At 62.7% G+C, this 57,671-nt stretch carries 46 protein-coding genes (2 of these 46 running past the window's edge); 32 read left to right on the forward strand and 14 right to left on the reverse strand.

Annotated elements, in window-relative coordinates; translation table 11 throughout:
• From KQI12_RS02375 to KQI12_RS02385, 3 genes are all read right to left on the reverse strand, one after another.
• A protein-coding gene (locus KQI12_RS02375) for a SulP family inorganic anion transporter (protein WP_216570311.1) crosses the window boundary here: on the reverse strand, positions 1–1,133 show its 5' portion. The gene continues 511 nt to the left of window position 1, outside the view; 1,133 of the gene's 1,644 nt are visible here — the first part of the coding sequence; its start codon is at positions 1,131–1,133; its stop codon lies beyond the left edge, outside the window.
• Positions 1,134–1,475: 342 nt separating this feature from the next.
• Complete coding sequence (locus KQI12_RS02380) at positions 1,476–2,531, reverse strand: cell wall metabolism sensor histidine kinase WalK (protein WP_216570313.1); 1,056 nt, start codon at positions 2,529–2,531, stop codon at positions 1,476–1,478.
• Complete coding sequence (locus tag KQI12_RS02385; RefSeq protein WP_216570315.1) at positions 2,528–3,211, reverse strand: response regulator transcription factor; 684 nt, start codon at positions 3,209–3,211, stop codon at positions 2,528–2,530. Before KQI12_RS02385 ends, KQI12_RS02380 begins: the two co-directional genes overlap by 4 nt.
• 212 nt (positions 3,212–3,423) lie before the next feature.
• Between KQI12_RS02385 and KQI12_RS02390 the strand changes: the two genes are divergently transcribed.
• From KQI12_RS02390 to KQI12_RS02410, 5 genes are all read left to right on the forward strand, one after another.
• Positions 3,424–4,632, forward strand: coding sequence for a TolC family protein (locus KQI12_RS02390; RefSeq protein WP_216570317.1), 1,209 nt, complete (start codon positions 3,424–3,426; stop codon positions 4,630–4,632).
• Positions 4,633–4,655: 23 nt separating this feature from the next.
• Positions 4,656–6,002, forward strand: coding sequence for an efflux RND transporter periplasmic adaptor subunit (locus KQI12_RS02395; protein WP_216570319.1), 1,347 nt, complete (start codon positions 4,656–4,658; stop codon positions 6,000–6,002).
• Complete coding sequence (locus KQI12_RS02400; protein WP_216570321.1) at positions 5,999–9,061, forward strand: efflux RND transporter permease subunit; 3,063 nt, start codon at positions 5,999–6,001, stop codon at positions 9,059–9,061. The genes KQI12_RS02395 and KQI12_RS02400 overlap by 4 nt, the downstream gene beginning before the upstream one ends.
• Positions 9,062–9,212: 151 nt before the next feature.
• The gene (locus KQI12_RS02405; protein ID WP_216570322.1) at positions 9,213–9,722 is read left to right on the forward strand and encodes a Crp/Fnr family transcriptional regulator; all 510 of its coding nucleotides are present in this window, start codon (positions 9,213–9,215) and stop codon (positions 9,720–9,722) included.
• A gap of 23 nt (positions 9,723–9,745) precedes the next feature.
• Positions 9,746–10,219: a Crp/Fnr family transcriptional regulator gene (locus KQI12_RS02410; RefSeq protein WP_216570324.1), complete on the forward strand. Its 474-nt coding sequence runs from the start codon at positions 9,746–9,748 to the stop codon at positions 10,217–10,219.
• Between the two features lie 333 nt (positions 10,220–10,552).
• On the opposite strand, the gene KQI12_RS02415 is transcribed toward KQI12_RS02410, so the two are convergent.
• Both KQI12_RS02415 and KQI12_RS02420 read right to left on the reverse strand, forming a co-directional pair.
• Positions 10,553–10,930, reverse strand: coding sequence for a DUF4363 family protein (locus KQI12_RS02415; protein WP_216570326.1), 378 nt, complete (start codon positions 10,928–10,930; stop codon positions 10,553–10,555).
• Entirely contained in the window at positions 10,927–11,607 is a 681-nt protein-coding gene (locus KQI12_RS02420) for a DUF421 domain-containing protein (protein WP_216570328.1), read from the reverse strand. Before KQI12_RS02420 ends, KQI12_RS02415 begins: the two co-directional genes overlap by 4 nt.
• A gap of 209 nt (positions 11,608–11,816) precedes the next feature.
• On the opposite strand from KQI12_RS02420, the gene guaA reads away from it, so the two are divergent.
• Positions 11,817–13,358: a glutamine-hydrolyzing GMP synthase gene (gene guaA / locus KQI12_RS02425; RefSeq protein WP_216570330.1), complete on the forward strand. Its 1,542-nt coding sequence runs from the start codon at positions 11,817–11,819 to the stop codon at positions 13,356–13,358.
• A 152-nt stretch (positions 13,359–13,510) separates the two neighbouring features.
• Here guaA and KQI12_RS02430 read toward each other — a convergent pair whose 3' ends face one another.
• Positions 13,511–14,002 carry a helix-turn-helix domain-containing protein gene (locus tag KQI12_RS02430; protein WP_216570332.1) on the reverse strand — a complete coding sequence of 164 codons (492 nt, stop codon included), beginning with the start codon at positions 14,000–14,002 and terminating at the stop codon, positions 13,511–13,513.
• A gap of 163 nt (positions 14,003–14,165) precedes the next feature.
• Here KQI12_RS02430 and KQI12_RS02435 point away from each other — a divergent pair, with 163 nt between their 5' ends.
• The gene (locus KQI12_RS02435; protein ID WP_216570333.1) at positions 14,166–15,278 is read left to right on the forward strand and encodes a hypothetical protein; all 1,113 of its coding nucleotides are present in this window, start codon (positions 14,166–14,168) and stop codon (positions 15,276–15,278) included.
• 84 nt (positions 15,279–15,362) lie between these two features.
• A complete protein-coding gene (locus tag KQI12_RS02440; RefSeq protein ID WP_216570334.1) occupies positions 15,363–17,144 on the forward strand; it encodes an S-layer homology domain-containing protein in 1,782 nt (593 codons plus the stop codon).
• Between the two features lie 396 nt (positions 17,145–17,540).
• Here the strand turns inward: KQI12_RS02440 and KQI12_RS02445 are convergent, their stop codons facing one another.
• Complete coding sequence (locus KQI12_RS02445) at positions 17,541–18,332, reverse strand: MerR family transcriptional regulator (protein ID WP_216570335.1); 792 nt, start codon at positions 18,330–18,332, stop codon at positions 17,541–17,543.
• Positions 18,333–18,602: 270 nt separating this feature from the next.
• Here KQI12_RS02445 and KQI12_RS02450 point away from each other — a divergent pair, with 270 nt between their 5' ends.
• On the forward strand, positions 18,603–24,428 hold the full coding sequence (locus KQI12_RS02450; protein WP_216570336.1) for an S-layer homology domain-containing protein: 5,826 nt from the start codon (positions 18,603–18,605) through the stop codon (positions 24,426–24,428).
• A gap of 84 nt (positions 24,429–24,512) precedes the next feature.
• On the opposite strand, the gene nth is transcribed toward KQI12_RS02450, so the two are convergent.
• The gene (gene nth, locus KQI12_RS02455; protein ID WP_216570337.1) at positions 24,513–25,154 is read right to left on the reverse strand and encodes an endonuclease III; all 642 of its coding nucleotides are present in this window, start codon (positions 25,152–25,154) and stop codon (positions 24,513–24,515) included.
• A 270-nt stretch (positions 25,155–25,424) separates the two neighbouring features.
• Here nth and glyA point away from each other — a divergent pair, with 270 nt between their 5' ends.
• The 12 genes from glyA (at position 25,425) to KQI12_RS02515 (ending at position 38,884) form a co-directional block, all read left to right on the forward strand.
• Positions 25,425–26,672 (forward strand): serine hydroxymethyltransferase, encoded by a 1,248-nt coding sequence (gene glyA / locus KQI12_RS02460; RefSeq protein WP_305849785.1) that lies wholly within the window; start codon positions 25,425–25,427, stop codon positions 26,670–26,672.
• 469 nt (positions 26,673–27,141) lie between these two features.
• Entirely contained in the window at positions 27,142–28,500 is a 1,359-nt protein-coding gene (gene trkA, locus KQI12_RS02465; RefSeq protein WP_216570338.1) for a Trk system potassium transporter TrkA, read from the forward strand.
• A gap of 18 nt (positions 28,501–28,518) precedes the next feature.
• Positions 28,519–29,958, forward strand: coding sequence for a TrkH family potassium uptake protein (locus tag KQI12_RS02470; protein ID WP_216570340.1), 1,440 nt, complete (start codon positions 28,519–28,521; stop codon positions 29,956–29,958).
• A gap of 107 nt (positions 29,959–30,065) precedes the next feature.
• Positions 30,066–30,449 carry a DUF2500 domain-containing protein gene (locus tag KQI12_RS02475; protein WP_253290776.1) on the forward strand — a complete coding sequence of 128 codons (384 nt, stop codon included), beginning with the start codon at positions 30,066–30,068 and terminating at the stop codon, positions 30,447–30,449.
• Between the two features lie 24 nt (positions 30,450–30,473).
• Positions 30,474–31,742, forward strand: coding sequence for a replication-associated recombination protein A (locus KQI12_RS02480; protein ID WP_216570341.1), 1,269 nt, complete (start codon positions 30,474–30,476; stop codon positions 31,740–31,742).
• A 112-nt stretch (positions 31,743–31,854) separates the two neighbouring features.
• Entirely contained in the window at positions 31,855–32,778 is a 924-nt protein-coding gene (locus KQI12_RS02485) for an ABC transporter ATP-binding protein (protein WP_216570342.1), read from the forward strand.
• Complete coding sequence (locus tag KQI12_RS02490) at positions 32,771–33,541, forward strand: ABC transporter permease (RefSeq protein ID WP_216570343.1); 771 nt, start codon at positions 32,771–32,773, stop codon at positions 33,539–33,541. Before KQI12_RS02485 ends, KQI12_RS02490 begins: the two co-directional genes overlap by 8 nt.
• 40 nt (positions 33,542–33,581) lie before the next feature.
• Complete coding sequence (locus tag KQI12_RS02495) at positions 33,582–34,337, forward strand: hypothetical protein (RefSeq protein ID WP_216570344.1); 756 nt, start codon at positions 33,582–33,584, stop codon at positions 34,335–34,337.
• An 83-nt stretch (positions 34,338–34,420) separates the two neighbouring features.
• Positions 34,421–35,323 (forward strand): sensor histidine kinase KdpD, encoded by a 903-nt coding sequence (locus KQI12_RS02500; RefSeq protein ID WP_216570345.1) that lies wholly within the window; start codon positions 34,421–34,423, stop codon positions 35,321–35,323.
• Between the two features lie 335 nt (positions 35,324–35,658).
• Entirely contained in the window at positions 35,659–36,522 is an 864-nt protein-coding gene (locus KQI12_RS02505) for a sulfide/dihydroorotate dehydrogenase-like FAD/NAD-binding protein (protein WP_216570346.1), read from the forward strand.
• A gap of 16 nt (positions 36,523–36,538) precedes the next feature.
• Complete coding sequence (gene gltA, locus KQI12_RS02510; protein WP_216570347.1) at positions 36,539–37,933, forward strand: NADPH-dependent glutamate synthase; 1,395 nt, start codon at positions 36,539–36,541, stop codon at positions 37,931–37,933.
• Positions 37,934–38,104: 171 nt separating this feature from the next.
• Positions 38,105–38,884, forward strand: a complete 780-nt coding sequence (locus KQI12_RS02515; RefSeq protein ID WP_216570348.1) for an HNH endonuclease — start codon at positions 38,105–38,107, stop codon at positions 38,882–38,884.
• Between the two features lie 94 nt (positions 38,885–38,978).
• Here the strand turns inward: KQI12_RS02515 and KQI12_RS02520 are convergent, their stop codons facing one another.
• Positions 38,979–40,307: an Ig-like domain-containing protein gene (locus KQI12_RS02520; RefSeq protein WP_305849786.1), complete on the reverse strand. Its 1,329-nt coding sequence runs from the start codon at positions 40,305–40,307 to the stop codon at positions 38,979–38,981.
• Positions 40,308–40,393: 86 nt separating this feature from the next.
• Positions 40,394–41,593 carry an FtsW/RodA/SpoVE family cell cycle protein gene (locus KQI12_RS02525; protein ID WP_216571402.1) on the reverse strand — a complete coding sequence of 400 codons (1,200 nt, stop codon included), beginning with the start codon at positions 41,591–41,593 and terminating at the stop codon, positions 40,394–40,396.
• Between the two features lie 155 nt (positions 41,594–41,748).
• Here KQI12_RS02525 and tsaE point away from each other — a divergent pair, with 155 nt between their 5' ends.
• From tsaE to KQI12_RS02545, 4 genes are all read left to right on the forward strand, one after another.
• Positions 41,749–42,210, forward strand: coding sequence for a tRNA (adenosine(37)-N6)-threonylcarbamoyltransferase complex ATPase subunit type 1 TsaE (gene tsaE, locus KQI12_RS02530; RefSeq protein WP_216570352.1), 462 nt, complete (start codon positions 41,749–41,751; stop codon positions 42,208–42,210).
• Positions 42,207–42,920, forward strand: a complete 714-nt coding sequence (tsaB, locus tag KQI12_RS02535; RefSeq protein ID WP_216570353.1) for a tRNA (adenosine(37)-N6)-threonylcarbamoyltransferase complex dimerization subunit type 1 TsaB — start codon at positions 42,207–42,209, stop codon at positions 42,918–42,920. The genes tsaE and tsaB overlap by 4 nt, the downstream gene beginning before the upstream one ends.
• Positions 42,921–42,950: 30 nt before the next feature.
• A complete protein-coding gene (gene upp, locus KQI12_RS02540) occupies positions 42,951–43,580 on the forward strand; it encodes a uracil phosphoribosyltransferase (RefSeq protein WP_216570355.1) in 630 nt (209 codons plus the stop codon).
• Positions 43,581–43,797: 217 nt separating this feature from the next.
• Positions 43,798–45,462 (forward strand): formate--tetrahydrofolate ligase, encoded by a 1,665-nt coding sequence (locus KQI12_RS02545; protein ID WP_216570357.1) that lies wholly within the window; start codon positions 43,798–43,800, stop codon positions 45,460–45,462.
• A 237-nt stretch (positions 45,463–45,699) separates the two neighbouring features.
• Here the strand turns inward: KQI12_RS02545 and gdhA are convergent, their stop codons facing one another.
• Both gdhA and KQI12_RS02555 read right to left on the reverse strand, forming a co-directional pair.
• On the reverse strand, positions 45,700–47,049 hold the full coding sequence (gene gdhA, locus KQI12_RS02550) for an NADP-specific glutamate dehydrogenase (RefSeq protein WP_216570359.1): 1,350 nt from the start codon (positions 47,047–47,049) through the stop codon (positions 45,700–45,702).
• 446 nt (positions 47,050–47,495) lie between these two features.
• The gene (locus KQI12_RS02555) at positions 47,496–49,094 is read right to left on the reverse strand and encodes an N-acetylmuramoyl-L-alanine amidase family protein (protein WP_216570361.1); all 1,599 of its coding nucleotides are present in this window, start codon (positions 49,092–49,094) and stop codon (positions 47,496–47,498) included.
• A gap of 248 nt (positions 49,095–49,342) precedes the next feature.
• Here KQI12_RS02555 and KQI12_RS02560 point away from each other — a divergent pair, with 248 nt between their 5' ends.
• The 7 genes from KQI12_RS02560 to KQI12_RS02590 all read left to right on the forward strand — a co-directional run bounded on the left by KQI12_RS02560 (position 49,343) and on the right by KQI12_RS02590 (position 57,128).
• Positions 49,343–51,586 (forward strand): hydratase, encoded by a 2,244-nt coding sequence (locus KQI12_RS02560; RefSeq protein WP_216570363.1) that lies wholly within the window; start codon positions 49,343–49,345, stop codon positions 51,584–51,586.
• Positions 51,587–51,742: 156 nt separating this feature from the next.
• Positions 51,743–52,609 carry a hypothetical protein gene (locus tag KQI12_RS02565; RefSeq protein ID WP_216570365.1) on the forward strand — a complete coding sequence of 289 codons (867 nt, stop codon included), beginning with the start codon at positions 51,743–51,745 and terminating at the stop codon, positions 52,607–52,609.
• 12 nt (positions 52,610–52,621) lie between these two features.
• Positions 52,622–53,794, forward strand: coding sequence for an alanine--tRNA ligase-related protein (locus KQI12_RS02570; RefSeq protein WP_216570367.1), 1,173 nt, complete (start codon positions 52,622–52,624; stop codon positions 53,792–53,794).
• A 168-nt stretch (positions 53,795–53,962) separates the two neighbouring features.
• Positions 53,963–55,531: a peptidylprolyl isomerase gene (locus KQI12_RS02575; protein WP_216570369.1), complete on the forward strand. Its 1,569-nt coding sequence runs from the start codon at positions 53,963–53,965 to the stop codon at positions 55,529–55,531.
• 91 nt (positions 55,532–55,622) lie between these two features.
• Complete coding sequence (locus KQI12_RS02580; RefSeq protein WP_216570371.1) at positions 55,623–56,354, forward strand: ThiF family adenylyltransferase; 732 nt, start codon at positions 55,623–55,625, stop codon at positions 56,352–56,354.
• A gap of 46 nt (positions 56,355–56,400) precedes the next feature.
• Positions 56,401–56,772 (forward strand): TSUP family transporter, encoded by a 372-nt coding sequence (locus KQI12_RS02585; protein WP_216570373.1) that lies wholly within the window; start codon positions 56,401–56,403, stop codon positions 56,770–56,772.
• Positions 56,769–57,128, forward strand: a complete 360-nt coding sequence (locus tag KQI12_RS02590; RefSeq protein ID WP_216570375.1) for a sulfite exporter TauE/SafE family protein — start codon at positions 56,769–56,771, stop codon at positions 57,126–57,128. Before KQI12_RS02585 ends, KQI12_RS02590 begins: the two co-directional genes overlap by 4 nt.
• Here the strand turns inward: KQI12_RS02590 and KQI12_RS02595 are convergent, their stop codons facing one another.
• Both KQI12_RS02595 and ruvX read right to left on the reverse strand, forming a co-directional pair.
• Positions 57,129–57,425: a putative quinol monooxygenase gene (locus tag KQI12_RS02595; protein ID WP_216570377.1), complete on the reverse strand. Its 297-nt coding sequence runs from the start codon at positions 57,423–57,425 to the stop codon at positions 57,129–57,131. It lies immediately after the preceding gene.
• A gap of 36 nt (positions 57,426–57,461) precedes the next feature.
• Positions 57,462–57,671: the 3' portion of a Holliday junction resolvase RuvX gene (gene ruvX, locus KQI12_RS02600; protein WP_216570379.1), read on the reverse strand. Its footprint extends 210 nt past the window's final position; only the last 210 of its 420 coding nucleotides appear in the window; its start codon lies beyond the right edge, outside the window; the stop codon is at positions 57,462–57,464.

Genomic DNA, 57,671 nt, shown 5'->3' on the forward strand with positions numbered 1-57,671 from the left:
ATGCCGGATTTGAAGCGGCGGGAGAAGATATAGCGGATGCCGGACCAGTCGTTCATGCGCCATGCGGTGACCATCAGCACCCCGGCCAGAGCGGACAGGGGGAGACGGGCCATGACCCCGCCCAGCAGGAACATGGAGGCCAGCAGGAACAGAGAGTGGAACACGCTGGTGAGGCGGGTCTGCTGGCCGGACTTCACCGCTACGCTGGTACGGGCGATGGCCGCGGTAGCGGGCACACCGCCGAACAGGGGCAGGAGGATGTTGCCCACGCCCTGGGCGATCAGCTCCTGGTCGGCATCGAAGGACTCGCCCTTCATGCGGGAGGCGGAGGCGCCGCACAGCAGGCTCTCGATCATGCCCAGAGCGGCGATGGTGACGATGGGAGAGGCCAGGTCTTTCAGCATACCGAGGTCCAGACCGCTCAGGGACAGACGGTCCGAGAGCAGGAGGGTGCGGGGGATGTCGCCCACTACGGCCAGACCGTCCATGCCTGCCGCCACGGAGACGATGGTGGCGATGATGATGCCCACCAAGGAGCCGGGCACTCGGGCCCCCCACTTCTTGGGCCAAAGGACCATGACCGCTACCACCAGCAGGCCGATGAGCACGGCTTGGAGGTCCGGATGGAAGCCCAGGCGGGCGTAGGAGGCCAGCTTCTCCAGATTGGAGCTGCCCTCGGACACGGTGCCGAAGAAGTTGTCGATCTGGCCCATGGCGATGATGATGGCGATGCCGGAGGTGAAGCCCATGATGACCGGCATGGGGATGAAGGAGATGAGCCGGCCCAGCTTGAAGACGCCGGCCAGGAGCATCAGGATGCCGGCGGCGAAGCAGGCGAAGAACACGCCCTGGAGCCCGTAGGCGGCGACGATGCCCACCAGCACGGCGCTCATGGCGCCGGTGGGACCGGAGATCTGGAAAGACGCGCCGCCCAAGACGGCGATCACGATGCCCGCGATGATGGCGGTGACCAGACCGGACGCCGCGCTGGCGCCCGAAGAGACGCCGAAGGCCAGTGCCAGAGGCAGAGCCACCGCACAGACGGTCAGTCCGGCCATCATGTCGTTGATGAGCTTGCCGGCATCGTAGCCTGAGAATTCCTGTTTCAGGCTCTTGAAGAATTTGGATATCATGGGACCCCTCCTGGATCAAAATATACCCTTCCACTATATCATGAGAAAGAACGGAGCGCAAATAGAGGATGATCCGGAATTTGATGCGGTCCCGGTATCGATGGGCTTTCTTTTGCACAAAAGTGGCTGGAAATAGGAGAGAAGGGTAAGAGAAGCGTTACAGGAGGGGACAGGCACGGCGAAAAATATATCGATATATGGGCGTCAGACGATCGAACTGTCAAAAAGATAAAACTGGACAGATCTGATCCAGCCTGCCGAAAAAGTCGTTTCTTCCGGTCGAACGAGTTCGATACGTTGGAGCCGTGAGAGTTCGTCTCCCATGGCTTCCCGGCGTTTTTCCTAGGCGGTCCGGGGCAGATAGACCGTGAAGGTGCTGCCTTGGTCCTCGATGCTGGTCAGCTCGATGCGGCCGCCGCAGAGCGCTACGATCCGGTGGACGATGGACAGGCCCAGACCCAGACCGCCGGCATGGTCCGGGTCCCCCTGATAATACTTGTCGAACACATGGGCCTGGACCTCCGGGGACATGCCCACGCCGTTGTCCGAGATGCTGACGGCCAGCTCATCTCCGACCGCCGTGAGGGACACCGAGATCTCGCCGCCCTGGGGGGTATACTTCACGGCGTTGCTCAGGAGATTGATCCAGATCTGCCGCATGAGCTCCTCATTGCCGTGATAGCGGGCGGGGGCCAGGTCCGCCGTGAAGGAGATGCCCTTTTCCTCCCAGGCGTGAGAGAAGAGGATCGCGCAGCGCTTCACCTGCTCGTCCAGCGGGAAGTCCGTCTTTTCCGAGATGCAGTGCTGGGACTCCACCTTGGAGAGGAGCAGGGTGCTGCTAGTCAGGTCGGCCAGCCGGGTGGACTCCGCCAGGATGATCTGGAGGTATTCCTGCCGCTCCTCCTCCGAACAGCCCGGCTCCAGCAGAAGCTCCGTGAAGCCCTTCACGGCGGTGATGGGAGTCTTGAACTCGTGGGAGAAGTCGTTGATGAAGTCGTTCCGCAGGGTCTGGACGCTCTGGAGCTCCTCCGCCATCTTGTTGAAGTCGGCGAAGGCGGGGGCCAGGGGACCGCCCTCGTCCTCGTCCAGCCGCACGGAGAAGTCGCCGTCGGCCACGGACCGCAGGCCGTCGCTCAAGAGCGTCTGGAACCGGTGGATCCGCTTGTTGCCGAGATAGGACACCACACCTACGAAGAGGATCAGCGGGACGAGGATCCAAAAGGCCCGGACGTGCTCCACATGGATGCCCTCCCGGTCCAGACGGCGGACCGCCATGTCGATGAGCATATAGAGCACGATGGACTCGGTGGCGAAGGCGATGGACATGATCCCGATCCACATGGTCAGGGTGTGGGCGTGCCAGCGGCGGCTGTGCCTGCCCTTGGGGGAATGGCTCATAGACGCTCCTCCTTCTGGAGCTCAGCCTTGTAGCCCAGCCCCTTGATGGTGACGATGCGGAAGTCCTGGATGTCCCGGAGTTTGTTGCGCAGGCGGCTGATGTGGGTCTTGACCGTGTCCTCGCCGCTCTCCGAGTCATAGCCCCAGATGTCGTCCAGAAGCTGGTTCCGGGTGAAGATCTGGCCGGGATAGGAGAGGAGCTTATAGAGGAGGCCGAACTCCTTGGGCGGGAGTTCCAGGGTCTGGCCCCCGCAGGTGACGGTGTGAGTATCAGAGTCCAGCGTGGTGTCCCCGGCTACGATCTTCCGCTCGTTGGCGATGTGGGCCCGGCGGAGGAGGGCGTCCACCCGCCAGATCAGCTCCTCATAATTCACGGGCTTGGTCATATAGTCGTCGATGCCGGAGGAGAAGCCCTCCCGCTTGTCCTCGAAGGACTGCTTGGCGGTCAGCAGGAGCACTGGGATCCCGTTGCCGTCGGCCCGCAGAGTCTTGACCAGCGTGTAGCCGTCCATCCGGGGCATCATCACATCGGCGATGATCAGGTCCACCGGCCTGTGGGCTAGCACCTCCATGGCCTCCACGCCGTCGCGGGCGCAGAGGATCGTGAAGCGGTCCCGCAGGCGGGCGCTGGTGAGCATCCGCATGGTCCTTTCGTCTTCGACCAGAAGGATCGTGGCCATATATCCGCTCCCCCTTTCTTGCAAGTGACGCAAAGATGCGCTATCATCATAATGATAACAAATGTTAGCAGGTTTGGGTAACAGGAATGTAAACTTTTCCGAAACGAATGCCCGTTGGAAAAAAGCGGCGGGAAGTTTACGTTCCTGTTACCTGACGCCCATATAGTATGGGACACTGAACGATTTTTTCAGGACCAGAAAGGAGCATATCCATGAATGAATCGAGATGGCGGAGGGCCTGTGCCCTCGCCCTCTGTGCGGCGATGACCGTCCCCGCCCTGGCCGCCGAGGCCGGAGCGACGGCCGCCGGGACCCCGGAGACGGACCCCAAGTCCGTCACCTGGGACCAGCTGGATGACCGGATCCGGAACGGGAGCATCAACGCTAAGATCCTCCAGGAGAACATCGGCCGGGTGGAGGCCATCGACTACGACCAGATGTATGACCAGCTCCGCAAGCAGATGAACAGCCTGGCCGACGCCCAGTGGTACATGATCCTGATGGGCAACTCCTCTCAGGCGTCCACCATGGAGCAGGCCTATCAGTCCATGCGGGACACCTTCGATGACATCAAGGACGGCGACCTCCAGAAGGACAACGCCGACGTGGTGCGCCAGCTCCAGGACAGCGTGGAGCAGATCGTCAAGGCCGGCGAGAGCCTGTACATCCAGACGCTCTCTCTGGAGCAGAGCCTGGCGGACGGCCAGCGGGGCCTGGCCACCATCGACCGGAACCTGACGGAGCTCCGTACCCGCCACAAGCTGGGCCAGGTGTCTCAACAGCAGGTGGAGTCCCTGGAGCAGACCCGTGCGAACACGGTCAGCCAGCTCAAGACCCTGGAGAACGGCATCCGCACCTGCAAGCTCCAGCTCCAGAGCCTGATGGGGGAGACCCTGGACGGGGACCTGGCTCTGGGGGACCTGCCCACCGCCGCGGAGTCTACCTGGACCACGCCGGTGTACGCCGACGAGCTGACCGCCGCCAAGGAGGCGAGCTGGACCCTCTACAAGGCCAAGCTCACGCTGGACGACGCCGAGGACGACTTCAAGGACGCCAAGAAGGACCATCAGGGCAGCTACTATACTTACCAGTTCGAGATGGATAAACACGTCTGGGCCGCCGCTCAGAACACCTACGCCTCCACGGTGGAGAGCTTCGAGAACTCCTTCCAGGGGCTCTATGACGCGCTGGCGGACAAGGAGCAGGCGTGGAAGAACAAGGAGGCCGCCGTCACCTATCAGGAGAGCCTGCTCAAGACCGCTGAGACCAAGTACGCGCTGGGCCGCGCGTCTTATTCCGCGGTACAGAACGCGCGGGACGAGGCGGCGTCCGCCCGGTCGGCGGCGGACAGCGCCTGGCGGGACCTCTTCAGCGCCCGGAACGACTATCGCAACGCAGTGGAACACGGCCTCGTCGGCTGAGGCAGAAAGGAACATCGAGACCAATGGATAAAAGGACTCCCATCGCTCTGGGCCTGATCCTGACCGCCGCCCTGACGGGCTGCGGCGAGCAGGCCGCGGAGCCGACCTTGGACCCCACCGTCACCGTGGACACCACGGCGGCCGAGGTGGGCTCTCTGGGCACCGACCAGACCTATATCGGGACCATCTCCGCCGAGGGCACCGCCAGCGTGGTGTCTCTGGTGGGCGGGAACGTGGAGCGGGTGGCCGTCTCTGTGGGCGACACCGTCTCCGCCGGCGACCTGCTCTGTCACTTCGATGACGAGAGCGCCCAGATCGCCCTCCAGAGCGCCCAGGCCAATTATCAGACCGCACTGAGCAGCATCCCCGGCGCGCAGGCCGCCGTGGGCAGTGCCCAGGCCGCGGTCGGCAGTGCCAAGGACGCCTATCAGGGGGCGCTGGCCGGCTACGGCGGCGCCGAGGACGGCACCCTGACCGTGCTGGAGGAGCAGGTCCGGCTGGCACAGGACAACTATGACGACACCAAGGAGCTCTTGGCGATCGGCGCGGCCTCTCAGGCCGAGGTGGACCAGGCCTATCAGGCTCTGATCTCCGCCAAGGCGGGACTGGAGGCGGCTCAGGCCAACCTGAAGTCCGCCCAGTCCGGCGTAGAGCAGGCCCAGGCCGGCGTCACCCAGGCTCAGGCCGGTGTGGAGCAGGCCCAGGCCAGCGTGAAGGCCGCCAACGCGGGCATCGCCTCCGCCCAGTACCAGCTCTCCCTCTATAATTTGACCGCGCCGATCTCCGGCGTGGTGGAGGCAGTGAACGTGACGGAGAACAACTTCGCTCCCTCCGGCACCGCCGCCTTCGTGATCTCCAACGGCAGCAACAAGACGGTCACCTTCTATGTGACGGACAAGGTCCGCCAGACCATGACGGCCGGTCAGGCGGCCACCGTGTCTTACGGCGGCAGGACCTATCAGGGCGCGGTCACAGAGATCTCCGGCGTGGTGGACTCCGCCACCGGTCTGTTCAAGATCAAGGCGGTCATCGACGGCGCGGCGGACCTGCCCGACGGCCTGAACGTGGAGCTGACCACCACCGCCTACCGGGCGGACCGGGCGGTCCTCGTCCCCAGCGACGCCCTGTATTTCGACAACGGCGACTCCTATGTCTATCTGGTGAAGGACGGCAAGGCGGTCCGCACCGATGTGACGGTGGGCCTGTATACCTCCGACACGATCGCCGTCACTGACGGTCTGCTCGCTGGGGATCAGGTGATCACCTCCTGGACCGCCAGCCTGAGCGACGGCGCGCCGGTCCGGACCAGCGCGGAGGCCGCGGAGGCCGGGACCACGGCCGCGCCTGAGACCACGGAGGCGCAGGGATGAAGTTCGTACAGACGATCCTGCGCCGCCCCATGTCGGTGTTCCTGCTGATCATGGCGGTGGTGGTGTTCGGCTCTGCGGCCCTGACCGGGATGCCTCTGGAGTATATGCCCGACATGGAGATGCCCATGGAGCTGGTCATGGTCACCTGGCCCGGCGCGGATGCCGACAGCGTGGACCGGCTCCTCTCCCAGCCCATCGAGGACGAGGTGCAGTCCCTGTCGGACATCAGCAGTGTGAACACCTATTCCTATGACGACTACACCATGGTGCAGCTCACCTACAACTATGGCGTGGACATGGACGAGGTCTACTCCGACCTGAAGAACGCCATGGACAACCTGAAGAGCGACCTGCCCAGCGACTGCGGCGACCCAACCATCATGGAGCTGAGCGCCGACTATATGCCCACGATGTCCCTCTCCGCCACGGCCCCTGAGGGCGTGAACGTGAGCGACTACCTGAACGACACGGTGGTCCCCGTGGTGGAGCGCGTGAGCGGCGTGGCCAAGGTGGAGGTCAGCGGCACTCAGGAGGAGTATCTGCGGGTGGTGCTGGACGAGGCCGCCCTGCGGCAGTATAAGCTCTCCATCTCCCAGGTGGCCGCCGCCATCGGCGCGGCGGACTTCGATATGCCCGTGGGCGATGTGACCATGGGCACCCAGGACATCACTCTGGGCGCCTACGGCAACGTGGAGATCGACCCGGACTTCCGGGACCTGCCCATCCAGACGCCCTCCGGCGAGACCGTCATGCTGGACGACATCTCCACCTTCTTCAACCTGTACAAGAAGGATGCGGAGAGCGTCAGCCGCTACAACGGCGCCGACAGCGTCATGCTCCAGATCACCAAGCAGGACAGCGCTTCCACCGTGGAGGTCTGCCGGGACGTGACGGACGCCCTGAAGCAGTTCCAGGGCGACGGCTTCGGCTTCGACATGGTCTACAACGAGGGCGACAGCGTCTTGGAGACGCTGGGCGAGGTCCTCAAGACCCTGATCACCGGCGTGGTGCTGACCATGCTGGTCCTCCTGCTCTTCTTCGGTGACTGGCGGGCCAGCCTGATCGTGGGCGTCAGCATGCCCCTGTCCATCCTGCTGGCCGTGATCCTGCTGAACTTCGCCGGCTTCAACATCGACCTGATGACCGGGACCTCGCTGATCATCGCGATCGGCATGATCGTGGACAACTCCATCGTCATCCTGGAGAGCTGTATGCGCGCCCGGGCCAAGGGCCTCACCTTCCGGGAGGCGGCGGCAGAGGGCACCTCCACCATGCTCATGTCCATCCTGGCCGGCACGCTGACCACCGTAGTGGTGTATGTCCCCCTGGCCATGGCGGAGGGCATGGTGGGCATGATGTCCCGGCCCCTGTCCTGGACGATCCTGCTGACCATGCTCTGCTCTTTCCTGAGCGCTATCGTGGTGGTGCCTCTGGCCTTCGTCCTCCTCCAGCCCAAGGAGAAGGAGGACCTGCCGATCAACCGTCTGCTGGAGAAGATGCGGAAGGGCTACCGGAGGATCATGCCCGGCCTGCTGAAGCATCCCGGCCGGGTGGTGCTGGTGGGCGTGGCCGCTTTTGCCGCCGCCATCGCCCTGTTGACCCAGATGGAGTTCGTGATGATGCCGGACAACTACGACGGCAGCATCGAGTTGACGGCCAATTTCCGCTCCGGCACCAAGCTGGAGGTCATGGACGCCAAGGTCAAGCAGATCGAGGACGCCCTCCTGGCCGATGATGCCTTCGAGAAGGTGACCCTGAGCATCTCCAACGATGCCGCCACCTTCACCGCCTATGGAAAGGACGGCGGCAAACGTACCAGCGGCGAGGCCGTGGAGATCTACACCGATCTCTTCAACGGCATGGCGGGCATGGACGTGTCTGTCACCCCCACCAGCAGTGACTCTGACATGAGCACCATGTCCAGCAGTGCCAACACCAAGACGGTGACGCTGGCCGCGGAGGACATGACCGCGCTGGAGCAGAGCGCCGGACAGGTGGAGGAGGCCATGAAGCAGATCCCCGGTGTGATCCGGATCTCCAATGCGTTCGACCAGAGCCGCGTGAAGGGGAGGCTGGTGATCGACTCCCAGAAAGCGCTGGCCGCCGGGACCTCCGAGTCCTCCGTGGCCATGCAGGTGTACTACCTGCTCAACGGACTCACCGCTACCACCGTGGACTACGGCGATTCCGAGTACGATGTGATCCTGGAGTATCCTGAGGGGAAGTATGACGACATCACCTCCCTGCTGGACTACCCCATCTCCACCCAGAGCGGCCGGATGGTCACTTTGCGGGACATCGCGGAGGTGGAGTACATCACCACCCTGCCCAACATCACCCGGCAGGACGGCAAATATACGGCCACAGTCACCGCAACGACCACCGATGCCTCCAAGTACACCGCCGCCGCCGCGATCGACGACGCGGTGTCCCAGCTGGACTTCCCGGACGGCGCGGGCATCGGAAAGAGCATGATGGAGGATCTCCAGGACGACGAGGTCCAGCATATCTCTACCGCCATGCTGTCCGCCGTGTTCCTGGTGTTCCTGGTCATGGGCATCCAGTTCGACTCGCCCCGGCTGTCCATCATGGTCATGATGTGCATCCCCCTGAGCCTGATCGGCTCGATCGGGCTGGTGTTCCTGGCGGGCCGGCCCATGAGCCTGGTGGGCCTGATGGGCTTCCTGATGCTGGTGGGCATCGCGGTCAACAATGGCATCTATCTGGTGGACGGGACCAACCAGCTCCGCCGGACCATGCCGCTGGGCGAGGCGCTGGTGGAGGCCGGCACGACCCGTCTCCGCCCGATCCTCATGACCACCCTGACCACCTGTATCTCCATGGTGCCCATGATGTTCTCCAACGACAGCGGCATGGGCATGATGAAGGATATGGCTTATATCGTGGTGGGCGGTCTGGTGGCCTCCACCATCCTGGCCATGTTCCTGATGCCAGCCTTCTATCTGGTGATCCGCCGGGAGAATGCGGACGGTACCAAAAAGAAGGGCCTTTTCCGCCGCGGACGCAAGGCGGAGGAAGAGCCCGCGCCGGCATCCTGATCCCGGCGAACGAGCGAATATGGAGCGCCTCCCTGTCCGGCCGGCTGGCCGGGCGGGGAGGCGCTGTCGTTTTGACAGGGTCCCGGATACCTGCTATACTGGAACGTACAGGAACATCGGCGGCAGGGACCGGTGGGAAGGAGAGGACGATATGGACCGAGCGACCTTCCAAAAGGGGGATATCATCTTCCAACAGGGCGATCTGACCCATTGTATGTACGATATCGTCCGGGGCAGAGTGGGCATCTACGACCGGTACGGCACGCCGGAGGGGAAGCTACTGGCCACACTGGGGGCGGGAAGCTGTTTCGGCGAGATGGGGCTGGTGGAGGCCAGTCTCCGCTCCGCCGACGCGGTGGCCCTGGAGGACGGCACAGAGGTGACAGTGGTCACGCCGGAGACCTTCAGCGCCTACTTCCGGGACTGCCCGGAGAAGGTATACGGCATCATGTCCCAGATGAGCGGCCGGATCCGGAGCATGACGAAGGAGTATCTGACGGTCTGCCGGACAGCGGCGGGGATGCTCGAGGCTCAGGAGACCGGGAACAGGGAGAGCGGCGGGCTGAAGCGGGACATCAAGCGCGTCTGCGAGGTCTATGCCGAGGCGGTCCGGAACGGCTGGAGGTCCTTCCGGGACCTCCACGGCGGCGCCTGGCGCTGAACCGAAGGGGGGAGAAAAGGACCATGGAGAACTTGATCCTGAAAAAAGGAGCGGTCATTTTTCGGCAGGGCAGTCCCTCCGGCTGCATCTATGATGTGACCTGGGGCGTGGTGGGCATCTATGACCGCTATGGGGAGCCGGGGGAGACCCTGCTGGATGAGGTCCGGGCGGGGGAGTGCTTCGGCGAGATGGGCGTGATCGAGGGCTGTCCGCACTCCGCTACCGCGGTGGCGCTGGAGAAGGGGACCTGTGTGAAAGCAGTGACCCAGGCGGAGTTCGAGGCGTATTTCCGCGAAAAGCCGGCCAAGGTGATGGCCATCATGCAGAACATGAGCCGCCGTCTCCGGGAGGTGAGCCAGAAATATCTCCAGGCCTGCCGCGCGGTGGCGGAGAGCACAGAGGCCGCCCGGGAGGGGAGGCCTCCGGACGACCGGCTCCACAGGGACCTGGAGGAGCTGGCGAAGACATACCGTTCCTCCGGGCACAGAGGGGCCTGAGGTCCAAAAACGAGCGCCTGCCGTTCGGGGATCCATCCCGACGGCAGGCGCTCAGACTGTCAAAAGAGTCGTTCCTCATGTTGAACGATGCAAGAGCCTCGCAGAGTTCCGTCACCCGCAGGTGACGGAATCAGATATAAGATGTTTTTTCTGAGGACATGCGCCTCAGAAAAAACTCTTCTCAGGCCGCAAGTGTGCGAGCGAAGCGAGTGCGCGCGGCGGCCTGTATCCTCTCGAAGAAATGCTTGCATTTCTGAGAAGCGTGTCGAACTTTTTCGACACGCTGAGCGCCTGCCGTTCGGGGATCCATCCCGACGGCAGGCGCAGTCTGGTTCAGAACAGGTTCTCCCAGCGGAGCTGTTCCATCCGGGCCAGGAGACGGAGCTGACAGCGGATCCGGGCGCTGGCGGCGGAACAGTCCTCCTTCCGGCCCAGCTCCAGCAGACGGAGGGCCTCTTCCAGCCCGGATCGGATCTCGTCGATGTCCCCGTGCCGGAGCGTCACATGGAGCCAGGCGCTCTGGGCCTCCCAGTCCGCCAGGAGGCGGCGGAGGGCCGGGATGGCCTCCGGATCGCCGGACAGAGCCAGAACGTCGGTCTGCCGGAGCCCGGTGTCCAGGCCGGCGGCGAACTGCTCCAGACGGATGGCGCTGGACAGGCTCCCGCCCAGCAGGACGGTCAGCAGGAGGAGCGCGGTCCAGAGACGCTTCATGAGCCGCCCTCCTTTTTGAGGAAGTATACGCCGCCCAGCTCGTCTACCGTCAGCAGGAACACGTCCCGGGGATCCCGGACCTCATGCTCCGCCAGCCGCCGCCGGAGCCATTCCCGGCTCAACCCCCGGGCAGACAGGTTCCGGTCGATTACCCGGCCGTCATCGATCACGGGCAGGGGGAGGCCCGGGTCCTCCGGCTTCCGGCCCAGCTGGCGGGCAGTGGGGGGCTGGTCCTCGGTCCGGAGGAGGACAGAGAGCTGGCCGTTGGTCTCCAGGATCGCGTACCGGATGGTGGACAGATCGGCACAGCCCTTCAGCCGGAGCTCTTCCGCCAGCTCATCCAGCGTGAGGCGGTTCCGGCGGAGCTCCCGCTCTACGATCACGCCATCCGCCACCACGATGCTGGGCCGCCCGCAGAGCAGGGCCCGGAAGCGGACGCTCCGCAGGTTCAGGACGGAGATCAGGGTGGTCAGACAAAGAAGCGTGAGGATCGGCACGATCCCCGCCAGCAGAGGGATCCCAAGGTCCTGCATGGGCACGGCGGCCAGATCGGCGATGATCAGGGCCAGCACCAGCTCCGAGGGCTCCAGCTCGCCGATCTGCCGCTTGCCCAGCAGACGGATCCCGACGATGATGACCAGATAGAGCACGACTGTGCGCAGGAGCGCGATGACCATAGGGGGACCTCCCTCCGTCCGATATCCGCTATCAGTATGACCGTCCGGAGGCGGATCATGCCCGGCGCCTTTGCGAAAATCGCCAAAGATACCGGCAGAGAGGAAAAGAAGAGGAGTCTGACTTGCCACCGGGGAGATCATGCGGTACAATAAGACGATACGACGGATCGACAAGACTCAACGATCATGCAAGAAAAGGGGAGAACGATATGTCCCATCAGCTCGTCATCGTACTGGATTTCGGCGGCCAGTACAATCAGCTCATCGCGCGCCGTGTCCGTGAGTGCGGCGTCTACTGTGAGGTGAAGCCCTACACCACTCCGCTGGAGGAGCTCAAGGCCATGGCCCCCATCGGCTTCATCTTCACCGGTGGCCCCAATTCCGTCTATGAGGAGAAGGCCCCCCATGTGGACCCCGCCATCTTCGAGCTGGGCATCCCGGTGCTGGGCATCTGCTACGGCTGTCAGCTCATGGCCCACACGCTGGGCGGCAAGGTGGCCCCGGCCCAGGACGACACCGCCCGGGAGTACGGCAAGACCGAGACCTATTATGACACCAGCTGTGCGCTCTTCAAGGGCCTGCCGGAGAAGGGCGTGTCCTGGATGAGCCACAGCGACTACATGGAGAAGGTGCCCGAGGGCTTCGCCCTGACCGCCCACTCCGACCACTGCCCCAACGTGGCCATCGCCGATGAGAAACGGGGCTTCTACGGCGTGCAGTACCACCCCGAGGTCAACCACACCGAGTATGGCATCGCCATGATCCGCAACTTCCTGTATCAGGTCTGCGGCGCCGTCGGCGACTGGAGCATGGGCGACTACAAGCGCACCGCCATCGCCGCCATCCGGGAGAAGGTGGGCTCCGGCAAGGTCCTGCTGGCCCTGAGCGGCGGCGTGGATTCCTCCGTGTGCGCGGCCCTGCTGGCCGAGGCGATCGGTGAACAGCTGACCTGCGTGTTCGTGGACCACGGCCTCATGCGCAAGAACGAGGGCGACGAGGTGGAGGCGGCCTTCTCCAAGTGGGCCATGAACTTCGTCCGGGTGGATGCCGAGGCCCGGTTCCTGGGCAAGCTGGCCGGCGTGACCGAGCCGGAGCGCAAGCGCAAGATCATCGGCGAGGAGTTCATCCGGGTCTTCGAGGAGGAGTCCAAGAAGATCGGCAAGGTGGACTTCCTGGCTCAGGGCACGATCTACCCCGATGTGATCGAGTCCGGCGCCGGCGACGCCGCCGTGATCAAGAGCCACCACAACGTGGGCGGCCTGCCGGACTATGTGGACTTCAAGGAGATCATCGAGCCCCTGCGCCTGCTCTTCAAGGATGAGGTGCGCCAGCTGGGCCGTGAGCTGGGCCTGCCCGAGTATCTGGTGACCCGCCAGCCCTTCCCCGGCCCCGGTCTGGCGATCCGCATCATCGGCGAGATCACCAAGGCCAAGGCGGACACCCTGCGGGACGCCGACGCCATCTACCGGGAGGAGATCGCGGCGGCCGGTCTGGACAAGTCCATCAACCAGTACTTCGCGGTGCTGACCAACAGCCGCTCCGTGGGCGTCATGGGCGACGGCCGGACCTACGACTACACGCTGGCCCTCCGCGCCGTGACCACCAGCGACTTCATGACCGCCGACTGGGCCCGGATCCCCTACGACGTGCTGGACAAGATCTCCGTGCGCGTCGTCAACGAGGTCCCCGGCATCAACCGGATCTGCTACGACATCACGTCCAAGCCGCCGGCGACGATCGAGTGGGAATAAAAGTCGGCAGCCTTAAAAAAGCCCGATATATAAGGAAATTTGCCACTTCGATGTCCGCTGTGACAACAAAATGACAACATTTCCGGTTATCCAAGAATAAAGAGCTATCTGATTTTCTGTTGAAGTCAGATAGCTCTTTTCTTTTGCGCTGTTCAGTTTTGCTTTCGCAGATCATCTAATTTCTGCCGCATCTGCTCTGTCGGAACCGCCGGATAAGTGTACCGCCAACGGTCATATTCTTCTTTTGAAATTTCGCCGTTTCGCAGCTTTTCCGCCATCTCCTGCCACATGGTCATGCGCTCCAGCATGGAAATGTACGCAGCACCCCGATTTCGGTCTAACCGCAGGCACACCTCACCGTCCAACCTGTCGATCTTCAAGCCCTGTAAATCCTCCAAGGCAAACAGTGTGTGCATGATGCCGATTTCGCTGTCGATGTCCGGGACGTTCAGTGCCATAGGAGAAACATTCAGAACCTCTGCGAAAGTGTGCGTCAGATCTTCTTTTGGGGTTCGCGTGCCAGATTCATACTGTGCAATGCGGATATCTGCCGTTTTCTCAGGAAAACCGACTTGAATGCCCAACAGTTTTTGTGTCATGCCTCGTAAGTTACGGAAAAAACGAATTCTCTCACCAATCGCCATGTCATCACTCCCGATATATGTATTACAATCAAAATATAACATAGCAATTCCTTTGAAACGGTGCTATAATAATAAAAAATTATAAGCAGTTGAGCTGCCGAAAAGTTACACCTTTTGACATCTCGTAACTGTCATTGCACAGAAGGAGGACAGAACAGCATCAATGCGGCGGACGAAAGAACTGCCGCGCAAGATCAGAAACCTGTCAGGATATTGCCTTAGTGGCCTTGCCTTGGCAGGTATTACTATGTGTAAAGGAGCATTTGATGTGAAAACGAAATTATTGTCATGGCTGTTGACACTGAGTCTGCTCATGACCATGCTTCCGACCGCTGCGCTGGCTGCTGCAGTTCCCGGAGTAAGCAGCGGTACAGTCATCTATGTATCCGAAACCGGTAACGATTCAGCCGTTGGCGATGAGAGCACACCCCTCAAAACAATTGGTGCGGCATTTTCGAAGGCGGTCGACGGGGATACCATCTGCCTGCTTTCTGATATCAAATTAGTTGGAAAGCTTGTCCTGACTGGTGATAGATCAGTAACGCTGACGGGTAAAGCTGGTGAAACTGCAAAGAAGATTACCTATACAAAGGACACTTCTACTACCTCTCCTGACCTTTATATGATCGAGGTTGGTGTTGAATACGGCACAGCTACAAAGACGAAGCTCACGCTTGAAAATGTGACAATTGATGCTGAGGCACAGGATATTCGCTGCGTCCGTGTTTGCCCTGAAAGCACTCTGACATTAGAAAATAAGGCAACGGTCTGCAACGGACGTGCAGTCCATGAAGACTATGCAACAGGAACCAATGACTGGGGCGGTGGTATCGTAGTTGATAGCACCGCAAAGCTGATCATGAATGAAGGCTCTGCCGTAACCGACTGTTCTGCTGAGCAGGGCGGCGGCATCTATCTCAGCGGCGAGATGGAATTGAACGGCGGTATGCTTAGCGGAAATACCGCAGTTGGTGATTACTTTGGTACTTCCCTTTCACGAAGTGCCCATGGCGGTGCAATTCTGATACGTGCAAATCGTGCTGACTATGATGAGAGTTATGATGTTCCGGCTAAATTGACTATGACAGGCGGAAACATTCAAAACAATAAAGCAGCAAGTGACCTAAGCGCTTTTGGCGGTGCGGTTGCTATTCTTGGCACACTCAAAAACACTGTAGATTTGACCAACGAATTTATTATGACCGGTGGTACGATTTCCGGCAATACAGCCGGATACGGCGGTGCAATCTCTGCTTATGCGGCTGATAGCTATTGAAACGGCAATGCAAGCGTCAAAATTTCCGGTAATGCGGAGATTACCCAAAATACAGGCCGTAATGGCGGTGGCGCGATTGCTCTGTTGACCAGTAAAGCAGATGATTACACCAGCACCGTAGAAATGAGCGGCGGTACGATTTCGGAAAATAAAACATTCTCTAAGGGCGGCGGTGTTTTCCTGTTTGGTAAGGGAGACTCGTTCTACATGACCGACGGCAAAATTTCCGATAACGAAGCGAAACAAGGTGGCGGCATTTCCATCAGTGATACAGATGCGGCTGCTTATCTGCTGGGCGGTACCATTCAGGATAATAAGGCAACTGAGGGATACCCCTACGTTGATGATCCTTCGGAGCGCTGCTATTACGGAAACGCAGTTTACCAGGATGGCAGCCTCTATCTTGACGGCACAAAAGCCAACATCAGCGGCGATATTCGTATCGGCTGCCGCTTTGATACAAGCGGAGGAATTTCCACCAACCGTTTTGTAGCTTTGGTCGGCGCATCGGATACGATGAACGATTACGAGTTGACTTCTTTTGATAGTGAATCCTTGGACGGCAGAGTGGTTGTTGCCCCCGATACGATTACTTATGGCACAGAAACCTATAGCGTAGCAAATGCCGAGCCGTACCTGGCGCATTTTACACACAACCATAAGGAAATTATTACAGATACTGATTATACGACAGAAACGGGAACTTCTTCTCAGGCGAAGAGCCTTGTTCTGTACGGAGCGATCCAAAAGTTTTCTGTTACCTACACAGACGGTATCGGCGGCACCAGCTTTGCGGATGAGGTAACCAGCGACCTGCGCCGCGGAACCCCCACCCCTGCTTTCACTGGCGGAACGCCGACCCGCAGCGGTTATACCTTTACCGGCTGGGAGCCGTCCGTAGCCGCAACGGTAACGGGCAATGCCGTTTATACCGCACAGTGGACAAAGAACAGTTCCTCCTCCCATCATCATTCGACCCGCTATACACTGCACTATGAGTCGAACGGCGGCACGGCTTACAAGGATGAGCGCTATTCTTCCGGCACGAAGGTGACGCTCGATAAGGCCCCGACCCGCGAGAGCTATACCTTCACCGGCTGGTATGCGGATAAGGAACTGACTCAAAAGATCAGCAGCATCAAGATGACCAGCGAGAAGACCGTCTATGCTGGCTGGAAGGCATCCACTGTGCCGGATATGCTGAACGGCGATGACCACTACGCCTATGTAGTCGGTTACTCCGATGGCACTGTCCGTCCGAACGCGAACATCAGCCGCGCCGAGGTTGCAACGATTTTCTTCCGCCTGCTCAAGGAGAAAGTGCGTGATGGCAATCTCACCGCTGAAAATACTTTCACGGATGTAACGGATGGACAGTGGCACAACAAGGCGATTTCCACGATGGCAAAGCTCGATATTGTCAAGGGCCGCCGTGCGGACAGCTTTGACCCCGATGCCTCGATCACTCGTGCGGAGTTTGCGGCGATCTGCGCGCGCTTCAACACCAAACCAGTCGAGAACAGCGGCAGCTTCTCCGACATTTCCGGTCACTGGGCGGAAAACGAGATCGAGAGAGCGGCGGCGTTCGGTTGGATTTCGGGCTATCCGGACGGCACATTCCATCCCGATGCCCGCATCACACGCGCTGAGGCCATGACCATGATCAACCGCGTGCTCTGCCGTATGCCGCAGAGTGAAAGCGATCTGCTGGACAGCATGGTAACGTGGCCGGACAACAAGCCGTCCGACTGGCACTATCTCGCCGTGCAGGAGGCCACGAACAGCCATGACTTCGACCGTCAGGGCGAGGTCGGCGAAAGCTGGACGAAGCTGACGAGCGTCCCCGACTGGAAGCAGTATCAGTAAAAAAGTTAAAACGATATACAGGAAATTTAGTACAATAACGTTAAGCTGTTCTGGTGCATTGGGTGTCTCTCTGAGCAAAAAATCCACATCGCACGCTTTTGTATAATAATGCGTGTATTTTTTGAAAGTATATTGTAATTTAAAAAGCACTGCGCTATAATATCAATACAGTTTGGTTTTGCGTCAATCTATCACTCGCGACAACCACATGACAACAGGAATTATGATGCACCATAATTCTTGGATAACTAAAACACTCACGATACCACAGAACAAATCGCCATAGCTTATCTGTTTAGTATTTGCTTCTGGGGAGCGAGTGGGAATAAACATCCCGAACAAAACAGGGACTCGCCGCGTCGCGGCGGGTCCCTGTTCGTCTGCTCCCATTCCATCTCACTCTGCCTGCGGATCCTCCTTTGGATGGATCGGCAGGGCGACCTGGGTGATGAACTTGGCGGGGTCCTTGCGCTGGGGCGGGCCCTCCAGATAGATGTGGCGCAGGGTCCCGGCGGGGGAGAGGCCGTGCGCCCGCGCGTAGTCCAACAGCTTCTGCCCTGCGGCGGGAAGCTCCTCGTAGGCTCCGTGATGGTAGAGGCAGACCGCGGACGCGGTGGGGAGAGTCTCCACGTGTTCTCCCTCGCTGCCCGCCGGGACCGCCACGCAGAAGGACACCTCCTCCGGCTCCGTCAGGGCGTATTCGGTGAAGTACATCCGCCGGGTGATGTCCGTCCCATAGGCCCGCATGGCCTCCAGCGCCGTATTGCGGAGCAGGATCGTCTTGTCCGCCACCGTCTCGCTGTGATGGGTCCGGCGGTAGACCAGCTGGGGCGGGAGCTGGATCGGCCGGATCTGCCCGGAGGCGGCCTTGGACCGCTCGTAGAGCTTCTCGATGTTCAGGTCCAGCTCGTCCCGCATCTGCTCCAGACGGCGGATCAGGGGCATCAGGTCTGTGGAGTCTTGGAAGTAGTCCCGGATCTCGTCCAGAGTCAGCCCGAGGTTTTGCAGACTGCGGATACTGCGGAGCTTGGTGAAGGTGTCGATGGTGTAACAGCGGTTGCCGGTGGCCCAGTCCCGCCCGTCCGGCTGGATGAGCCCCCGCTCCTCATAGTGGAGGATGATGCGGCGGGTGACGCCCAGCGCTCTGGCGATCTCCCCGATGGAGAACAGATCTCGGTCATGCTTCATAAAAATCACCTTAAAAATCGAGAAAGTACTTGCATCATACACCGGTGTATGGTGTATGATGATAGCATACAGGATGGGGCGCGGCCGCGCAAGTGGAACATGGAGCCGTAACGCCAGTTCCGATGCGCCGCCCCGCTCATCCCAGAAAGACGGGGACCGAGGGGTCCGGCAAGGGAGCGCGCTCCCTTTTGTCCTCCGCATACGGAGGACAAGGTCCTTTTGCGAGATCCGCGGAGACCCATGACACGAGACGAAAAGGAGGACGAGCCTATGAAGAAAAAAGCCTTGAGCCTGCTTCTGGCCCTGACCATGTGCCTCAGCCTTCTGCCCACGGCGGCGCTGGCGGAGGAGATGCGGGGGACGGCGCCGCCGGCCTCAGAGGGGCAGGACGTCCCGGCCGGGGAGCAGGGGGGAGCGCCCGCGCCTGAGGAGACGGACGGGGCCGTGGAGTCCGTCCAGACGCGGATCGACGCCCTGCCCGGCGCGGACGAGCTGGACGGCATGGACGCGGACGCGCGGAAGGCCGCCTACATGGCCGTTCAGGATGCCTATGACGCCTACGAGAAACTGACGGAGGCCCAGCAGGCGGAGATCACCGGCGCGGACCGCTTCGAGGCCCTGTTCGGCTGGTTCAATGAGCAGGTGGCCCCGCTGGCGGACGCGACAGTCGTTCCGGATAATGTTGATGCGAATGGTAACATTATACCGTATACCGATTTCAGCCAAACTGGCCCCAAACTTACAGCAGAAATGGCAGAGCAACCTCTGAGCAACCAATTCTACATAGTCGAAAAAGACATGACTATCAACGGGAATTTGACCGTAGACGGTAGCGGGCCTAAGAATGGCGGTCTTGTTCTCTGCGCGGGCGTAACGCTGACGGTCAACGGCGCTTTGATCCACACCGGCGGAAGCCCATTTTACATTTACGGGCAGACGCTGACAGAAAGCGGTAAGGGCACCGGAAAACTGGTCATCAATAATTCAAATGGCGATGGCGCGGCGATCCGCACTACAAGTACATCTACATCCAAACCACAACTTAATATCAACAGCGGTGAACTGGAGATCTACGCCGGAAAATCCGATAAACTTGTTGACGGTGTGAAGCTGTTCAGTTCAAAACCGATACACAAGGGCACCCTTGACGGCAATGAGGTATTACCCGAGAAGTGGAGTGCTTCCTCAATACCGGGAACGTCACTCGTCCTTGCGTACTGCGACCATGACCATGCTACTTATGAGAGAGTCAACGATAACCAGCATAAAAAGCACTGTGCAGATTGCGGATTTATCGGAACTGCTGTGGCCTGCGGGACCAATGGCACGGTCGGCTATGTGTCGGACGGTGCCAAGGGGCACTATCAGAAATGCCCCTGCGGGAACAAGTTTGGCGATTTGCTCCAGCATGACGGAAATGGCTACCTGTTGACGAATAACGACCAAGAACACATTCTGGGATGCGGGACCTGCGGCTATACCAGCGGCGAAGCGGAAGCCCACAAGGATTGGGATGAATACGGCGCGTGTGGAGTCTGCGGCTTCGAGCCGATCCTGGAAGGAAAGACCGGCAACCTGTACGACGATCTTGCAATAGCTCTAGACGAGGGAGAGACAGCACTGACGCTGGTATCCAAGGCGACAGGGGATGCGAATAAGGGCATCGTAAGGACGAACCTCGAGTTTGATACGGGTGCGGATATCACGCTGGATATGGGCGGCTGCACCTTGGAAAACAGCCAAGGCGGTGCAACGATCACGGTTGCAAGCGGTACGCTGACCGTCAAGGGCGACGCGACGATCGAGCAGACGGGCTCGGGCGAATCGGCTTCTTCCGCCATCTCCGTCACCGGCGGCGCGCTGGATATGCAGGGCAAGGTGACGCTGACCGGCGGGCTGAAGCTGTCCGGGAGCGGGACCCTCGTGACCAAGCTCAAAGAGGGCGATGTGCTCAACGGCGGCGTGTCCGTGGCCAGCGGCACAGTGGCGGATCTGCTGGGCGAAAACCTCGCCTTTGCGAAAGTGGGTGAAACTTCCACCATCGTCAAGGGCGATGTTACGTCCATCTCCGAGAACGTGACGGTGGTGGCGCATACGCACGACTTCAAGCCGGGCGTCGATGGCAAGTATACCTGCGCCTGCGGCTATACCTGCCCGCATAACAGCTTTGTTGACGGAAAATGCACGGTCTGCCACAAGGGGTGCGCGCACACGGACGTGGGCGCTGACGGCGTATGCCGGAACTGCAAGACGCAGATGGCCGTGAAGAGCGAGACAGGCGGGACCGTGACCTACGGCACAGACTTTAAGGCGGCGATGAAGGCGGCCGTGAACGGCACGACCGTTACGCTGCTGGCGGATATTGAATGGGGCATAACTTCTAAAGACAGAGCGGCTATTACCGGAGATGGTAAAATTGTTACGCTGGATCTGAACGGGCATACGATCACCGGCGGATGGCTTGATATTGGGAGCAATGAGAGTCCTACATCCTGCACCTTGAAGATCATCGGAAAAGGCAGTCACGAAAGTCTAGGGGGGATAGGCGGCTACAGCAGTGTTTCCCCGAAAGCTACGCTGGATCTGAGCAAGTGGGAAGGCGGTACGATCAGCACGATCAATATATCGGATAGCTCGAACTATGAAGCAGCAACGCGGGAAGCCGCAGTGATCGTAGGGCCGAATGCAGGTACGATCGGAAAACTGTCGTTCGGGAATAATCAATTGCCTAAAATAACAAAGACCAAACTGAGCGGCGGCAGCTTTAATGAGATTGAGGTAGCTGATTTTGGGCCGGTCAAGCTTGGCGAACTGCTTGCAGATGGCTATGCCTTCCAAAATGGGGATGGGGCGTATGTGAAGTACGAAACGACACTTCGGGGCGCGTCTATCTCCAATGTCAAGGTCGTAAAATGCCTGCATCCGAACATGAAACCGGGTGAAGATGGCGTAGCGACATGCGAATACTGCGGCAAGAGCGGCAAATTCGTAGCCTCGGTGGATGGCAATCTCTATACAGCTGACCAATGGAAGGATGCCTTCAAAGCTTGGCTGGGCGATGCCGAAGATGAGAAGGCTAACGGTATATTAAAGCTGTATACAGATTATAAAGCTGAAGCGGCAGATGCTACGTGGAGCGTTGGTTATCGCCCGAACGGCAATACGCTTGATCTGAACGGACATATGATGTCGGTTAAAGGTGACGGCGCATTCTTCAAGCCCACTAACAATATGCATTTGACGGTTACCGACGGCACGGAGCTCGGTCAGATTACGAATATCCTCCTTGATGGGAGTCAGGGCGGGAGCTTTACGCTGGAGAACGGTTTTGTCGGCAATCTGAAGATGACCGGCGGCGCTGTCGTTGCGCTGAAGGGCGGCAGCGTTGACAATCTGGATGTAAAGAATTGCTCCGCAAGCACAAATCTTTCCATTCAGGGCGGCAGCCTTGGCAAACTGAATATAGAGGATTGGGCTGATGGCATGCATGTTTCCGCCACGGGCGGCAGCCTTGGCGCGTATACACTGCCAAGCGGCAAGATTCTCGCGGATGTGCTGGATCACCAATATTACGCCGAAGGCACAAGCCTTGATAGACGGGTGGATACGGCGCGACCTGTGGAAAAATTCGTTATCAAGAAAGCCCCTTACGACTTTGGATCGCCTTCGAAAGCGGCAAATGTTCCCATTAACGGCAGCATCCCCTTCATGGTTGACTCGCCCAGTGAAAATGTGGGCGTGTACGATGTGAGGTGGTATCGCAGAACGAACAGCGACGCAGAACATATGATGGAGAATAGAGTGGCTGGCGTGAAGGTCGGCGATAAGCTGGATGTATTCTGCGTGATCACAGGGCTGGATCAACCCAATAACGGCACTGTTCTCTGGCAGGTGGCAGTCAAGGGCTATACGATAAATGTCGTGCCTGCCAAGCTGAGCGGCGATACGACGGAAATCGTGATTACAAACGAAGATACGCTTGTATATGATGGCAAAAAGCTTACAGCGGGTGTCAAGGTGACATATAATGGCAAAGAATTGACACAGGGTACGGATTATACCGTTAGCGGCAATACCGGCACCGACGCCGGGGAGTACACCCTGACCATCGAAGGCATGGGCAATTACACGGGCGCCGTGAAGAAGACGTGGGAAATCACGCCGCTCACCATCAGCGCGCCTGTGTCCGTGCCCACGGTCACAAAGATCTACGACGGCACGACCAATCTGCCGGCTGACCTTACGCTGTCCGGCTTCCGGAGTCTGACGAACGCTGAAATATCTCTGGAGAAGGGCGCGGGCAAGGATTACACCCTGAGCGGCGGCTATACCAGCGCAAATGCTGGCAGCAGCAGCGTTGAAATCACCATAACGTTGAAGGCGGGCGGAAATTACACCTTCGAAAATAATGACTTGACCGCGACGCTCACGCCGTCGGGCACGATCACCCCGGCCACCATGTCCACGGAGGCGAAGCCCTACGACCTGTACGTCGTGAACAATCTCGAGCGGGAGTATCTGATCGACCCCGCCAAGCTGCTTCCGGATCTGGACAAAAACTGCGATTTCGGCGATACCCAATGGTATATCCAACCGGATAGCATGACGGCACTGAAGAACTACTACGGCGAGGGCGTTGAAGCAGGATTTACGGTGGACGCAAACCAGAAGTCCCTGCTGTATCTGAAGGTCCCCGCAACCGCTGATAAATCCGATGTGAAGAAGATCGGCGCCATCAAGGTCACGGTCACTCCCACGAACTACAATGAATTCGAGTCGACGATCAACGTCAACGCCACCAACAAGATCGTCCCCACCGGCGCGCCGACCCTGAGCAGGGACACGCTGGCCTGGGGCGAGAAGCTCTCCGCCATCACCCTCTCCGGCACGATGAAGGACGGCGATACCGAGGTCAAGGGCACATTTGCATGGACGAGTCCTGAGACAACGCCGGACAGCATGAGCGATTTTGCGGCAGAGTGGAAGTTTACGCCCGAAAATACCGATATCTATGCGGAAATCACTGATACGGTGACGATCACCGTTACCAAGACGACCCCCAAGGGCGTGCCCAAGTACACTGCTATCAATGTTTCCGGCAAGACGCTGAAAGACGCAGACCTGACTGTCGGCACGATCCAGCCCGAGGGCGCAATTCAGTGGGAACTGGGCGATACGACGGTCGTGGCGGCGAACACGGCCTACAAGTGGGTCTTTACGCCGAAGGACACAGAGCATTACGATGAGCTGACCGGCAGCATCACGCCCTACCGCGTGAGCGGCAGCGGCGGCGGCTCCGGCTCCTCTTCCGGCGGGAGCTATGCGGTGTCCGCGCCCAGCGTGGAGCACGGCTCCACGGCGGTCCGCCCAAAGAACGCGAAGAAGGGCGACACGGTGACGATCACCGTGACCCCTGACGCGGGCTATGCGCTGGCATCCCTGACGGTCATGGACCGCAAGGGCAGTGCGCTGACGCTCACCGACAAGGGCGACGGCACCTATACCTTCACCATGCCCGCCGGCAAGGTGGAGGTCAAGGCGGCCTTCACCGAGGAGAAGCCGGCGGAGACCAGCCCCTTCGGCGATGTGTCCGCCGACGCCTACTACTACGAGGCGGTCAAGTGGGCCGTGGAGAACGGCATCACCAGCGGCACCGGCAAGGGCGGGTTCGCCCCGGACGCGGCCTGCACCCGCGCCCAGATCGTCACGTTCCTGTGGCGGGCGGCGGGCTCTCCCGAGCCCAAGGGCGTGAGCGGGCTCTCCGATGTCCCCGTGGACAGCTGGTATGCCAAGGCGGCGGCGTGGGCCGTGGAGAACGGCATCACTTCCGGCACCGGCAAGGGCAGGTTCGCCCCGGACGCGCCCTGCACCCGGGCCCAGTGCATGGCCCTCCTGTTCCGGGCCTCCGGAGCATCCGTCTCCGGCAAGTCCGCGTTCACGGACGTGGCGGAGGACGCCTACTATGCCGGGGCGGTAGCGTGGGCCGTGGAGAACGGCATCACCAGCGGCACTGGCAAAGGCCGGTTCAGCCCCGACGCGCCCTGTACCCGGGCCCAGATCGTGACCTTCCTGTGGAGGGCCCGCGCGGGGAAGTGAACGGCGAAACAGCGGCAATGAATAAATGAAGGGGACGGTCCCGTCGATCCAAACGATCGCGGGACCGTCCCCTTCGTCGGTTCCTCATACCGCCTTGTTCCAGTAGTCGCACCAGGGCCGCAGGGAGCAGTTGGGGCAGTCGGGCTTCCGGGCCATGCAGACCGCCCGGCCGTGGTGTACCAGCCGGTGGCAGAAGTCGTTGGACTCCTCCGGCGGCAGGATGGCCCGGAGCTGGGCCTCTACCTTGGCCGGGTCTTTGGTGCCGTCCGTCAGGCCCAGCCGACCGGAGATGCGGATGCAGTGGGTGTCCGCCACCACCACGCCGGGGGTATGGAAGATGTCGCCCAGCACCAGATTGGCGGTCTTGCGCCCCACACCGGGGAGCCTGAGCAGGTCCTCCATGGTGGAGGGGACCTTCCCGCCGTAGTCCTCCACCAGCATCCGGGCGGCGGCGGTGATATCCCGGGCCTTGGCCCGGAAGAAGCCGGTGGAGCGGATCAGCTCCTCCACCTCGGCCACATCGGCGGAGGCCAGGGCCTCCAGCGTGGGGAAGCGGGAGAAGAGGGCGGGGGTGACCAGGTTCACCCGGGCATCGGTACACTGGGCGGCCAGCCGGGTGGAGAACAGGAGCTCGTAGTCCTTCCGGTAGTCCAGAGAACAGGCGGCGTCGGGATAGAGCTTCTTCAGCTCCTCCACGATGGCCAGGACATCGCTGTGAGAACGCATAAGGGATCCACCTCTCAAAATGTGATAGGATGAAAAATAGACAAGATCGCGGGCGGCTGGCGCCGCCTGGTCCCACTATTTTACCACAAGCTCCGGCAAAAAGCGACCCATCTCTCCCAACGGCCCAGATCGTACGGGAAAAAGGGGAAAAATTTTGGAACGTTTTTAAAAATCATGGTTGTAATTTGCGGCGCGCTTCGCTATAATCAATGCAGAACGTCTAAAATCAGACGCGTGGGTATGAATATACTTCATAGGAGGGAAACGATAATGGTCAAGGATATGATGGACCTTATCACCGCACAGGACCCCGAAGTGGGTCAGGCTATCAAGAGCGAATTCGAGCGTCAGCGCCAGAACATCGAGCTGATCGCTTCGGAGAACTTCGTCAGTGAGACCGTCCTGGCCGCGGCCGGCTCCGTGCTGACCAACAAGTACGCGGAGGGCTATCCCGGCAAGCGCTATTACGGCGGCTGTCAGTGCGTGGACGTGGTCGAGGATCTGGCCCGTCAGCGCGCCTGCAAGCTGTTCGGCGCGGATCACGCCAACGTGCAGCCCCACAGCGGCGCCAACGCCAACTATGCCGTCTATCAGGCGCTGTGCAAGATCGGCGATACCGTCCTGGGCATGGACCTGGCCAACGGCGGCCACCTGACCCACGGCAGCCCTGTGAACTTCTCCGGCAAGAACTACAACATGGTCTCCTACGGCCTGGACGCCAACGGCTACATCGACTACGACAACGTCCGCGACATGGCGAAGAAGCATCAGCCCAAGATGATCATCGCCGGCGCCTCCGCCTATCCCCGCTTCATCGACTACAAGGCGTTCGCTGAGATCGCTCACGAGGTGGGCGCTTATCTGATGGTGGACATGGCCCATGTGGCCGGCCTCATCGCCGTGGGCCTGCATCCCAACCCCGTGCCTTACGCCGACGTGGTCACCACCACCACCCACAAGACCCTGCGCGGTCCCCGCGGCGGCATGATCCTCTGCAAGGAGGAGCTGGCCAAGAAGATCGACTCCAGCATCTTCCCCGGTAGCCAGGGCGGTCCTCTGGAGCACATCATCGCCGCCAAGGCCGTGGCTCTGGGCGAGGCCATGAAGCCTGAGTTCAAGGCTTATCAGGAGCAGGTCCTGAAGAACGCCAAGGCTCTGGCCGCCTCCCTGATGCACGAGGGCTTCGACCTGGTGTCCGGCGGCACCGACAACCACATGATGCTGGTGGACCTGCGCAAGGCCGGCGTCACCGGCAAGGAGCTGGAGCATCGTCTGGACGAGGTACACATCACCCTGAACAAGAACGCCATCCCCAACGACCCCGAGAAGCCCTTCGTCACCAGCGGCGTCCGCATCGGCACCCCCGCCGCCACCTCCCGTGGCCTGAAGGAAGAGGACATGACCGTGATCGGCCAGCTGATCTGGAAGGCCGCCACCGACTTCGAGTCTCAGGCCGACGCCATCCGCGCCGCCGTGGCCGCCATCACCGAGAAGTATCCTCTGTATCCCGGCAACTGATCGGTCCATACGCATAACGTCTCACGCCGCCGCGGGCTCGTCCCGCGGCGGCGCGTTTCTGTCCTGGACCGGGATCTCTGTAAAAAAAGATTGCATTATGCGCCGAACATGATATGATGGTAGTAAAAATGGGAGCGTTTACGCTCCCATGCAGCGTGTCGAACTTGTTCGACACGCTTCTCAGAAATGCAAGCATTTCTTCGAGAGGATGCAGGCCGCCGCGCGCACTCGCGTTGCTCGCACACTAGCGGCCTGAGAAGAGTTTTTTCTGAGGCACATGTCCTCAGAAAAAACGCCTTACATCTGATTCCGTCACCTGCGGGTGACGGAACTCTGCGAGGCTTTTGCACATCCCAACGAAGGGAATGACTTTTTCGACAGCCTGAATGGGGGCGTTTACGCTCCCATGGTCTATCTATATCAACGGATTGCCCGCCGCCGAGGGAAGGCGGGGGAGAGAGAAGGATTTATGCAGATCATCATCGTAGGATGCGGAAAGGTCGGCAAGACCATCGCCGAGCGCCTGAGCGCGGAGGACCATGACCTGATCATGATCGACCTCCAGGGCAAGAAGCTCCAGCCCGTCACGGACGCCCTGGACGTGATGGGGATCGAGGGCAACGGCGCCAGCATCAGCGTGCTGATGGATGCCGGCATCGAAAAGACCGACCTGTTCATCGCCGTCACCGGCTCGGACGAGCTGAACCTGTTCTGCTGCCTCATGGCCCGGAAAGCCTCCGGCGGCTGCAAGACCATCGCCCGGGTCCGCAACCCTCTTTACAGCCAGGAGATCGGCTTCATCAAGGAGCAGCTCGGCATCTCCATGGTCATCAACCCGGAGCTCACCGCCGCAAGCGAGATCGCGCGGCTCCTGCGGTTCCCCTCCGCCATCAAGATCGACCCCTTCGCCAAGGGACGGGCGGAGTTGCTGAACCTGAAGCTCCGGCCGGAGTTCGGCTTGGATGGGGAGACCGTCATGAAGATGGTGTCCAAGCTCCATACCCGGGTGCTGGTGTGTACCGTGGAGCGGGAGGGCAAAGTGTATATCCCCAACGGCGAGTTCGTCCTTCGGGACGGGGACCTGATCTCCATCATGGCCACCCCTCAGGATGCCTCCGACTTCTTCGTGAAGCTGGGCGTCAGCTCCAAGCGGATCCACAACACTCTGATCGTGGGCGGCGGCGCGATCGCCGTCTACCTGACCCGACGGCTCCAGGAGATGGGGATCGACGTCCACATCGTGGAGATCGACCCCAAGCGGTGCGAGGCGCTGGCCCAGCAGCTCCCCCACGCCACCATCCTCAACGGCGACGGAGCGGATCAGGACTTCCTGCTCTCCGTGGGCCTGGAACGTGCCGAGTCCTTCGTGGCCATCACCAATATGGATGAGGAGAACCTGCTCTTGGCGCTCTTTGCCAAGAAGAACTCCGACGCCAAGCTGGTAGCCAAGGTCAACCGGATCGCCTTCGACGATGTGATCGACAGTCTGGACCTCGGCAGTGTGATCTACCCCAAGTATCTGACGGCGGACTATATCGTCCAGTACGTCCGGGCCATGCAGAACTCCATCGGCAGCAACGTGGAGACCCTGTACAAGCTCATGGATGACCGGGTGGAGGCGCTGGAGTTCCGGGTCCGGGAGGAGTCCGGCGTCACGGCCAAGACCCTCAGCGAGCTGGACCTGAAGAAGGGCCTGCTGATCGCCTGCATCCACCGCCGGGGGCAGGTGCTCTATCCCCGCGGTCAGAATCGGATCCAGGTGGGGGATTCGGTGATCGTGGTCACCACCACCAAGGGGTTCCGGGACATCCGGGACATCCTCCGGTAAGGGGGCGGGCGAGCGGATATGAACGGTCCTGCGATCACATTCATCATCGGCTGGGTCCTGCGGCTGGAGGCCGCTCTCATGGTGCCCTCCTGGCTGGTCTCCCACATCTATCGGGAGCAGGAGGGCTGGGTATTCGGCGTGGCCATGGCCGTGTGCCTGCTCCTGAGCATCCCCCTCATCGCGGCTGGGAAGAAGCGCAAGCTGTTCCAGACCAGGGAGGGCCTGGCCGCCGTGGCCCTGAGTTGGATCGCCCTGAGCGTGTGCGGCGCGATCCCCTTCGTCCTCAGCGGCGCGATCCCAGATCCGGTGGACGCCCTGTTCGAGACGGTGTCCGGCTTCACCACCACCGGCGCCAGCATCCTGCCCAGCGTGGAGCGGCTCCCCCGGTGCATCCTGTTCTGGCGGAGCTTCACCCACTGGATCGGCGGCATGGGCGTACTGGTGTTCCTGCTATCGGTGATCCGGCTGGCGGGCGGTTCCCACATGAACCTGATGAAGGCGGAGAGCCCCGGCCCCTCCGTGGGCAAGCTGACCCCCAAGGTCCAGTCCACCGCCAAGATCCTCTACGGGATCTATATCGCCCTGACGCTACTGGAGGTGCTGTTCCTGCTGGCGGGCGGGATGTCGATGTTCGACTCTCTGGCCACCAGTCTGGGCACGGCCGGCACCGGCGGCTTCGGCATCCGGGACGACAGCATGGCCTCCTATTCGCCCTATCTCCAGAACGTGGTGACGGTGTTCATGATCCTGTTCGGGATCAACTTCAACGTCTACTTCTTCCTGCTGTGCAAAAAAGTGAAGCAGGCCCTGCGGATCGAGGAGCTGTGGTGGTATCTGGGCGTCATCGCCGCCAGCGTGGCCGCGATCAGTTGGAACGTGCGGGGCTTCTACCATACCGCCGGGGAGACGGTGCGCCACGCGGCGTTCCAGGTGGCGACGGTGATCACCACCAGCGGCTTCTCCACGGTGGACTTCGACCTGTGGCCCAGCCTCTCCAAGACGATCCTGGTCCTGCTGATGTTCATCGGCGCCTGCGCCGGCAGTACCGGCGGCGGCATCAAGGTCTCCCGCCTGCTGATCCTGTGGAAGAGCGTCCGGCTGGAATGCCGCCGCTACCTGCATCCACAGGAGGTCCGGACCCTGCGGATGGACGGCCATGGGGTGGACGGCGAGGTGGTGCGCTCCACCCATATGTATATGGCAGTGTACTTGCTGCTCTTCGCCGTGTCCGTCCTGGCAATCAGTCTGGACGGGAAGGACCTGATCACCAACTTCACGGCAGTGGCAGCCACCTTCAACAACATCGGCCCCGGCCTGTCTCTGGTGGGCCCGGTCCACAACTTCGGCTTCTTTTCCCCCTTCGCCAAGCTGGTGCTGATCTTCGATATGCTGGCCGGCCGTCTGGAACTCTTCCCTATGCTGATGCTCTTCCTGCCCCAGACCTGGAAGCGCTTCTGACGCGGCGTCTGTCATCGGGCGGCGGCCTTTTCCGGGGCCGCCGCTCTGCGTTTGTATTTACGAAGTCTCGGACCTATGATAGAATGGGGCCAAAGGAGGGGATAACTATGATGGGCTTCGACTTTATGTTCACGATCTTCCCGGCGATCTTCACGATCATGTTCCTGCTCATCCTTGGGATGTTCATCGTGAACGCGGTCCGTGGGATCGGCCAGTGGAACAAGAACAATGCCTCCCCCAAGCTGACCGTGGAGGCTACCGTGACCGCCAAGCGGGGCGACGTGACCTATCACCACCACCACGACCCCAATATGGGCGCCGGGATGGACCATACCACCAGCTCCACCACCTACTACGCCACTTTCCAGGTGGAGAGCGGGGACCGGATGGAGTTCCGGATCCCCCGGGACGAGTATGGCTATCTGGCAGAGGGCGACCGGGGCCGCCTGACCTTCCAGGGCACCCGTTATCTGGGCTTCGAGCGGACCTGACACCGACGGAAGGAGCATCCGACTATGACATACCGGCCTTTGGCTGACGAGATCCGCCCCACCACTTTGGATGAAGTGGTGGGGCAGAAGCATATCCTGGGGGAGGACGGCCTCCTCCGCCGCATCATCGAGAGCGGGAGCATCCCCAACCTGATCTTCTACGGGCCCTCCGGAACGGGCAAGACCACGGTGGCCAACATCATCGCCAAGCGGATCGACCGCCCGCTCCACCGGCTCAATGCCACCACGGCCTCCATCTCCGACATCAAGGAGATCATCGCCGACATCGGCACCATGCTGGCCCCGGACGGGGTGGTCCTCTATCTGGACGAGATCCAGTACTTCAACAAGAAACAGCAGCAGTCCCTGCTGGAGTTCATGGAGAACGGCAAGATCACCCTGATCGCCTCCACCACGGAGAACCCCTATTTCTATGTGTACAACGCGGTGCTCTCCCGGTCCAGCGTGTTCGAGTTCAAGCCGCTGGAGGGAGCGGACGTGGTCCCGGCGGTGCTCCGGGGCCTGAGGATCATGGAGGACCGCTCCGGGGAGCCCCTCCGCTGGGAGGACGGCGTAGCGGAGCACATCGCACAGGCCTGCGGCGGCGACGTGCGCAAGGCCATGAATGCGGTGGAGCTCCTGACCAGCGCCGCGAAGCGGACCGGCGAGGGGCGCTGGATCTCGCTGGAGGACGCCCGGATGGCAGCCCAGCGCTCCGCCATGCGCTACGACCGGGAGGGGGACGACCACTACGACATCCTCTCCGCGCTCCAGAAGTCGATCCGGGGCTCCGACCCGGACGCGGCCTGCCACTATCTGGCCCGTCTGCTGGCGGCGGGGGACCTGGTGTCGGCCTGCCGCCGGCTGATGGTGATCGCCTGCGAGGACGTGGGGCTGGCCTATCCCCAGATCATCCCCATCGTGAAGGCCTGTGTGGACGCAGCGGATATGCTGGGGCTCCCGGAGGCTCGGATCCCGCTGGGGGACGCGGCGGTACTCATGGCCACCGCGCCCAAGTCCAACTCCGGCCATGTGGCGCTGGACAAGGCTCTGGCCGACGTGAAGGCGGGCCGGACCGGGGACTATCCACGGCACCTCCAGAACAGGCACGCCGACTCGGCGGGGATGGAGCGGGAGCAGGGCTATCTCTACCCCCACGATTTCCCGGGACATTGGGTGGACCAGCAGTATCTCCCAGACGCTCTGGTGGGGACCCGTTACTACGAGTACGCGGAGAACAAGACCGAACAGGCCGCCAAACGGTACTGGGAGGAGATCAAAAAGAAACGCTGATCCGGCGGGACCGGGGAACTTCACACTTTCTTGAGGTTTGCTTTAGGGCCGTTTGGCATTTGACTGGTATCATGGCCTCACGATCGAAACAGAAAGGAAGGTCGATGCAGGAATGACAGATCGGGTGCTGACGACCCGCGGGCTGACCAAGCGCTACAACAGCGCGGTGGCTGTGGATCATATGGACTTGGATATCGGACTGGGAGAGATCTATGGACTGGTGGGCCGCAACGGCGCGGGCAAGACCACCCTCATCCGCATGATCACCGCCCAGACCGTGCCCACAGAGGGGGACATCTCTCTGTTCGGGGCGAAGGACGAGCGGGAGAACAGGAGGATGCGGGCCCGGCTCGGGACCATGGTGGAGACGCCGGGCTTCTATCCCTATCTCACCGCGCGGCAGAACCTGGAGTACTATCGGCTCCAGAGGAGCATCCCCGGCCGCCGGGCCGTGGATGAGGTGCTGGAGGCCGTAGGGCTGGACAAGACCGGCACCAAGCGCTTCAAGGACTTCTCCCTGGGCATGAAGCAGCGGCTGGGCCTGGCCCTGGCCCTCATGGGCCGGCCGGACCTGCTCCTGCTGGACGAGCCCATCAACGGGCTGGACCCGGAGGGCATCGTGGAGTTCCGGGACCTGCTCCTGAGGCTGAACCGGGAGCGGCAGACCACCATCCTGATCTCCAGCCACATCCTGCCGGAGCTGGCCAATCTGGCCACGTGCTACGGCTTCCTCGACCACGGCGTCCTGCTGGAGCAGATCTCCGCCGCCGGTCTGGAGGAGAAGTGCCGGGCCTGCCTGGAGCTCCATGTGGACGACGCGGCCAAGGCCGCCCAGGTCCTGGAGCTGGAGCTGGGCGCGCGGGACTATGAGGTGCTGACGCCCCGGGTCATCCGGCTGTACAGCCATCTGGAGGAGCCGGAGCGGGTGACGAAGGCCCTGGTGCTGGGAGGCGTCTCCCTCTCCGCGGCCGAGAGCCGGGGCGCGGATCTGGAGACCTATTTCCTGCGTCTGATCGGGGGTGTGCGCCATGCGTGAGTATCTCACTGCCGAGTGCTACAAGCTCTTCCGCCGGAAGTATTTCTATGGCGCCCTGATCGTCTGCCTCCTGCTGGAGGGGCTCCTGCTCTGGTCCAGCTGGTTCACATCCATCAATGGGAACACGCACAGTACCTTCGCCATGGCGGCCTTCATGCTCCAGACCCTGCTGACGGTGGGCATGTACGCCACGCTGGTCACGGGGGACCTGGCCTTCTCCGACCAGTACCGCTTCACCACCCTGAAGAACGAGGTGTCCTACGGCATCCCCCGGAGCCGGATCTATCTGGGCAAGCTGGCGGCGGCCACGCTGGCGGCCGTGATCGCCGCGGCGGTCATGCTGGGCTTCTATCTGCTGGGAGCGTGGCTCCTCCTGCCTCATGGGGCCGGGGATGGGGAGGCCTTGGCGCTGGCCGGCTATTGGATCGCCGGAGCCTTCCCCCTGTGGCTGGGGGCCCAGGGCGTGGCCATCCTGTGCTGTTTTCATATGCGGAGCGCGGCGGCGGGCGCCTTCCTGAGCGTGTTCCTGCTGGCGGTCCTGCCATGTATCTTCCAGATGCTGGGCTATTTGGTCCACCCGGCGTTCCTGGCCGTCTATCACTGCTTCCCTGGGGATATGCTGGGACGCTTCCCCAGTGATATGCTGGGCCAGCCGGTCATCGACTGGAGCTATGCGGGCCGGTGCTGGCTGGTAGGCCTGGCCTGGCTGATCGGCTCCACGGCGGTGGGCATGGTCCTGTTCCGGAAGAAAGAGATCCGCTGACGAGCGCCGGTCGGAACGGCGGAAGAGAGGAGGGGCGCCGATGCTGAACTATATCCGGGCGGAGCTCTGGAAGGCGTTCCAGCGGCCGGCCTTCTTCGTGACGGTGGGCGTGGTGCTCCTGCTAGAGGGGGCGTTCCTGCTCCTGTTCAGCGGCCTGCAAAGCCTGGACAGCCTGCTGGAGACGCTGGAGAGCAGCATGCTCGCCGGAGCGGTCCTCATGCCGCCGGTGGTCCAGATGGTGGACAGCGGCGCGGCGTCCACGCTGAAGAACGAGGTGTCCTGCGGCATCCCCCGGAGCCGGATCTATCTGGGCAAGCTGGCGGCGGTGCTCCTGCTGGGTGCCGGACTGGCGGGAGCCCTGCTGGCGGCTCCGGTGGCGGTGGAAGCGGTCCTCACCGGGGACGGCCTCCGGGCTTTGGCCGTCCTGTGGAGACGACGGACCCTGACCGTCCTCTTCCAGGCCCTTCCGATCTGGTTCGGGCTGGCGGGGGCGTGCCATATGGCGGCCCTGTCCATCCGCTCCGCCGCCGGGTGGATCGCGGGGTATTACGCCGTCGGCTTCCTGTTCCAGCCCGTGCTGGTGGTGGCGCTCCTGCTCCTGACGGGACTGGATGAGATGAAGCGGGCCGGGCTCCTGCTGGAGGCGTTCTTCCTGCCCTACACGCTCCTGACGCCCACCAACGTGTCGGAGTATTTGTCCGGCTTGACCTTTTGGTGCTGGGCCGTGGGGATGGGGTGGCTGGCCGTCACCTCCGCCGCCGGACTGGCGGTCCTCCGCCGGAGGGAAATCAAATGAATGGGGACCGGGAGGCCTGCCGCTGGATGCGGCAGGCCCGTTCGGCGTCAGCGATGGGAAAGAAAAAGAAGGAGGGGAGGATCATGTGGATCTTGCTGGCGATCCTGTTGGGCGTCCTCTGTGTCCTGCTGTTGTTGTGGCGGGCGGGGGAGCAGCGATCTCTGCGCTCCGCCATCCGTCAGCTCCGGGCATTGGAGGAGAGCGGGAGCTCCGTCCGGCTCCGGCTGGAGGTCCCCAACGCCGCCGTGGAGGAGCTTTTGGCGGAGATCGACCGCCTGCTGGAGCTCCGCCGGTCCGACCGGGCGGAGAGCCGGGCCAGAGAGCAGGCCATCCGGCGGCAGATCTCCAACGTGTCCCACGACCTGCGCACTCCGCTGACCTCCATCCTGGGCTACCTCCAGCTCCTGGAGCAGGAGGACCTGCCCCCGGAGCGCCGGCGGGAGTATCTGTCGGTGGTGGAGGGACGGGCCAAGGCCCTCCAGGCTCTGATCGGGAGCTTCTATGAGCTGTCCCGCCTGGAAGGGGGCGAGCTCCGGCTGGAGCGGCAGAGGGTGGATCTGCGGGGCGTCCTGTCGGAGCTCCTGGCCGCCTTCTACGATGACTTCACCGAGGCCGGCTTCGAGATGGAGGTGGATCTGCCCGAGGACCTGCCGCCGGTGGCGGCGGACCCGGGCGGAGCCCTGCGGATCTGCACCAACCTCCTGCGCAACGCGCTGGATCATGGGGCCGGTCCCATGTCCATCCGGCTGACGCAGGAGGGGGACCGGGTGGTCAGCGTGTTCGCCAACGCCGCCCCCGGCCTGGAGCCGGAGGACGTGCCCCGGGTGTTCGAGCGGTTCTATACCTCGGACAAGATGCGCACTGGGCAGAACACAGGCCTGGGCCTGGCCATCGTCAAGGCTCTCAGCGAGCAGATGGGCTGCGCGGTCTCCGCCTCCGGGGACCATGCCCGCTTCGAGATCCGGGTGGTCTGGCCAGTGTGGTGAGGAAGGCCGTGGAGACCAGGCGTGCCCCGCGCGTTCCCGCCATGGAACGTGGTCAGGACTCAGGATAAAAAATAGGCTTCAGGAAGTTGAGTTTGGGGGAAATGCAGAGGATCGCAGAAAAGGTTTGTTTATTTATTGACAAAGTGACGGAAAACTGTTATCTTGTTCTGGAACGAGACTCTGACAGCGTGAAAAACGGAGGGAAAGGCCCGCTTCTTGAACTTGTGAGTCTTGTTTTCAAAAGCAGAGGCCCCGGCGGGATACCGCCGAGGAGAGAGACACCGGGCCCCGGAGCAGTCCGAAGGGCCGTGTCGGAGGAAAGGAAAGATCAAGGTATGGTCAAGATCGTGAGAAAGAAGGTCCTCAACCCCAGCGTGACCCTGCTGGAGGTGGAGGCCCCCCGGATCGCCAAGAAGGCCCAGGCCGGTCAGTTCATCATCCTGCGCCTGGATGAGGAGGGCGAGCGCATCCCGCTGACTATCGGCGACTATGACCGGGAGAAGGGGACTATCACCATCATGTTCCAGAAGGTGGGCCTCACCACCCAGCTGCTGGGCGACCTGAACGAGGGCGACACCATCCTGGACTTCGTCGGCCCTCTGGGCCGGCCCACCCGTCCCGAGCTGGGCAGCGATGTGAAGCGGGTGTGCGTGGTCGGCGGCGGCGTCGGCTGTGCCATCGCCTACCCTCAGGCCAAGAGCCTCCACGAGGAGGGCATCCAGGTGGATGTCATCGCCGGCTTCCGCTCCAAGGACATCGTGATCCTGGAGGACGAGTTCAAGGCCGCCTGCGACCACTTCTATCTGACCACGGATGACGGCACTTACGGCGAGAAGGGCTTCGTCACCGACAAGCTCAAGGCCCTGATCGAGGCCGGGAACCACTACGATGCCGTGATCGCCATCGGCCCCGTGCCCATGATGAAGTTCGTGTGCAAGACCACCGAGCCCTTCGGCATCTATACGCTGGTCAGCCTGAACCCGATCATGATCGACGGCACTGGCATGTGCGGCGGCTGCCGCGTGACCGTGGGCGGCGAGATGAAGTTCGCCTGCGTGGACGGCCCTGACTTCGACGGCCATAAGGTGGATTTCGATGAGCTGATGAACCGCAATTCCGTGTACCGTGAGCGCGAGGCCCGGGAGAAGGAGCGCCACGCCTGCCGCATGGAAGAGCTGGCCGCGCACATGATCCACTAAGGGGAGGTCGAGAGTTATGCCTAATATGAGTTTGACGAAGAATCCGATGCCGGAGCAGGACCCCAACGTCCGCAACCATAACTTCAAAGAGGTCTCCACCGGCTATACCGCCGAGATGGCCATCGACGAGGCCAAGCGCTGCCTGAACTGCAAGGCGAAGCCCTGCGTCAACGGCTGTCCCGTCAACATCCGCATCCCTGAGTTCATCGCCAAGGTGGCGGAGGGCGACTTCCAGGGCGCCTATGACGTGATCACCAGCACCAACTCCCTGCCCTCCATCAGCGGCCGCGTCTGTCCCCAGGAGACCCAGTGCGAGTGCCACTGTGTCCGGGGCAAGAAGGGCGAGCCCGTGGCCATCGGCCGTCTGGAGCGCTTCGTGGCCGACTGGTATCGGGAGAACGTGAACGCCATGCCCGAGAAGCCCGCCTCCAACGGCATCAAGGTGGCTGTGGTGGGCTCCGGCCCCGCCAGCCTGACCTGCGCCAGCGACCTGGCCAAGAAGGGCTATGAGGTCTCCATCTTCGAGGCGTTCCATACCGCCGGCGGCGTGCTGGTCTACGGCATCCCCGAGTTCCGTCTGCCCAAGGCCATCGTGCAGAACGAGGTGGACAAGCTCTGCGCGCTGGGCGCGGACCTGGAGTGCGACACGGTGGTGGGCCGTACCTACACCATCGATGAGATGTTCGAGGACGGCTACAAGGCCGTGTTCGTGGGCTCCGGCGCGGGCCTGCCCATGTTCATGGGCATCCCCGGCGAGGCTCTGGCCGGCGTGTACTCCGCCAACGAGTACCTGACCCGCATCAATCTGATGAAGGCCTACCGCGAGGGCTATGACACCCCCGTGAAGGACTCCAAGGCCGTGGCCGTCGTGGGCGGCGGCAATGTGGCCATGGACGCCGCCCGCTGTGCCAAGCGCATGGGCGCCAAGGTCTATGTGGTCTACCGCCGGGACGAGGCCTCCATGCCCGCCCGCCGCGAGGAGATCCACCACGCCAAGGAGGAGGGCATCGAGTTCCTCTTCCTGAACAACCCGGTGCAGATCCTGGACGACGGCCACGGCAAGGTCCGCGCCATGGAGTGCGTGAAGATGGAGCTGGGCGAGCCGGACGCCTCCGGCCGCCGCCGTCCCATCGAGATCCCCGGCTCCAACTATGAGCTGGAGGTGGACACCGTCATCATGTCCCTGGGCACCAGCCCCAACCCCCTGATCCGCTCCACCACCCCCGGCCTGGAGGCCAACAAGAAGGGCTGTCTGGTGGCGGATGAGGAGACCATGGCCACCAGCCGCGAGGGCGTGTACGCCGGCGGCGACGCCGTCACCGGCGCGGCCACCGTCATCCTGGCCATGGGCGCCGGCAAGAAGGCCGCCGTCGCCATGGACGAGTACCTCCAGGAGAAGTACGGCAAATAAATCAGACTGTCCCCGTGTGAGGGGATAAGGAACGGGCCCGCCGAGATCGGCGGGCCCGTTTGTATTTCTTTTGATGGTGCTTGAAAATATCAAAATAATAGGGTACTATAAAAATGGATTGCTGGCATTAGATATCATGGAATGGTCCAAGACAGAAAGAAGGATAGACGTATGCCGAACGATCGTTATGGTCAAAAGTGGTCTGAAGAAGAGACGATACTCGCTTTTTATCGCTACTGTCAGGTCCCACTCTCAAAAGCCACAAGTGACCATCCGGATATCATTCGACTGGCGGAGCTACTAGGCCGTACTACGGGTTCCGTCCGACTGAAATTCTCTAATCTGGCTCATTTCGACCCTAATGCGAAAAGCAGGAACATTTCTGGAATGTCGCATGGCAGCCGATTCGATGAGATCGTCACAAAACAGTTCTGGAACGACTGGGAGGGACTCGTATTCAAAGCGATGGAGATCGAAGCCGACCTTCAAGGGACTACGGTCGAAGAACTTGTGTCCGATACTAGAGATATGCCGGTGGGCGCGACGATCGACCGGACGACACGAGCGCGTGTTGGCCAAACGTTTTTTAGAGAAGCGGTACTGAGCGCCTACCAGCAAAAGTGCTGTATCACAGGTTTAGCGGTCCCGTCCCTACTGATTGCAAGCCATATCAAGCCGTGGTCCAAGAGTGATCCATGCACGGAGCGGACGAACCCGGCAAATGGACTTTGTCTGAACGGACTACATGATAGGGCGTTCGACCAAGGCCTTATCACGGTCCTCCCTGACTATACCGTCCGTGTCTCGAGCAGGTTGCATATGCAAAGTACAGACGATCCGGGCGTGGCGTGGCTGCTAGCTTGTGATAGACAGGAAATCAGAAAACCCGATCGCTTTCTCCCCAAAAGAGAGTTTTTGGAATATCACAATGAGGTCATCTTCCGGCCATAAGTGATATGAGCCGGGATAGGGCAGTGAGCGAAGAGAAGGGCCCGCCGAGATCGGCGGGCCCGTTCTGCATCCTGATGAGATCGCGGCGGGAGGATCAGCCGAACAGCGTCCAGCCGCCGGTCTCTCTGGCTGCCAGAACATCCATGGCTCCGGCCAGGAGCTGGGCCGCCTCGCCCCGGGTCAGGGGTCCCGAGGTCCCGGCAGTCCCCACCGGGATCCCACAGCTCTCCAGGTTCGCCACCGGCTGGGCCGCCCAGACCGGGATCTCCTCCAGCTCCGCTCCAAGGGTGGACTGGGCCACATCGGTGATCTGGAGGACCCGGTCCAGCAGGACGCTGGCCTCCGCCCGTGTGACCGGAGCGTCCGGACGGAACACCGTCTGCCCCGCCTCGTCCCGGACGCCCTGGACCAGTCCGGCCCGGAGGGCGGAGGCGGCATAGGGCTTGGCCCACTGGGGGATGGAGCTGTCATCCGCGAAGCCGGTGCGGCTCACATCCTCCAGCGTCTCCACCTGAGCAGCGGCCATGACCATGGCCACGAACTGGCTCCGGCTCACCGCGGCCTCCGGGCGGAAGAGGTATCGGTCCCCCATGCGCTCGCCCACGAAGATCCCGGCCTCCGCCAGCCGGAGGGCCGCGTTGGCGGCGGCGTCCCCGTCCATGTCGGCATAGCGGACCTTGGTGGAGGGCTTCTGGATCTTCACCGTCACCTTGGCGGGGGCGGAGGTGTTGCCCACCGCATCCGTGGCCACATAGGTGAAGCTGTCCCGGCCGGTCTTGCCCTCATAGGGCGTGTAGACGAAACAGTCGGACCCATCGGCGGGAAGCTCCACTGCGCCCCGGGCAGGCTTGTCCACCAGCCGGTAGGTCAGCAGGTCCCCCTCCGGGTCCACAGCGGCGAAGCGGGCGGTGAGGGCCGTGTCCTTGTAGGTGGTGAGGGACAGCTCCTCCGCCACGGGCGCGCTGTTCTCCTCCGCCAGAAGGATCAGATCCACCGAGACCTCCCGTCCGGAGGTGCCGTTGGAGAACACCGGCGCGAAGGTGAAGGAGGCCCTTCTGGCCTCATCCCCGGCGGGGCGGAACGCCAGACCGTCCACCGCGGACAGGGCCACCGTGTCCCCGGCCCCCAGCGGGATGCCGCCCAGAGTCAGCACACCGGCGGCCGGGTCCGGCAGGGACGCGATCACCAGCTGGTCCAGCGAGACGCCGCCGGCGGCCTCCACCCGGAGGTCGTCCGCGGAGAAGGAGATGGTCTGTCCGGCCAAGGCGTTCTTGGAGAAGGAGGCCACAGCGGCCTCTCCGGCGGTCTCGGCGGCGTCCTTCCCGCCGAAGAGGAAGGCGGAGGATGGGACCGCGGTGCCGAGGGCCAGCCCGCCCGTCAGAGCCAGCACGGCGAGACGGCGGGCGATGTTTTGTCCGTTCAAAAAAAGACCTCCTCGTTTGGAAAGAATGGGGCTCACCCACAGTCTTTCCCAAAACAAGGAGATCATTCTTGGAAGGCGGGAGCAGATCAGAGCTTGCTGCGGTCCCGGAGCCAGCTGGGCAGGGAGCGCATCTTCACACTGGAGACGATGCCCATGGCGGCGTACATGGTGATGATGGAGGAGCCGCCATAGCTGACGAAGGGGAGGGTCAGGCCCACCACCGGGAAGATATACAGACACATGGCGATGTTGACGCCCACCTGGGCCAACAGCATCCCGGCATAGCCCATGACCAGATAGGCCGACTGGGGGGAGCAGGCCCGGCGGGCCACCCAGATGCACCGGAGGATCAGCCCTCCCAGCAGGAGGAGCAGGAGCACGCAGCCCACGAAGCCGAACTCCTCGCCGCAGACGGCGAAGATCTCATCATTGTACCGGGCGGGCAGGTTGGAGGCGTAGGCGCTCTGGGTGAGGCTGCCGTTCCGGTAGCCCATGCCGGTGAGCTGGCCGCTGCCGATGGCGGTGATGCTCTTGGTCTGCTGCCAGCCGGTCTTCATGGTCTGGTCATAGACCGTATCCTGGTTGCCGGCCACGTGGTCGATGACCACCTTGATCCGGCGGAAAAAGTAGATGGAGCTGAATTTGTCCCAGAAGAGCACGATCACGAGGACCAGGGCGGCGAAGGCCAGGATGGCCAGCAGGTACCAGCGCTTCTTCATCCCGGCGGACCAGGACACCGCCGCGTAGATGAAGAGATAGGTGAGGCCCATGCCGAAGTCGCCGGAGGCCACCGCGATCAGGGCGAACATCATCATGGTGTGCCCGGCAGTCATGATCACAGAGGGGACAGAGCTGATGTCCTGCCCCCGGGCCTGGATGTGGCTGAACTGCCAGGCCAGCAGGAGGATGAACGTGACCTTCACGATCTCGGCGGGCTGGATCTCGAAGGGGATGCCGGGGATGGAGAGCCAGCTCCGGTTGCCGGTGTTGTGGTCCACGCCCAGAGGGGTGCGGGTCAGGAGGACGAAGCCCATGTTGAAGGCCAAAAGGAACTTCCACGACCGCTCTGTGAAGAGCTCCACGTCCACGGAGGACATGAGGATGTAGACGACCACGCCCAGCAGGATCGCGATCGACTGGACGGGGAGGAAACGGGTACTGCCGGTATAGCGGGTGGCGCTGTAGATCAGCACCAGCCCGAAGCCGCTGGCGGCGACGCAAAGGCTCAGCAGGACCAGGTCGCCCTTGCGGAAGAATTCCCGGAAGGAATCGGTGAACCAGGTCAGAGGGAACGGCCTCCTTTCAGATACAGGGGTGGATAGGAGCCTGCGGGGATCCCGATTATCATAGCACGTTTTTCGGGGAGCGTAAACAGTTTTGCGCTTTCTTCACACTTATGTTATACTATCTCAATAATGCGTTTTTGAAGCGAGGCGAGGATATGGAACATATCTCCAACAGCCCGGCGGACACAGAGGCTCTGGGCGAGGCTCTGGGGCGGGTGGTGCCGGCGGGCTCCGTGGTGGCCTTCACCGGAGACCTGGGGGCGGGAAAGACCGCCTTCACCCGGGGACTGGCCCGGGGACTGGGCGTCCGGGAGCGGGTGACCAGCCCCACCTTCACCATCGTCAACGAGTATGAGGGCGGACGGCTGCCCCTGTTCCATTTCGATATGTACCGGCTGGGCTCCTCAGACGAGCTGTTCGACATCGGATGGGAGGACTATCTGGCCCGGAACGGCGTGTGCGCCGTGGAGTGGAGCGAGAACGTGGCCGACGCCCTGGAGGAACAGCCCTGCATCCGGGTGGACATCCGCCGGGGCGCGGGAGAGGACCAGCGTCTGGTGGACATCACCGGGGCGGACCTGCCCCCGCTGGAGCGGAACGAGGAGGAGACGAGATGAAGATCCTGGCATTGGAGTCCTCGGCGGCGGCCTGCTCCGCCGCCCTGTGTGAGGACGAGGAGCTGATCGCCCAGTCCTATCAGAACAGCGGCCTGACCCACAGCCGCACCCTCATGCCTATGGTGGAGCGCCTGCTGGAGAACTGCGGCGCGTCTCTGGCGGAGGTGGACGTGGTGGCGGTGGCGGCGGGCCCCGGCTCCTTCACTGGGGTGCGGATCGGCGTGTCCACCGCGAAGGGCCTGGCCTGGCCCGCGGGGAAGCCCTGCGCCGGGACCTCCACGCTGGAGAGCATGGCCTGGCCCCTGGCCCACATGGGCATGGAGATCTGCGCCGTGATGGACGCCAGGAGGCACCAGGTATACAACGCCCGCTTCCGGGGGACCGGGGACGGATTGGAGCGGCTGGCCCCCGACCGGGCCATCGGTCTGGACGAGCTGGCAGAGGAAGTAAAAAAGAGTGGAAAGCCGCAAATTCTAGTTGGAGACGGCGCGCTTTTATGTTATACTACCTTCAAGGAACAGGGGCTGGACGTCCGTCTGGCTCCGCCGCATCTCCGCCTCCAGAGCGCTTGGGGCGTGGCCAGGGCCGCCCTGGAACAGGCCAGAGCCGGCGCCCTCACGGATGCGCAGGGCCTGACTCCCGCCTACCACCGTCTGTCTCAGGCGGAGCGGGAACGGCTGGCAAGGCTCCGGGCGGAAGAGAAAAACTGATTTGATAGAAGGGGAAGATACCTAATGGACATGGAAAAGGTACATATTCTGGATCATCCGCTGCTGCATCACAAGCTCGCCATCCTGCGTGATGAGCGCACCGGCTCCAAGGAGTTCCGCGAGGTGGTCTCTGAGATCGCCACGCTGATGTGCTACGAGGCCACCCGCGACCTGCCCACCGAAGAGGTGGAGATCAAGACTCCCGTGGCCACCGGCAAGTTCAAGGTCCTGTCCGGCAAGAAGCTGGCGATCGTCCCCATCCTGCGGGCCGGTCTGGGCATGGTGGACGGCATCCTGGAGTTGCTCCCTGCCGCCAAGGTGGGCCATATCGGCCTGTACCGCGATCCCCAGACGCTGGAGCCCGTGGAGTACTACTGCAAGATGCCCAACGACATCTCCGAGCGGGACATCATCGTCCTGGATCCCATGCTGGCCACCGGCGGCTCCGCCTCCGCCGCCATCCAGTTCATCAAGAACTATGATGTGAAGCACATCAAGCTGATGAACATCTTGGCCGCGCCCGAGGGCATCGAGCGGGTCCACCGCGACCATCCCGATGTGGAGATCTATGTGGCCGCCGTGGACGAGAAGCTCAACGAGCACGGCTACATCGTGCCCGGTCTGGGCGATGCCGGCGACCGTATCTTCGGCACCAAATAAATACCGGAACACGCAAGGCCCTCCTCAGGTATGTCCTGGGGAGGGCCTTTGTCCTACGTTGGGTGATATAAAAATTCCAAAAAATGAACTTGATAGTATTGACAAAGCGGACAAGAACGTGATACCATGACTACGGTAACTTGGATGACATCACGGACGGGACCGCCCGGAACAGGGGCGGCCCAGCAGACAATAGATTCAAGGAGGCTGGATCCCCATGAAAACGGATATCGAGATCGCACAGGAAGCGAAAATGCTGCCCATCGCGGAGATCGCCGCGAAGCTGGGCGTGGGTGAGGACACGCTGGAGCCCTATGGCCGCACGAAGGCCAAGCTGGACCTGAACTCCCTGCGGGACAGACCCCGCAAGGCCAAGCTGGTCCTGGTGACCGCCATCGACCCCACCCCTGCCGGCGAAGGTAAGACCACCACCAGCGTCGGTCTGGCGGACGCCCTGAGCGCTCTGGGGAAGAAAACGGTCCTCTGCCTGCGGGAGCCCTCTCTGGGCCCCGTGTTCGGCGTGAAGGGCGGCGCGGCCGGCGGCGGCTACGCTCAGGTGGTCCCCATGGAGGAGATCAACCTCCACTTCACCGGCGACTTCCACGCCATCGGCGCGGCCAACAACCTGCTGGCGGCGCTGCTGGACAACCATATCCAGCAGGGCAACGCGCTGGACATCGACTGCCGCCGCATCACCTGGAAGCGGGCCGTGGACATGAACGACCGCCAGCTCCGCAACATCGTCTGCGGTCTGGGCGGCAAGGCCAACGGCGTGCCCCGTGAGGACGGCTTCGACATCACCGTGGCCTCCGAGGTCATGGCGGTCCTGTGTCTGGCCACCAGCCTCACCGACCTGAAGGAGCGTCTGGCCCGCATGGTGGTGGCCTACTCCCGGGACGGCAAGCCCATCACCGCCCATGATTTGAAGGCCGAGGGCGCCATGGCCGCCCTGCTGAAGGACGCCATCAAGCCCAACCTGGTCCAGACGCTGGAGCACACCCCTGCTCTGATCCACGGCGGTCCCTTCGCCAACATCGCCCACGGCTGCAACTCCATCATGGCCACCGACACCGGCATGAAGCTGGGCGAGTACGTGGTCACGGAGGCCGGCTTCGGCGCCGATCTGGGCGCGGAGAAGTTCCTGGACATCAAGTGCCGCGCCGCCGGGTTCGCCCCCAGCGCCGTGGTCATCGTGGCCACCGTCCGTGCCCTGAAGCATCACGGCGGCGTGGCCAAGGCCGACCTGAACAAGGAGGACCTGAAGGCTCTGGAGGCCGGCCTGCCCAACCTGCTCCAGCACGTGGAGAACATGACCAAGGTGTTCGGCCTGCCCTGCGTGGTGGCCATCAACGCCTTCCCCACCGATACCGCCGCCGAGCTGAAGCTGGTGGAGGACAAGTGCAGAGAGCTGGGCGTCAACGTGGCCCTGTCCGAGGTGTGGGCCAAGGGCGGCGAAGGCGGCAAGACCCTGGCCGAGGAGGTCATCCGTCTGTGCGATCAGCCCAATGACTTCCACTACTGCTATGAGGCCGACACCACCATCATGGAGAAGCTGGAGGCCATCGCCACCAAGATCTACCGTGCCGACGGTGTGGATCTGACGGCCGGCGCCAAGAAGCAGCTCAAGCAGCTCACGGAGCTGGGCTACGGCGATCTGCCGATCTGCATGGCCAAGACCCAGTACTCCTTCGCGGATGACCCCACCCTGCTGGGCGCGCCCCGCGGCTTCCGCATCACCGTCCGCAACCTGAAGGTGTCCGCGGGCGCCGGCTTCATCGTCGCCCTGACCGGTGACATCATGACGATGCCCGGCCTGCCCAAGGTCCCCGCGGCGGAGAAGATCGACATCGACGAAAACGGCGTCATCTCCGGCCTGTTCTAAGGGTCCGCCTCCATACATGACAGAAAAACGATAGAGATCAAAAGGACCGGCTGCCTTAGGGCGGCCGGTCCTTCTCGTCGTCGCGGCGGGGGCTCAGAGCGTGTTTTCCGTCTGCGGGGCGGGACGGTGTGTGTCCTCGCCTGCCATGTGTTTCCCCGAAACGACGACCGAGACCGGGCCCGCCATCCCTGCGGACGGCAGACCCGGTCTCTTGTCAACGTTTCGGGGACTCTTGATTTAGAACACGCCCTGGGCCATCATGGCGTCGGCGACCTTCTTGAAGCCGGCGATATTGGCGCCGGCCACCAGATCGTAGCCCAGACCGTACTCCTCGGCGGCGGCCACGGAGGAATCATGGATGTTCTTCATGATCTGATGGAGCTTGGCATCCACCTCTTCGGCGGTCCAGGAGAGGCGTTCGCTGTTCTGGCTCATCTCCAGGCCGGACACGGCCACGCCGCCGGCATTGACGGCCTTGGAGGGGGCCACGATCATGCCCTCCTGCTTCATCAGGAAGGACAGGGCCTCGTTGGTGGTGGGCATATTGGCCACCTCGATGTAGTACTTGACGCCATTGGCGGCGATCTTCTTGGCGGACTCCAGATCCACATCGTTCTGCGTGGCGCAGGGCAGGATCACGTCGCCCTTCACGCCCCAGGGCTTCTCGCCGGGGAAGAAAGGCACGCCGAACTTGTCTGCGTAGTCCTGCACCCTGTCCCGGCCGGAGGAACGCATTTCGAGCAGATAGGCGATCTTCTCGGGGGTGGTGATGCCGTCCATATCCAGGATGTATCCGTCAGGGCCGGAGAGGGTGATGGCCTTGCCGCCCAGCTCGGCGATCTTCTTGCAGGCGCCCCAGGCCACGTTGCCGAAGCCGGAGACCACGAAGGTCTTGCCCACGATGGAGTCGTGCTCATGCTGGAAGACCTCGTTGGTGTAGTAGATCGCGCCGTAGCCAGTGGCCTCGGGGCGCAGGATGGAGCCGCCGTAGGACAGGCCCTTGCCGGTGAGGACGCCGTTCTGGAACGCGCCGCGCATCCGGCGGTACTGGCCGTACAGGTAGCCGATCTCCCGGGCGCCCACGCCGATGTCGCCGGCGGGCACGTCCACATCGGGGCCGATGTGGCGGTTGAGCTCCGTCATATAGGCCTGACAGAAGCGGAGGATCTCGTTGTCGCTCTTGCCGCGGGGGTCGAAGTCGGCGCCGCCCTTGGCGCCGCCCATGGGCAGAGTGGTCAGGGAGTTCTTGAAGGTCTGCTCGAAGCCCAAGAACTTGATGATGCCGCTGTACACAGAGGGATGGAAGCGCAGGCCGCCCTTGTAGGGACCGATCGCGCCATTGAACTGACAGCGGTAGCCGCGGTTGGTGTGGGCCACGCCCTTGTCATCGGTCCAGGTGACCCGGAAGTACACCATGCGGTCAGGCTCTACCATGCGGCCCAGCAGGTCCACAGCCTCGTACTCGGGGTGCTGGTCGATCACAGGCCCCAGAGAGGAAAAGACCTCCTCGACGGCCTGACAGAATTCCGGCTGGTTCCAATCCTTGGTCTTGACGCGCTCGATGACGCGCTCGATATAGGCATTCATGTTCCGTCACGTTCCCTTCTATCGTTATCCGGACCGCCATAGTGCTCCGGCGGTGGACGCCACCCGCCATTGGGTGTGTGTCATGTCCTTAATATAGGGAAGATGGAACAAAAAATCAACTGCGATTTTTGAATATCGGTGCATGCCGACCAAATGGATGTCAAATGCAGATAGAGCGATCCACTAAAGAGGTGAAGCGCCGCCTTATGGGACGGAAAAGGATTGTAGCACAGAGGTTAGCGGTCTTTGGAAGAGCAGAAGGGCGGGGAAGGAGGATGGTATGGTCGCGGATGATACAGCTGATATGACTTATTTCGACACGAAATAATGGAAAAAATTTGTGCAAAATGGCAAAAGATGAAAACGGGAACACAGTGTCGAAGGGCGGGCGGAGCGAAAAAGACCGTTCCGGTGTGCGGAACGGTCTTTCAGGTGCGGACAGAGCATCAGGCGCGGCTCTGGATGTAGGAGATGATGCCGTCGGCCACGCCCTGGGCCAGACGGGACTGGTAGGCGCTGTCCGCCAGATTCATGAGTTCGGTATGGCTGGTCATGAAGCCGGTCTCGATGAGGATCGCGGGCATGGTGGTATGCCGCAGGACGGCATAGTCCGAGTTGTTGCGGATGCCCCGGTCGATGGTGCCGGTATAGCTGGCGGCGGGGGTCTGGACGGCCTGAGCCAGCTTCTTGCCCTCCGTGCTTCCGGTGTGGTAGAAGGTGATGAGGCCGGTGTAGTTGCTGTTGTTGGCCAGAGCATTGCAGTGGATGCTGACGAAGATCGCGGCGTTCCGGTCGTTGGCCACGGCACAGCGGTCCAGGAGGGTCATATAGGAGTCGTCGTCCCGGGTCATGACCACGTTGTAGCCCTTGGCGGTGAGGATGTCCCGGAGCTTCTGGCTCATGGGGAGGGTCAGGTCCTTCTCCATGATGCCCTCATAGTAGGCGCCGGAGGCGGAGCCGCCGTGGCCGGGATCGATGACGATCAGGGCGGTGGCGGGGTCCAGCCGTCCGGAGGAGCTGCCATTGGAGGAGCTGTTGCCGGAGGGGGAGGCGGAGACCAGCACGCCGCCCACCTGCTTGGTGACGGTGATGTTCTTGGCATTGGTATAGCCGGACTTCAGGTCGAACACCACCCGGACGGTATGGGGGTAGTCATAGCCCAGGTCGTCCCCGTGCTGGCCGTAGCGGACGGTGGAGATGACCTCGTTCTCCAGCGTCAGGGAGCCGTCTCCGGGGTCGATGACAGTGCCCAGCAGATCCACGGCCACCCGGTCGCCCAGATCCACGGCGCGGTACTGGGGCACATGGTCCGTGGCGATGAACACCGACTGGGCGTTGGTGTCTTCGGTGATGCGGACGATGCGGCCCAGATCCTCATGGCTGGTGGAGGGAGAGGGGGACGGGGAAGGGGAGACAGAGGGCGTGGGGGCCGGAGTGGGCGTCGCCGTGGGAGTCGGAGTCGGGGCCACGGTCGGCGTGGGGGTCGGAGTCGGAGTGGGCATGGGCGCCGGAGCCACCGCGGAGGAGACGGCGGCCAGGAAGCGGTCGTTGTCCCAGTCCACCGGAGCGCCCAGCGTCTCAGAGACGAAGCGGAGGGGCACCATGGTGCTCTCCTTTTCGCCGTACTTCACCACGCCGGCGGGGACGCCGCCGGGGAGCGTGACCTTCTCGCCGTTGACGTAGGCGGTGGAGGAGCCCAGGATCAGGAGGATCGTGTCGTCCCCCTTGGTGATGACTACCTGGCGGCTGTCACTGACCCACTGGACCTTGGCATCCAGGGCCTCGGAGATCAGCCGGACCGGCACCAGCGTGCGGCCGGAGCCGCCGGAGGTGTACTGGATCAGGGCTGGGACGTCCTTCGGGGCCAGATCGGAGCCGTCCAGAGACAGGAGGACCCGGTCGGTCTGAGTGGAGCCGCCGTATTTCCCGGCGGCCTCGTCATAGAAACGGACGGAGAGGCTCCCGGCGGGGCCGGCGGCCTGTGCCGCGGGCAGGGCCATCAGGAGGCAGAAGAGGAGAGAGAGACATAGCAGGACTTTTTTCATGATGGGCTCCTTTTTTGATATCGAATGACATAATCATACTCAAAAACAGACCCTTCGTCAACCATTCTGAGCGGAAATAGTTGACATAACGTGAAAAAACGGGAGATGGCCCAGACACTTTAGCGTTGGAAAGAGAAAAAGCGGCTGGAAGCCTTGCGCTCTCCTCAGACCTCTGATAAAATGGAGGAGAGATCATGATCCGTGGGCCCGGGCACCGGGGCCGCGCTCGTTTTGGAGGTAAAGACACTATGATAGAGATCACCCCTTCCGGCGTCTATTACCGCGCCGGTCAGTTCCTGCCCGGGCAGGAGGGCCCCGCCGCCGGTCTGCCCAGCCCTGACGAGGCCAGGAAAGGCACCATGGCCTATGGCATCCTCGCCGCCCACAACACGCTGGAGCGCATGGACCGTCTGGCCATCCGCTTCGACGCCATGGCGTCCCATGACATCACCTATGTGGGCATCATCCAGACCGCCCGGGCCTCCGGGCTGAAGGAGTTCCCCCTGCCCTACGTGCTCACCAACTGCCATAACTCCCTCTGCGCCGTGGGCGGCACCATCAACGAGGACGACCATGTGTTCGGCCTCTCGGCCGCCAAGAAGTACGGCGGCGAGTTCGTGCCCGCCCATCAGGCCGTGATCCACTCCTATATGCGGGAGCGCTACGCCGCCCCCGGCCGGATGATCCTGGGCTCCGACTCCCACACCCGCTACGGCGCCTACGGCACCATGGCCATCGGCGAGGGCGGTCCCGAGCTGGCCCGCCAGCTCCTGTGCAAGACCTATGACATCGCCTATCCCAAGGTCATCGCCATCTACCTGACCGGCGCGCCCAAGCCCGGCGTGGGTCCTCAGGACGTGGCCCTGGCCCTGATCGGCGCCACCTTCAAGGAGGGCGTGGTGAAGAATGCCGTCATGGAGTTCTTCGGCCCCGGCGTGGCCAGCCTGTCCATGGACTACCGGGCGGGCATCGACGTGATGACCACCGAGACCGCCTGCCTGTCCTCCGTCTGGTCCACCGACGAGCGGACCCGGGAGCATCTGACCGCTCTGGGCCGGGGGGACCAGTACAAGGCCCAGGCCCCCGCCGAGGGCGCCTATTACGACGGCGTCATCGCTCTGGACCTGTCCACGGTGGAGCCCATGATCGCTCTGCCCTTCCACCCCTCCAACGCCTATACGATCCGGGAGTTCAAGGCCAACATGGCCGATCTGCTCCATCAGGTGGACGTGGCCGCCGCCGAGCAGCTGGGCGTGAAGAACGCCGCCCCGCTGGAGGAGAAGATCGTGGACGGCAAGTTCCATGTGGATCAGGGCGTGATCGCCGGATGCTCCGGCGGCACTTACCAGAACCTGGTCCGGGCCGCCGAGATCCTGAAGGGGAGCGCCATCGGCGCGGATGAGTTCTGGCTGTCCTGCTATCCCGGCTCCATGCCCATCAACCTGGAGCTGACCCGGAAGGGCTATATCGCCGACCTGATGGCCGCCGGCGCCACCATCCGTTCCTGCTTCTGCGGTCCCTGCTTCGGCGCGGGCGACGTGCCCGCCAACGGGGCCTTCTCCATCCGCCACTCCACCCGAAACTTCCCCAACCGGGAGGGCTCCAAGCCCGGCGAGGGCCAGATCTCCTATGTGGCTTTGATGGACGCCCGGTCCATCGCCGCCACGGCCCGGAACAACGGCGTCCTCACCGGCGCGGACGAGCTGGCGGACATCCCCGCCGACCGGGCCGACGAGGACTGGAGCTATGACGACAGCGCCTACAAGTCCCGGGTGTACTACGGCGTGGGCAGGGCCAAGCCCGACACCGAGCTGGTCTACGGCCCCAACATCGCCGACTGGCCCGAGCAGATCGCCCTGCCTCAGGATCTGCTCCTCACTGCCGCCGCCGCGATCTACGATCCGGTGACCACCACTGATGAGCTGATCCCCTCCGGCGAGACCTCCTCTTACCGGTCCAACCCTCTGCGGCTCAGCGAGTTCGCCCTGAGCCGCAAGGACCCTCAGTATGTGCCCCGGGCCAAGGCGGTGCTGGCGGTGGAACAGCTCCGGCGGAAGGACCCCTCCGCTCCGGAGGTGGTGGAGGCGCTGGGCGGCCGGGACGGCCGGACCACCGGCCTGGGCTCCTTCGTCATGGCCCTGAAGCCCGGCGACGGCTCCGCCCGGGAGCAGGCCGCCTCCTGCCAGCGGGTGCTGGGCGGCTGCGCGGACCTGTGCGCGGAGTTCGCCACCAAGCGCTACCGCTCCAACGTGGTGAACTGGGGCATGCTGCCCTTCATCGCTGAGGACGTGAAGGACTGGAACGTCCAGCCCGGCAATCAGCTCTGGCTCCCCGGCATCCGGGCCGCGCTGGAAAAGGGGGAGGAGACGATCTCCGCCGTCCTGATCCAGAATGGACAGGAGAAGCCCGTCACGGTGAAGCTCCCCGGCATCACCCAGGAGGAGCGGGACATCATCCTGGCCGGCTGTCTCATCAACTACTACGCCAAGTAAGATCCATAGACCCATCCGCCCTCTGGAGCCCGCTCCAGAGGGCGATATGGCATCGGGGGCCGCTCCATCTCCGCCGATCTGACCCGTACCGGAACTTTTTGCCTGATCTATCCGTCTGAATGGATAGACCCAACACAACAAAAGGAGGATACGAACATGAAACGGACGCTGTCTCTTGCCCTTGCTCTGCTCTCCTGCCTGATCCTGCTGGTGGTCCCGGCCTCCGCCGATATGGGGCCAAAGCCCGACCTGACGATCACCGTGGTCAACGCCCCGGAGGGGACGTTCTATCTGGACCTGATGGTCCCGGAGGAGGAGCACGGGAGCTACGACAACCTGAGAGATGAGGACTACGACCCGGATCTGCTGACGGGGCTCCGCCAGTGGGAGGGGGAGGGCTGGTATCCGGCCTTCTCCGGCGGCACCGACGTGCCTCTCTTCGGGGACATCACGCCCCGGGAGGACGGGACCTTCTACTTCACCTACTTCGGCCTTCCGGACACCTTCCGGATCGGCGTGTCTGCGGCGGAGGGAGCCAAGCTGTCCGACCAGACCATCCGCCGGACCACCTTTTACAGCCATGTGACCTATGACTGGGCGACCAATGAGGCGGTGCTCACCAGCTCCGTGTGGAAGGCCGGTCTGGCGGAGCTGGCCGCCACCCTGATCCCCACCCTGCTGGCGGAGGGGATCCTGTTGGCCCTCTTCGGCTTTGCCGGGGAGCGCCGGAACTGGATCGTGTTCCTGCTGACCAATCTGGCCACCCAGATCGGCCTCCACGCCGTGTTCGCATGGATGGGCGGCAACTGGGTGACCTTCTCCAGCTCCTTCGTCTTCTATTTGGCGGTGATGGCCCTGCCGGAGCTGGTCATCCTGGTGGTGGAGACCATGGTGTACGCCGGACTGCTGGAGGGACGGAGCAGAGCCCGCCGGACTGCCTATGCCGTGACGGCCAACCTGGCCAGCTTCGCCCTGAGCTTCCTGCCGCTGGGACTCCTGCAGCAGGTCCTGAGAACATTGTGAGGAGAGAGATCTATGCCCACGGAACGCATCTACTATGAGGACAGCCACATCAAGACCTTCCGGGCGGTGGTCACCGCCTGCGAGGCCCGGAAGGAGGGCTTCCGGATCGCGCTGGACCGGACGGCCTTCTTCCCGGAGGGCGGCGGCCAGTTCGGCGACCGGGGGACCCTGACCGGGCCCGACGGCGCCGCAGTCCCCGTCACCGACACCCAGGAGGAGGGGGACACTGTGTGGCACCACACCTCCGCCCCCATCCCTGTGGGGAGCGGGGTGGAGGGCGCCCTGGACTGGCCCCTCCGCTTCGCCCGGATGCAGTGCCACACCGGCGAGCACATCGCCTCCGGCCTGTTCCACAGCCGGTACGGGCTGGACAACGTGGGCTTCCATCTGGGGGACCAGGAGGTCACGATCGACCTGAGCGGCCCTGTGGACTGGGAACAGGTCCAGGACGTGGAGCGCCGGGCCAACGCCGCCGTGGCGGAGGACCTGCCGGTGGAGATCTCCTGGCCCGCCCCGGAGGAGCTGCCCCATCTGGAGTACCGGAGCAAGCTGGATCTGACGGAGCACGTGCGGCTGGTGACGATCCCCGGCTATGACGTGTGCGCCTGCTGTGCGCCCCATGCGGCCCGGACCGGCGAGGTGGGACTGATCCACTTCCTGTCCATGCAGAACTGGAAGGGCGGCGTCCGCCTGCGGATGCTCTGTGGGAGCCGGGCGGTGGAGGATCTGATGGCCAAGCAGACGAGCGTCACGGCCGTGTCCAACCTGTTCTCCGTGAAGCCGGAGGACATCGCCGCCGCCGCCCGCCGGACCGCCGGGGAGCTGGAGGAGGCCAAGGCCGCCCTTGCCCGGATGGGGAAGCGCCTGGCGAAGGCCAAGGCAGAGGCCCTCCCGACGGACGCGGAGAAGCTGGTGCTCTTCGAGGAGCTGGACAACGACGCCCTCCGGGCTTTGGTCAACGCCGCCGTGGAGCGGGGGAACGGCCTCTGCGCCGCCTTCGCCCCCGAGGGGGAGCGCTTCCGCTACATCATCGCCGCCCGGGACCGGGACCTGCGGCCCCTCGTGAAGGAGATGAACGGGGCCCTCGCCGGCCGGGGCGGCGGCTCTGCCCAGATGGTCCAGGGCAGCGTGACCGCCGGCCGCTCCGCCATCGAGGATTGGTGGGCGACTATGGATAAACTGTAAATAGTGCCGGCCGAAGCGGCCGGGCGGGGGAATGGGGGTTGAAAAACCCCCATTCCTCCTGTATAATGTCAAGTTGTTTATGCGAAGCATGGCCCGGGCCGAAGCGCGGCGGTCCAGCCACGGCGGAGGGCGGCTTCGCGGGAATCATAACGAGAGGACTGAAACGATATGAGCGCATCCAGAGAACGGAAGCAGCGCCAGAGCATCCCTGAGCAGGGACTCACCCAGAAGCAGATCAAGGAGCGCCGGGAGGCGGCCATCAAGAAGCGCAACACCATCGCCTACACGGTGATCGGCGTGGTGGCGGCCATCCTGGTGGCGGTTCTGCTGATTTGGAACTCCGGCTTCTTCCAGAGCCGCACCACCGCCCTGACCATCAATGGCCGGAACTACACCCCCGGCGAGGTCTCCTACTACTATGGTCAGGCCAAGCAGAGCAACTACTACCTGTCCATGATGGGCTACGACTCCAAGACCCCTGACCGAGAGCAGAACTTCGGCGGGGATGAGAGCAAGACCTACTACGACTACTTCATGGACACCGCCAAGCAGAACATGATCCAGACCGCCGCTCTGGTGGACGCCGCCAAAGAGGCCGGCGAGACCCTGAACGACGAGAGCAAACAGCAGGTGGAGAACGCCCTGGCCAGCTATGACAGCGGCGCGGTCCAGAGCGGCTACCCCAACACCGCCAGCTTCCTGAAGGCCTACTTCGGCCAGTATATGACCAAGGGCGTCCTGCGCTCCTGCCTGGAGGACAGCGCCCTGGCCAACCAGTACTACAATGAGCACTCCGACAGCCTGACCTATGACGAGAGCAAGCTGGAGGAGTACTACAAGGAGAACGCCGCCGATCTGGACACCTATGTCTACAACGCGATCTTCTTCGACGGCACCGCCGAGAGCACCGAGGACGCCGACGGCAACTCCGTGGATCCCACCGACGAGGAGAAGGAGGCGGCCATGAGCGCCGCCAAGGACAAGGCCGACGCCTTCCAGGCGCAGGCGGAGTCCTCCGACTTCCAGACCGCCGCCGACGCGGCCAAGGCCGGAGACGAGAGCCTGACCTATGACGGCGAGACCACCAATGTGGGTAGCTCTGTCAGCTCCGCCTACAAGGAATGGCTCAGCGACGCCTCTCGCAAAGCGGGCGATGTGACCGTCATCGAGTCCGACGGATCCGGCTATTATGTGGTGCAGTTCCTGGAGCGCGCCCGCAGGGAGGATGACTTCGGCACCGCCGACATCCGCCACATCTTGGTGAAGGCCGAGACCTCTGACGAGGATGAGACGGACTCCTCCGGCAATAAGACGCCCTCTGACGCTGAGATGGACGCCGCCAAGGAGAAGGCCCAGAGCCTGCTGGATCAGTTCAACGCCGGTGACAAGACCGCCGAGTCCTTCGGCGAGCTGGCCAAGGAGAACTCCGACGATCCCGGCTCCAAGGACGAGGGCGGCCTGTACGCCGACGTGACCCGGAGCAGCGGCTTCTTCCAGGACTTCGAGGACTGGATCTTCGCCGACGGCCGCAAGGCCGGCGACACCGGTCTGGTGGAGAACACCCAGTCCGGTCAGCAGGGCTGGCACGTCATGTATCTGGAGAGCACCGGCGAGGTGCTGTGGAAGTACACCGCCGCCTCTGCACTGCGCTCCGCCGATATGCAGACCTGGGTCGAGGGCCTGGAGGACGGCTATGAGGCCGTCGAGGGCTCCGGCACACAGTATCTGGGCAACTAAACGATCGAGCCGGAAGGGCCCGCTGGATGAGGGAGACCTCTCACGGCGGGCCCTTTTTTCCGGCGGACAGGAGAAGGAAAGGAGCGAGCATATGCAGGAACGATTTTCCCGCACCGGCATGGTGCTGGGCGAGGCGGCCATGGACCGGCTCTGGCACAGCCATGTGGCGGTGTTCGGCCTGGGCGGCGTGGGGAGCTGGGCCGTGGAGGCCCTGGTCCGGTCCGGGATCGGGGAGCTGACGCTGATCGACCATGACGAGGTGGGCCTCACCAACCTGAACCGCCAGCTGGAGGCGCTGGAGTCCACCATCGGCCAGTCCAAGGCGGAGGCCCTGGCCCGGCGGGCGGCGGACATCAGCCCGGACGCGGTCATCCATACGATCGTGGCCAAGTACGACGCCGACCACCGGGAGGACTTCTTCGGGGCCCGGTACGACTATATCATCGACGCCATCGATCTGGTGTCCTGCAAGCTGGACTTGATCCAGACCGCCAGGAGCCGGGGCATCCCCATCCTCTCCGCGCTGGGCACCGGGAACAAGCTGGACCCCAGCCAGTTCCGGATCAGCGACATCTCCAAGACAGAGGGCTGCCCTTTGGCCCGGGTGGTGCGGAAGGAACTGCGGGCCAGAGGCATCTCCCACCACAAGGTGGTCTGGTCCCCGGAGCGCCCCGCCGCCGCGGACCAGAGCGGCGAGGCCCCGCCGCCGGGCCGCCGGAGCGTCCCCTCCAGCGTGCCATGGGTCCCCTCCGTGGCGGGCCTCATGCTGGCCGGCGAGGTGGTCCTGGACCTGAGCGGCTATCGGGACCGGGACGACGCATAAAAAACGCCCCCATCGGCAAACTAGGGCTGATGGGGGTGTTTTCTATATGGAGCGGGACGAACAGCGGGGCGGGAAGGCCCCGGCCTTGGCGGGCCTGGCGGCAGGGCTGGTCAACGGCTTTTTCGGCGGGGGAGGGGGGACCGTGCTGGTGCCCCTCCTGCGGGGGCGGTGCGGCCTCTCCCAGCGGCAGGCCTTCGCCACCTCGGTGGCGGTGATCCTGCCGCTGTGTATGCTCTCGGCGGGGCTCTACTGGCTCCGGGGGAGCCTGGACCTGGAGCTGGCCATGCCCTATCTGGCGGGGGGCCTGATCGGGGGGCTCCTGGGCGGGAAGCTCTTCCGGGGCGTGGATCCCCTGTGGCTGAGACGGGCCTTCGGCCTCCTGCTGCTCTTCGGCGGGGGGAAGGCCCTGCTGGGATGACGGGCTGGCTCCCGGCCGTCCTGGCGGGGACGGCGGCGGGGGTGCTGTCCGCGTTCGGCATCGGCGGCGGGACGATCCTGCTCCTGTGGCTGACCGCCTTCGCGGGCGTGCCCCAGGATCTGGCCCAGGGGGTGAACCTGCTCTATTTCCTGCCGGCGGCGGCCATGGCCCTGCCGTCCCATCTCCGGAACGGCTATGTAGACCGGCGGACCGTCCTTCCGGCGGTGCTGACCGGCCTGATCGGCACGGCGCTGACTGCCTGGCTGGCCACGGGGCTGGACACGGCCCTCCTGCATCGGGCCTTCGGCCTCTTCACGGTGGGCATCGGCCTCCGGGAACTGTTCGGGAAGGGGTAGTCAGTCCTCCGGGACCTGGAAACGCCGGACATCCAGGCCCTGCACATGGGCCGTCTCGATCTGGTGGAGGGCCTGGAAGGGGGCCCCGGCCATGTGGGCCTCCAGATGGGCCGGGCTGTCCCAGTGCTCCAGCAGGACCAGCCGGTCCGGCGCCTCCACGGCGGAGAAGAGCTCGTAGCGGAGACAGCCGGGCTCGGCGCGGACCTGGGCCAGCACGCCGGACCGGGCCAGCTCGGAGAGGAAGGCGGCCTGGGCGCCGGGCTTGAGCGTGTAGGTGACGTTGAGGGCGATGGACATGGAGAGCGCTCCTTTCTTTCTAAGCGGGGACGGCGGTCAGCCTCTGGTCCGGCGGAAGGTGAGATAGCCCTCCAGGATCAGAGAGGCGGCCACCGCGTCCACGTTCTTCCGGTGGTCCTTCATCTTCTTCCCGCCGGCATGGAGGATGCTGTGGGCCTCCACAGTGGTGCGGCGCTCGTCCCAGAGGACGGGGGCCATGCCGGTGACCTCCTCCACCTGACGGGCGAAGGCCCGGTAGAGCTCGGC

Source organism: Pseudoflavonifractor sp. MSJ-37 (assembly GCF_018917965.1).
Taxonomy (GTDB): Bacteria; Bacillota; Clostridia; order Oscillospirales; family Oscillospiraceae; genus Pseudoflavonifractor_A.

Excerpts from the sequence above, each read along its gene's own strand:
- KQI12_RS02420 (WP_216570328.1), bottom strand. The coding sequence starts at position 11,607 with ATGGTCATCGCGCTCCTGCGCACAGTCGTGCTCTATCTGGTCATCATC.
- KQI12_RS02580 (WP_216570371.1), top strand. The coding sequence starts at position 55,623 with ATGCAGGAACGATTTTCCCGCACCGGCATGGTGCTGGGCGAGGCGGCC.
- upp (WP_216570355.1), top strand. The coding sequence starts at position 42,951 with ATGGAAAAGGTACATATTCTGGATCATCCGCTGCTGCATCACAAGCTC.
- KQI12_RS02585 (WP_216570373.1), top strand. The coding sequence starts at position 56,401 with ATGGAGCGGGACGAACAGCGGGGCGGGAAGGCCCCGGCCTTGGCGGGC.
- gdhA (WP_216570359.1), bottom strand. The coding sequence starts at position 47,049 with ATGAATGCCTATATCGAGCGCGTCATCGAGCGCGTCAAGACCAAGGAT.
- KQI12_RS02445 (WP_216570335.1), bottom strand. The coding sequence starts at position 18,332 with ATGAAGCATGACCGAGATCTGTTCTCCATCGGGGAGATCGCCAGAGCG.
- trkA (WP_216570338.1), top strand. The coding sequence starts at position 27,142 with ATGCAGATCATCATCGTAGGATGCGGAAAGGTCGGCAAGACCATCGCC.
- KQI12_RS02490 (WP_216570343.1), top strand. The coding sequence starts at position 32,771 with ATGCGTGAGTATCTCACTGCCGAGTGCTACAAGCTCTTCCGCCGGAAG.
- KQI12_RS02405 (WP_216570322.1), top strand. The coding sequence starts at position 9,213 with ATGGACCGAGCGACCTTCCAAAAGGGGGATATCATCTTCCAACAGGGC.
- KQI12_RS02485 (WP_216570342.1), top strand. The coding sequence starts at position 31,855 with ATGACAGATCGGGTGCTGACGACCCGCGGGCTGACCAAGCGCTACAAC.
- KQI12_RS02410 (WP_216570324.1), top strand. The coding sequence starts at position 9,746 with ATGGAGAACTTGATCCTGAAAAAAGGAGCGGTCATTTTTCGGCAGGGC.
- KQI12_RS02435 (WP_216570333.1), top strand. The coding sequence starts at position 14,166 with ATGCGGCGGACGAAAGAACTGCCGCGCAAGATCAGAAACCTGTCAGGA.
- KQI12_RS02400 (WP_216570321.1), top strand. The coding sequence starts at position 5,999 with ATGAAGTTCGTACAGACGATCCTGCGCCGCCCCATGTCGGTGTTCCTG.
- KQI12_RS02565 (WP_216570365.1), top strand. The coding sequence starts at position 51,743 with ATGAAACGGACGCTGTCTCTTGCCCTTGCTCTGCTCTCCTGCCTGATC.
- glyA (WP_305849785.1), top strand. The coding sequence starts at position 25,425 with ATGGTCAAGGATATGATGGACCTTATCACCGCACAGGACCCCGAAGTG.
- KQI12_RS02575 (WP_216570369.1), top strand. The coding sequence starts at position 53,963 with ATGAGCGCATCCAGAGAACGGAAGCAGCGCCAGAGCATCCCTGAGCAG.
- KQI12_RS02505 (WP_216570346.1), top strand. The coding sequence starts at position 35,659 with ATGGTCAAGATCGTGAGAAAGAAGGTCCTCAACCCCAGCGTGACCCTG.
- KQI12_RS02470 (WP_216570340.1), top strand. The coding sequence starts at position 28,519 with ATGAACGGTCCTGCGATCACATTCATCATCGGCTGGGTCCTGCGGCTG.
- KQI12_RS02415 (WP_216570326.1), bottom strand. The coding sequence starts at position 10,930 with ATGAAGCGTCTCTGGACCGCGCTCCTCCTGCTGACCGTCCTGCTGGGC.
- KQI12_RS02495 (WP_216570344.1), top strand. The coding sequence starts at position 33,582 with ATGCTGAACTATATCCGGGCGGAGCTCTGGAAGGCGTTCCAGCGGCCG.
- guaA (WP_216570330.1), top strand. The coding sequence starts at position 11,817 with ATGTCCCATCAGCTCGTCATCGTACTGGATTTCGGCGGCCAGTACAAT.
- KQI12_RS02385 (WP_216570315.1), bottom strand. The coding sequence starts at position 3,211 with ATGGCCACGATCCTTCTGGTCGAAGACGAAAGGACCATGCGGATGCTC.
- tsaB (WP_216570353.1), top strand. The coding sequence starts at position 42,207 with ATGAAGATCCTGGCATTGGAGTCCTCGGCGGCGGCCTGCTCCGCCGCC.
- gltA (WP_216570347.1), top strand. The coding sequence starts at position 36,539 with ATGCCTAATATGAGTTTGACGAAGAATCCGATGCCGGAGCAGGACCCC.
- KQI12_RS02500 (WP_216570345.1), top strand. The coding sequence starts at position 34,421 with ATGTGGATCTTGCTGGCGATCCTGTTGGGCGTCCTCTGTGTCCTGCTG.
- KQI12_RS02430 (WP_216570332.1), bottom strand. The coding sequence starts at position 14,002 with ATGGCGATTGGTGAGAGAATTCGTTTTTTCCGTAACTTACGAGGCATG.
- nth (WP_216570337.1), bottom strand. The coding sequence starts at position 25,154 with ATGCGTTCTCACAGCGATGTCCTGGCCATCGTGGAGGAGCTGAAGAAG.
- KQI12_RS02555 (WP_216570361.1), bottom strand. The coding sequence starts at position 49,094 with ATGAAAAAAGTCCTGCTATGTCTCTCTCTCCTCTTCTGCCTCCTGATG.
- KQI12_RS02570 (WP_216570367.1), top strand. The coding sequence starts at position 52,622 with ATGCCCACGGAACGCATCTACTATGAGGACAGCCACATCAAGACCTTC.
- KQI12_RS02560 (WP_216570363.1), top strand. The coding sequence starts at position 49,343 with ATGATAGAGATCACCCCTTCCGGCGTCTATTACCGCGCCGGTCAGTTC.
- KQI12_RS02390 (WP_216570317.1), top strand. The coding sequence starts at position 3,424 with ATGAATGAATCGAGATGGCGGAGGGCCTGTGCCCTCGCCCTCTGTGCG.
- tsaE (WP_216570352.1), top strand. The coding sequence starts at position 41,749 with ATGGAACATATCTCCAACAGCCCGGCGGACACAGAGGCTCTGGGCGAG.
- KQI12_RS02545 (WP_216570357.1), top strand. The coding sequence starts at position 43,798 with ATGAAAACGGATATCGAGATCGCACAGGAAGCGAAAATGCTGCCCATC.
- KQI12_RS02515 (WP_216570348.1), top strand. The coding sequence starts at position 38,105 with ATGCCGAACGATCGTTATGGTCAAAAGTGGTCTGAAGAAGAGACGATA.
- KQI12_RS02380 (WP_216570313.1), bottom strand. The coding sequence starts at position 2,531 with ATGAGCCATTCCCCCAAGGGCAGGCACAGCCGCCGCTGGCACGCCCAC.
- KQI12_RS02475 (WP_253290776.1), top strand. The coding sequence starts at position 30,066 with ATGATGGGCTTCGACTTTATGTTCACGATCTTCCCGGCGATCTTCACG.
- KQI12_RS02590 (WP_216570375.1), top strand. The coding sequence starts at position 56,769 with ATGACGGGCTGGCTCCCGGCCGTCCTGGCGGGGACGGCGGCGGGGGTG.
- KQI12_RS02395 (WP_216570319.1), top strand. The coding sequence starts at position 4,656 with ATGGATAAAAGGACTCCCATCGCTCTGGGCCTGATCCTGACCGCCGCC.
- KQI12_RS02450 (WP_216570336.1), top strand. The coding sequence starts at position 18,603 with ATGAAGAAAAAAGCCTTGAGCCTGCTTCTGGCCCTGACCATGTGCCTC.
- KQI12_RS02480 (WP_216570341.1), top strand. The coding sequence starts at position 30,474 with ATGACATACCGGCCTTTGGCTGACGAGATCCGCCCCACCACTTTGGAT.
- KQI12_RS02595 (WP_216570377.1), bottom strand. The coding sequence starts at position 57,425 with ATGTCCATCGCCCTCAACGTCACCTACACGCTCAAGCCCGGCGCCCAG.